Source organism: Geminicoccus harenae, assembly GCF_019800005.1.
GTDB classification, from domain to species: Bacteria; Pseudomonadota; Alphaproteobacteria; order Geminicoccales; family Geminicoccaceae; genus Geminicoccus; species Geminicoccus harenae.
Map to the genome: position 1 here is coordinate 1 of NZ_JABGCL010000006.1, position 55,325 is coordinate 55,325.

56 protein-coding genes, 1 pseudogene and 1 riboswitch (1 of these 58 running past the window's edge) are annotated in these 55,325 nt (G+C 69.2%); of the genes and pseudogenes, 43 read left to right on the forward strand and 14 right to left on the reverse strand.

Features of this window, described 5'->3' with window-relative positions; translation table 11 throughout:
- The coding region (locus HLA95_RS06530; RefSeq protein WP_255591556.1) for a transposase at positions 1-230 on the reverse strand (230 nt) is incomplete at its 3' end.
- Between the two features lie 137 nt (positions 231-367).
- Here HLA95_RS06530 and HLA95_RS29280 point away from each other — a divergent pair.
- From HLA95_RS29280 to HLA95_RS06560, 6 genes and pseudogenes are all read left to right on the forward strand, one after another.
- Complete coding sequence (locus HLA95_RS29280; protein WP_191061756.1) at positions 368-586, forward strand: transposase; 219 nt, start codon at positions 368-370, stop codon at positions 584-586.
- Between the two features lie 146 nt (positions 587-732).
- Positions 733-1,266 carry a TetR/AcrR family transcriptional regulator gene (locus HLA95_RS06540; protein WP_191061757.1) on the forward strand — a complete coding sequence of 178 codons (534 nt, stop codon included), beginning with the start codon at positions 733-735 and terminating at the stop codon, positions 1,264-1,266.
- A gap of 182 nt (positions 1,267-1,448) precedes the next feature.
- Positions 1,449-2,206: pseudogene (locus HLA95_RS06545) on the forward strand (SDR family oxidoreductase).
- A 242-nt stretch (positions 2,207-2,448) separates the two neighbouring features.
- Positions 2,449-2,598, forward strand: a complete 150-nt coding sequence (locus HLA95_RS29065) for a PfkB family carbohydrate kinase (protein WP_191061758.1) — start codon at positions 2,449-2,451, stop codon at positions 2,596-2,598.
- A 7-nt stretch (positions 2,599-2,605) separates the two neighbouring features.
- Positions 2,606-3,547 carry a threonine ammonia-lyase gene (locus HLA95_RS06555; protein ID WP_255591557.1) on the forward strand — a complete coding sequence of 314 codons (942 nt, stop codon included), beginning with the start codon at positions 2,606-2,608 and terminating at the stop codon, positions 3,545-3,547.
- Positions 3,548-3,557: 10 nt separating this feature from the next.
- Complete coding sequence (locus tag HLA95_RS06560; protein WP_222182827.1) at positions 3,558-5,471, forward strand: FUSC family protein; 1,914 nt, start codon at positions 3,558-3,560, stop codon at positions 5,469-5,471.
- A 4-nt stretch (positions 5,472-5,475) separates the two neighbouring features.
- On the opposite strand, the gene dgcA is transcribed toward HLA95_RS06560, so the two are convergent.
- Positions 5,476-6,447 carry an N-acetyl-D-Glu racemase DgcA gene (gene dgcA, locus HLA95_RS06565; RefSeq protein WP_322100110.1) on the reverse strand — a complete coding sequence of 324 codons (972 nt, stop codon included), beginning with the start codon at positions 6,445-6,447 and terminating at the stop codon, positions 5,476-5,478.
- A gap of 18 nt (positions 6,448-6,465) precedes the next feature.
- Positions 6,466-7,479, reverse strand: a complete 1,014-nt coding sequence (gene dgcN, locus HLA95_RS06570; RefSeq protein ID WP_223861815.1) for an N-acetyltransferase DgcN — start codon at positions 7,477-7,479, stop codon at positions 6,466-6,468.
- Between the two features lie 73 nt (positions 7,480-7,552).
- Here dgcN and HLA95_RS06575 point away from each other — a divergent pair, with 73 nt between their 5' ends.
- The 4 genes from HLA95_RS06575 to HLA95_RS06590 all read left to right on the forward strand — a co-directional run bounded on the left by HLA95_RS06575 (position 7,553) and on the right by HLA95_RS06590 (position 11,282).
- Positions 7,553-8,491: a LysR family transcriptional regulator gene (locus tag HLA95_RS06575; RefSeq protein WP_222182832.1), complete on the forward strand. Its 939-nt coding sequence runs from the start codon at positions 7,553-7,555 to the stop codon at positions 8,489-8,491.
- Between the two features lie 186 nt (positions 8,492-8,677).
- On the forward strand, positions 8,678-9,874 hold the full coding sequence (locus HLA95_RS06580) for an isochorismate synthase (RefSeq protein ID WP_222182920.1): 1,197 nt from the start codon (positions 8,678-8,680) through the stop codon (positions 9,872-9,874).
- Between the two features lie 17 nt (positions 9,875-9,891).
- Complete coding sequence (locus tag HLA95_RS06585; protein ID WP_191060087.1) at positions 9,892-10,521, forward strand: isochorismatase family protein; 630 nt, start codon at positions 9,892-9,894, stop codon at positions 10,519-10,521.
- Positions 10,521-11,282 (forward strand): 2,3-dihydro-2,3-dihydroxybenzoate dehydrogenase, encoded by a 762-nt coding sequence (locus tag HLA95_RS06590; protein WP_191060088.1) that lies wholly within the window; start codon positions 10,521-10,523, stop codon positions 11,280-11,282. Before HLA95_RS06585 ends, HLA95_RS06590 begins: the two co-directional genes overlap by 1 nt.
- Before the next feature lie 20 nt (positions 11,283-11,302).
- Here HLA95_RS06590 and HLA95_RS06595 read toward each other — a convergent pair whose 3' ends face one another.
- Together HLA95_RS06595 and HLA95_RS06600 are read right to left on the reverse strand one after the other, a co-directional pair.
- Positions 11,303-12,295: a CorA family divalent cation transporter gene (locus HLA95_RS06595; protein WP_191060089.1), complete on the reverse strand. Its 993-nt coding sequence runs from the start codon at positions 12,293-12,295 to the stop codon at positions 11,303-11,305.
- A gap of 43 nt (positions 12,296-12,338) precedes the next feature.
- Positions 12,339-13,100: an SDR family NAD(P)-dependent oxidoreductase gene (locus HLA95_RS06600; RefSeq protein WP_191060090.1), complete on the reverse strand. Its 762-nt coding sequence runs from the start codon at positions 13,098-13,100 to the stop codon at positions 12,339-12,341.
- A gap of 188 nt (positions 13,101-13,288) precedes the next feature.
- On the opposite strand from HLA95_RS06600, the gene HLA95_RS06605 reads away from it, so the two are divergent.
- From HLA95_RS06605 to HLA95_RS06615, 3 genes are all read left to right on the forward strand, one after another.
- Positions 13,289-14,365 (forward strand): zinc-binding metallopeptidase family protein, encoded by a 1,077-nt coding sequence (locus HLA95_RS06605; protein WP_191060091.1) that lies wholly within the window; start codon positions 13,289-13,291, stop codon positions 14,363-14,365.
- Between the two features lie 110 nt (positions 14,366-14,475).
- Positions 14,476-14,871: a DUF6152 family protein gene (locus HLA95_RS06610; protein ID WP_255591558.1), complete on the forward strand. Its 396-nt coding sequence runs from the start codon at positions 14,476-14,478 to the stop codon at positions 14,869-14,871.
- A gap of 15 nt (positions 14,872-14,886) precedes the next feature.
- Positions 14,887-15,357: a DUF6644 family protein gene (locus HLA95_RS06615; protein WP_191060093.1), complete on the forward strand. Its 471-nt coding sequence runs from the start codon at positions 14,887-14,889 to the stop codon at positions 15,355-15,357.
- Here HLA95_RS06615 and HLA95_RS06620 read toward each other — a convergent pair.
- Complete coding sequence (locus tag HLA95_RS06620) at positions 15,317-16,267, reverse strand: LysR family transcriptional regulator (RefSeq protein ID WP_222182833.1); 951 nt, start codon at positions 16,265-16,267, stop codon at positions 15,317-15,319. The two genes, HLA95_RS06615 and HLA95_RS06620, sit on opposite strands and share 41 nt — an antisense overlap.
- 120 nt (positions 16,268-16,387) lie before the next feature.
- Between HLA95_RS06620 and HLA95_RS06625 the strand changes: the two genes are divergently transcribed.
- The gene (locus tag HLA95_RS06625; RefSeq protein ID WP_191061455.1) at positions 16,388-17,002 is read left to right on the forward strand and encodes an FMN-dependent NADH-azoreductase; all 615 of its coding nucleotides are present in this window, start codon (positions 16,388-16,390) and stop codon (positions 17,000-17,002) included.
- 38 nt (positions 17,003-17,040) lie between these two features.
- Here the strand turns inward: HLA95_RS06625 and HLA95_RS06630 are convergent, their stop codons facing one another.
- The 3 genes from HLA95_RS06630 to HLA95_RS06640 are packed head-to-tail and all read right to left on the reverse strand — an operon-like array spanning position 17,041 to position 19,405.
- A complete protein-coding gene (locus HLA95_RS06630) occupies positions 17,041-17,715 on the reverse strand; it encodes an HAD family hydrolase (RefSeq protein WP_191061456.1) in 675 nt (224 codons plus the stop codon).
- A 1-nt stretch (position 17,716) separates the two neighbouring features.
- On the reverse strand, positions 17,717-18,517 hold the full coding sequence (locus HLA95_RS06635; protein ID WP_191061458.1) for a BtpA/SgcQ family protein: 801 nt from the start codon (positions 18,515-18,517) through the stop codon (positions 17,717-17,719).
- A gap of 30 nt (positions 18,518-18,547) precedes the next feature.
- On the reverse strand, positions 18,548-19,405 hold the full coding sequence (locus tag HLA95_RS06640) for a DeoR/GlpR family DNA-binding transcription regulator (protein ID WP_222182834.1): 858 nt from the start codon (positions 19,403-19,405) through the stop codon (positions 18,548-18,550).
- A 270-nt stretch (positions 19,406-19,675) separates the two neighbouring features.
- Here HLA95_RS06640 and HLA95_RS06645 point away from each other — a divergent pair, with 270 nt between their 5' ends.
- The 17 genes from HLA95_RS06645 to HLA95_RS06725 all read left to right on the forward strand — a co-directional run bounded on the left by HLA95_RS06645 (position 19,676) and on the right by HLA95_RS06725 (position 38,456).
- Complete coding sequence (locus HLA95_RS06645) at positions 19,676-20,461, forward strand: SDR family NAD(P)-dependent oxidoreductase (RefSeq protein ID WP_223861433.1); 786 nt, start codon at positions 19,676-19,678, stop codon at positions 20,459-20,461.
- A gap of 210 nt (positions 20,462-20,671) precedes the next feature.
- Positions 20,672-22,018, forward strand: a complete 1,347-nt coding sequence (locus HLA95_RS06650; RefSeq protein ID WP_191058838.1) for an ABC transporter substrate-binding protein — start codon at positions 20,672-20,674, stop codon at positions 22,016-22,018.
- Positions 22,019-22,022: 4 nt separating this feature from the next.
- Positions 22,023-22,955: a carbohydrate ABC transporter permease gene (locus HLA95_RS06655; protein ID WP_191058837.1), complete on the forward strand. Its 933-nt coding sequence runs from the start codon at positions 22,023-22,025 to the stop codon at positions 22,953-22,955.
- A complete protein-coding gene (locus HLA95_RS06660; RefSeq protein WP_191058836.1) occupies positions 22,955-23,815 on the forward strand; it encodes a carbohydrate ABC transporter permease in 861 nt (286 codons plus the stop codon). The genes HLA95_RS06655 and HLA95_RS06660 overlap by 1 nt, the downstream gene beginning before the upstream one ends.
- Positions 23,816-23,850: 35 nt before the next feature.
- The gene (locus HLA95_RS06665) at positions 23,851-24,921 is read left to right on the forward strand and encodes an ABC transporter ATP-binding protein (RefSeq protein ID WP_191058835.1); all 1,071 of its coding nucleotides are present in this window, start codon (positions 23,851-23,853) and stop codon (positions 24,919-24,921) included.
- A 25-nt stretch (positions 24,922-24,946) separates the two neighbouring features.
- On the forward strand, positions 24,947-26,518 hold the full coding sequence (locus tag HLA95_RS06670; protein WP_191058834.1) for a GMC family oxidoreductase: 1,572 nt from the start codon (positions 24,947-24,949) through the stop codon (positions 26,516-26,518).
- Positions 26,515-27,684 carry a M20 family metallopeptidase gene (locus HLA95_RS06675; RefSeq protein WP_191058833.1) on the forward strand — a complete coding sequence of 390 codons (1,170 nt, stop codon included), beginning with the start codon at positions 26,515-26,517 and terminating at the stop codon, positions 27,682-27,684. The genes HLA95_RS06670 and HLA95_RS06675 overlap by 4 nt, the downstream gene beginning before the upstream one ends.
- A gap of 9 nt (positions 27,685-27,693) precedes the next feature.
- Positions 27,694-29,202 carry an FGGY-family carbohydrate kinase gene (locus tag HLA95_RS06680; protein ID WP_191058832.1) on the forward strand — a complete coding sequence of 503 codons (1,509 nt, stop codon included), beginning with the start codon at positions 27,694-27,696 and terminating at the stop codon, positions 29,200-29,202.
- A gap of 109 nt (positions 29,203-29,311) precedes the next feature.
- Complete coding sequence (locus tag HLA95_RS06685; RefSeq protein WP_222182835.1) at positions 29,312-31,918, forward strand: CHASE3 domain-containing protein; 2,607 nt, start codon at positions 29,312-29,314, stop codon at positions 31,916-31,918.
- A 116-nt stretch (positions 31,919-32,034) separates the two neighbouring features.
- The gene (locus tag HLA95_RS06690) at positions 32,035-32,214 is read left to right on the forward strand and encodes an entericidin A/B family lipoprotein (RefSeq protein WP_191060288.1); all 180 of its coding nucleotides are present in this window, start codon (positions 32,035-32,037) and stop codon (positions 32,212-32,214) included.
- Between the two features lie 379 nt (positions 32,215-32,593).
- Complete coding sequence (locus tag HLA95_RS06695) at positions 32,594-32,755, forward strand: DUF1328 domain-containing protein (RefSeq protein ID WP_159711114.1); 162 nt, start codon at positions 32,594-32,596, stop codon at positions 32,753-32,755.
- The gene (locus tag HLA95_RS06700; RefSeq protein WP_191060287.1) at positions 32,752-33,216 is read left to right on the forward strand and encodes a hypothetical protein; all 465 of its coding nucleotides are present in this window, start codon (positions 32,752-32,754) and stop codon (positions 33,214-33,216) included. The genes HLA95_RS06695 and HLA95_RS06700 overlap by 4 nt, the downstream gene beginning before the upstream one ends.
- A gap of 74 nt (positions 33,217-33,290) precedes the next feature.
- Entirely contained in the window at positions 33,291-34,070 is a 780-nt protein-coding gene (locus HLA95_RS06705) for a response regulator (protein ID WP_191060286.1), read from the forward strand.
- Positions 34,067-35,815, forward strand: coding sequence for a sensor histidine kinase (locus HLA95_RS29070; RefSeq protein ID WP_191060285.1), 1,749 nt, complete (start codon positions 34,067-34,069; stop codon positions 35,813-35,815). The genes HLA95_RS06705 and HLA95_RS29070 overlap by 4 nt, the downstream gene beginning before the upstream one ends.
- Positions 35,816-35,960: 145 nt before the next feature.
- The gene (locus tag HLA95_RS06715; RefSeq protein WP_159711106.1) at positions 35,961-36,590 is read left to right on the forward strand and encodes a sigma-70 family RNA polymerase sigma factor; all 630 of its coding nucleotides are present in this window, start codon (positions 35,961-35,963) and stop codon (positions 36,588-36,590) included.
- Positions 36,591-36,958: 368 nt separating this feature from the next.
- The gene (locus HLA95_RS06720; protein ID WP_222182836.1) at positions 36,959-37,864 is read left to right on the forward strand and encodes a lipid kinase; all 906 of its coding nucleotides are present in this window, start codon (positions 36,959-36,961) and stop codon (positions 37,862-37,864) included.
- A gap of 103 nt (positions 37,865-37,967) precedes the next feature.
- Positions 37,968-38,456 (forward strand): hypothetical protein, encoded by a 489-nt coding sequence (locus HLA95_RS06725; RefSeq protein WP_191062238.1) that lies wholly within the window; start codon positions 37,968-37,970, stop codon positions 38,454-38,456.
- 59 nt (positions 38,457-38,515) lie between these two features.
- On the opposite strand, the gene HLA95_RS06730 is transcribed toward HLA95_RS06725, so the two are convergent.
- Positions 38,516-38,860, reverse strand: coding sequence for a PRC-barrel domain-containing protein (locus HLA95_RS06730; protein ID WP_191060127.1), 345 nt, complete (start codon positions 38,858-38,860; stop codon positions 38,516-38,518).
- Between the two features lie 173 nt (positions 38,861-39,033).
- Here HLA95_RS06730 and HLA95_RS06735 point away from each other — a divergent pair, with 173 nt between their 5' ends.
- From HLA95_RS06735 to HLA95_RS06745, 3 genes are all read left to right on the forward strand, one after another.
- A complete protein-coding gene (locus HLA95_RS06735; protein ID WP_191060126.1) occupies positions 39,034-39,456 on the forward strand; it encodes a DUF2934 domain-containing protein in 423 nt (140 codons plus the stop codon).
- A gap of 38 nt (positions 39,457-39,494) precedes the next feature.
- Positions 39,495-39,680, forward strand: a complete 186-nt coding sequence (locus HLA95_RS06740) for a hypothetical protein (protein ID WP_222182837.1) — start codon at positions 39,495-39,497, stop codon at positions 39,678-39,680.
- A 146-nt stretch (positions 39,681-39,826) separates the two neighbouring features.
- A complete protein-coding gene (locus HLA95_RS06745) occupies positions 39,827-40,030 on the forward strand; it encodes a CsbD family protein (protein WP_191060125.1) in 204 nt (67 codons plus the stop codon).
- A 72-nt stretch (positions 40,031-40,102) separates the two neighbouring features.
- Here the strand turns inward: HLA95_RS06745 and HLA95_RS06750 are convergent, their stop codons facing one another.
- Together HLA95_RS06750 and HLA95_RS06755 are read right to left on the reverse strand one after the other, a co-directional pair.
- Complete coding sequence (locus tag HLA95_RS06750; protein WP_191060124.1) at positions 40,103-41,263, reverse strand: pyridoxal phosphate-dependent aminotransferase; 1,161 nt, start codon at positions 41,261-41,263, stop codon at positions 40,103-40,105.
- Between the two features lie 39 nt (positions 41,264-41,302).
- On the reverse strand, positions 41,303-41,875 hold the full coding sequence (locus tag HLA95_RS06755) for a D-sedoheptulose-7-phosphate isomerase (protein ID WP_191060123.1): 573 nt from the start codon (positions 41,873-41,875) through the stop codon (positions 41,303-41,305).
- Positions 41,876-41,938: 63 nt separating this feature from the next.
- On the opposite strand from HLA95_RS06755, the gene HLA95_RS06760 reads away from it, so the two are divergent.
- The 4 genes from HLA95_RS06760 (at position 41,939) to HLA95_RS06775 (ending at position 45,889) form a co-directional block, all read left to right on the forward strand.
- Complete coding sequence (locus tag HLA95_RS06760; protein WP_191060122.1) at positions 41,939-42,775, forward strand: protein-L-isoaspartate O-methyltransferase family protein; 837 nt, start codon at positions 41,939-41,941, stop codon at positions 42,773-42,775.
- Between the two features lie 81 nt (positions 42,776-42,856).
- On the forward strand, positions 42,857-43,810 hold the full coding sequence (locus HLA95_RS06765) for an LOG family protein (RefSeq protein WP_191060121.1): 954 nt from the start codon (positions 42,857-42,859) through the stop codon (positions 43,808-43,810).
- Between the two features lie 26 nt (positions 43,811-43,836).
- Positions 43,837-44,457, forward strand: coding sequence for a glutathione transferase GstA (gene gstA, locus HLA95_RS06770; protein WP_191060120.1), 621 nt, complete (start codon positions 43,837-43,839; stop codon positions 44,455-44,457).
- 19 nt (positions 44,458-44,476) lie between these two features.
- Positions 44,477-44,684: riboswitch (cobalamin riboswitch) on the forward strand.
- Between the two features lie 272 nt (positions 44,685-44,956).
- Positions 44,957-45,889 (forward strand): DUF1289 domain-containing protein, encoded by a 933-nt coding sequence (locus HLA95_RS06775; RefSeq protein ID WP_222182838.1) that lies wholly within the window; start codon positions 44,957-44,959, stop codon positions 45,887-45,889.
- 95 nt (positions 45,890-45,984) lie between these two features.
- On the opposite strand, the gene nikR is transcribed toward HLA95_RS06775, so the two are convergent.
- On the reverse strand, positions 45,985-46,437 hold the full coding sequence (gene nikR, locus HLA95_RS06780; protein WP_191061230.1) for a nickel-responsive transcriptional regulator NikR: 453 nt from the start codon (positions 46,435-46,437) through the stop codon (positions 45,985-45,987).
- 200 nt (positions 46,438-46,637) lie between these two features.
- On the opposite strand from nikR, the gene bcsN reads away from it, so the two are divergent.
- The 5 genes from bcsN (at position 46,638) to HLA95_RS06805 (ending at position 54,651) form a co-directional block, all read left to right on the forward strand.
- The gene (gene bcsN / locus HLA95_RS06785) at positions 46,638-47,273 is read left to right on the forward strand and encodes a cellulose biosynthesis protein BcsN (protein ID WP_191061229.1); all 636 of its coding nucleotides are present in this window, start codon (positions 46,638-46,640) and stop codon (positions 47,271-47,273) included.
- Between the two features lie 71 nt (positions 47,274-47,344).
- Complete coding sequence (gene bcsA, locus HLA95_RS06790; protein ID WP_222182839.1) at positions 47,345-49,648, forward strand: UDP-forming cellulose synthase catalytic subunit; 2,304 nt, start codon at positions 47,345-47,347, stop codon at positions 49,646-49,648.
- Positions 49,632-51,959, forward strand: a complete 2,328-nt coding sequence (locus HLA95_RS06795; RefSeq protein WP_222182840.1) for a cellulose biosynthesis cyclic di-GMP-binding regulatory protein BcsB — start codon at positions 49,632-49,634, stop codon at positions 51,957-51,959. The genes bcsA and HLA95_RS06795 overlap by 17 nt, the downstream gene beginning before the upstream one ends.
- 8 nt (positions 51,960-51,967) lie before the next feature.
- Positions 51,968-53,017, forward strand: coding sequence for a family 8 glycosyl hydrolase (locus tag HLA95_RS06800; protein ID WP_222182841.1), 1,050 nt, complete (start codon positions 51,968-51,970; stop codon positions 53,015-53,017).
- Positions 53,014-54,651 carry a hypothetical protein gene (locus HLA95_RS06805; RefSeq protein ID WP_222182842.1) on the forward strand — a complete coding sequence of 546 codons (1,638 nt, stop codon included), beginning with the start codon at positions 53,014-53,016 and terminating at the stop codon, positions 54,649-54,651. Before HLA95_RS06800 ends, HLA95_RS06805 begins: the two co-directional genes overlap by 4 nt.
- Positions 54,652-54,675: 24 nt before the next feature.
- Here HLA95_RS06805 and HLA95_RS06810 read toward each other — a convergent pair whose 3' ends face one another.
- Positions 54,676-55,325: the 3' portion of an ABC transporter permease gene (locus HLA95_RS06810; protein WP_191061677.1), read on the reverse strand. 283 nt of this gene lie beyond the right edge of the window; 650 of the gene's 933 nt are visible here — the last part of the coding sequence; its start codon lies beyond the right edge, outside the window; it ends in the stop codon at positions 54,676-54,678.

Here is a 55,325-nt window from a genome sequence, read left to right on the forward strand (position 1 = left end):
CAGGGTGGGAAGTCCTTCGGCAACATCCGCCAGCCGCCGCCGCTGCGCGCCATGTAGCGAATCGCATTCAGCACCTCACGCAGGTTGGTCTTGGGCTTGCGCCCGCGCCTGGGCACCTGCGGCAGCAGCGGCTGGATCTGCTGCCATTCCTCGTCCGTCAGATCAGTCGGATAACGCTTGGTCTTGCGGGCGATCTCGGCCATCCGCCCACGGCTCTCTCGGGTCCACATCCCGAGCTTCCACCACAGCCGTTCTGGCTCAGCAACCCATTCTCAAACAGGCTCTAAGAGCGTGTTTAAGATGGATTTCTACGGCAGTGGTGATGTGACTCTTGGCGCGTCGGACCGGAGCTGGAGAGCTGACACCGATGCCGAGACGGAAGCCGCCGCGGCGGCAAGCGCATGATACTGACCTGACAGACGGTCAGTGGAAGCTGATCGCGCCGCTGGTCTCCGAGCCGCGTCCTGGTCGGCGGCCGCGCAAGGTGTGCTCGCGCGAACGGGTGAATGCGATCCTCCATTTCCTACGTGCCGGCGTGGCTTCGCGCCTGCTGCCGACCTGCCGACCTGGCAGGCGGTGGTCGTGAGCCTTCTCAAACGCACTCCTGATGGCGCGCATCTTGGCTAATAGACCGATTGGTTCCATATGCCATCCATGGCTAAAGGCACTCCCATATCGTCACCCATAGGACGACCTCGCGAGTTCGAGCTTGATGAAGCTGTCCGCAAGGTCATGAACGTATTCTGGGATCGTGGATATCACGACGCCTCGCTTCCCGATCTGCTTGACGGCATGGAGCTGTCGAGAGGCAGTTTCTACAAGGCATTCGGCGACAAAAGAGGAGTCTTCCTGCGCGCCCTCGATGTCTACATCGATGATGCGGTCCGTCAGGTCGGGGATAGCCTGAGTGGAGATGCATCTCCGAAAGCGGCCATTCGTGCTGCTTTCGAGCGTCATGCGGAGCTTTCCTCCGGGAAGGACGGTCTGCGCGGCTGCTTCGTGGTGCTGACGGCCACCGAGATGCTCCCTGGAGACAAGGAAGTTTCGGCTCGGATATCCCGATTGTTCCGGCGGCTGCAGGATCTTTTTGCAGCTGCGATCATCCGGGCGCAGGCCTTGGGGGAGATTGACCAGCTTCTGGATGAGCGGGCCCTGGCAAGGTTCCTCGTGTGCCAAATCCAGGGGATGAGGGTATTGGGCAAGGCCGGCGCAGAGCAGGACGACATGCGGGCGATGGTTGATCTTGCCCTGAAGCCGTTGGGCTGACTCAAATTTGGAACCAAACGGTACAGAAATCGCGAACGAGTGACCTCGCGGCGCGATGAAAGAGGTCGACCCATGGGCGCGAGTACTTGGAGAATTCTGCTTACGCACGAGTGAAAAGTACTGCGCGGCTATCCTGCCGCGTCATGCAGCCCCTGTGTCTTTAACTTGAAGGAAAACGAAGAGTGTCCACCGAATTCCTGAACCATGTGAGCGTCGTGACCGGAGCATCGAGCGGCATCGGCTTTTCAATTGCGAATGTCCTCATCGAGGAGGCGCCAGGCGCGTCTATATCACCGGCCGCTCAGCCAGGGCACTCGGCGAGGCCGCCGCTCAACTCGGTCCGGCAGCGGTTGCGGTTGTGTCGGATGTTTCCAGCTTCTCCGATCTGGGAAAACTCAAAACCAAAATAGAAAAGCATGGCGACCGCCTGGATTCCGTTTTCGCAAATGCCGGGATCTGCGAAAAAAACGAACTCGGTAATACCAGCGAAGGTGCGTTCGACAAGACGTTCGATATCAACGTGAAAGGCGTTTTCTTCACTGTCCAGACCTTGCTGCCTCTCCTGAACGACGGTGCATCCCTCGTGCTCACGGCGTCTATCTGCGCCAATAACGGCATGGAGGAGCTCAGCCTCTACAATGCTTCGAAGGCGGCCGTGAGATCATTTGCACGAACCTGGGCCAATGATCTTCGCAATCGGAAGATCCGTGTGAATGCACTCAGCCCCGGTTTCACATTCACATCACCCTTTGAGAATGGCCTCCAAATGAATGATGCCGAGATTGAAGCTTTGAAGGATCACGTTGCTGGGCAAGTCCCGCTTGGCTACATGGCAGAGCCAGCCGAAATCGCATCGGCCGCTCTTTTTCTGGCATCGACCGATGCCCGCTATGTCAACGGCATCGAGATGACTGTCGACGGCGGTGTATCGCAAATCTGAGGGCGGGGACTACGAAGCCCGCATCGACGTCTCCGAAGCCTTCATCCACGTCGCCATGAGCAGCCTGCTCCTGCGCCGCATCAGCCACTGGTCACATTCTCAAACGGGCTATTGTTCGTATAAACGTACGTGAGACGTCAGGCATCTGATTTCCACGGGCCGTTGATGCCGCTCCAGGCCGTCCACTGATCGACCAAGCCTGCCTGCGTCGCCCGGCCGCCCTCTCGTGGCCATCCTGGCCAATGCCCGGAGGCGACAGCTTCATCGCGGGCTTTCTCCACGCGCGACTTCGCGGCAAAGATGTGGCCGACAGCCTCGCCGCCGGCCGGGACGCCGCAGCCAAGACCTGCATGCACCCGGGCGGCTTTCCTCAGCCGCTCGAAAGGCTCTGACCCCAAGATGTTGATCGACCTCGACGACGTTCGCGCCGCAGCCGCCCGCCTGCAGGGCAAGGTCCGCCGCACGCCCATGATGCCGGCCGACCAGATGCTGGCGCCGCCCGCGGATGCGTCGCTCTGGCTGAAGCTGGAATGTTTGCAGGTCACCGGCTCCTTCAAGGCGCGCGGTGCCACCAACCGCCTGCTCCAGACCCCGCCCGAGAAGCTGAAGAACGGCATCGTCACGGCGTCCGGCGGCAACCATGGCCTGGCGGTGGCCAGGGCCGGCCGGCTGGCCGGCGTGCGCACCACCGTGTTCCTGCCCGAGACCTCCTCGCCGGCCAAGCGCGCCAAGATCGCTGCCTGGGGTGCCGATGCAAGGGTGGTGGGCGCCCAGTGGGACCAGTCGAACCTGGCGGCCCACCAGTTCGCCGAGGAGACCGGCGGCACCTATTTCCATCCCTTCGCGGATCGTGACGTGGTGGCGGGGCAGGGGACGGTCGCCCTGGAGGTGCTGGAGGAGCATCCCGACACCAACGTGTTCCTGATCGCGATCGGCGGCGGCGGCCTGGTCGCCGGCATGTCCACCGTGATCCGGGCGCTCAAGCCGGATGCGCGGATCATCGGCATCGAGCCCACCGGCTCGCCCACCCTCCATGCCAGCCTGGCCGCCGGCGAGGCAGTGACCCTGCCCAAGGTGACGACCACCATCCCGACCATGGGCTGCGGCCGCACTGCCGACCCGATCTACGAGATCGCCGCGAAGAACATCGACGAGATCGTGCTGCTGGAGGACGAGCAGATGGTCGAGGCCGCGAAGTGGCTGTGGTTCGAGTTCGGCCTGTCCGCGGATGCCAGCGGTGCCGCGGCCGCCGCCGCCCTGCGCACCGGTGCGGTCAAGGTGGAAAAGGGCGACAAGGTCTGCATCCTGGTCTGCGGCTCCGGCACGGACGGGATCGGCTGACCAGGGCGGCATGAAGGCCGGGCCTGCAGCACGCCTGGGCCTGGACGGCCCGCTGGTCGCCCATGGCCTGCGCCTGGCCTTCGCCGCCTGGCTCGCCTTCACCATCGCCACGCTGCTGGGCATCCCGCACGCCTACTGGGCAGCGACGCCGATCTGGGTCGTGGCGCAGCCGCACAAGGGGCTGCTGTTCGAGCGGGCCTTCTTCCGGGTGGCCGGCACGCTGGTGGGTGCCGGCTTCGGCTTTGCCCTCGTCCATCTTGTGGATCTTCCCTGGCTGCAGTTGCTCCTGCTGTCCTTCTGGATCGCGATCAACGGCAGCCTCACCCATATCCTGCGCGGCGTGCATGGCTATGGCGCGCTGCTCTCGGGCATGACCGCCGCGGTCGTCGTCCTGCCGATGCTGTTCTTCGCGGAGGACGCCACCGGCACGGCGCAGGCGCGGGTGATCTGCACCCTGATCGGCGTGGTGGTGGTCACGCTGGTGACCGGCTTCTTCACCCCCGCCTCGCCCCGCCAGGAACTGTATGACCGGGTGCGCCGGCTCTCGCGTGATGCGCTGCGCTTTGCCGCTGCCGCCATCGACGGGCTGACCGGCGCGGATGCGGCCGCCGAGCGCAAGCTCCTGGCCGCGATGAGCGAAGCCAGCGAATCAGCCAGCCTGATCACCGCCGGCTCCGTGGACGGCTATCGGCGCCTGCGCCATGTCCAGGGCCTGCTGGTCGCGGCCCTGGCCACCATGGCGGCGGCCCAGGCATCGGGCCAGCGCCGGCGACGCGGCGCGGCCCGGCTGCCGGCCGAGCTCGGCGCTCACCTGGTGAAAATGGCCGAGGCACCTGCGCTGCCGGCGGCACTGGCCGATCTCCTGCCCGGCCTGCGCGCGCAGGACCCGCGGCTTGCCCAGGCACTGGAGCGCCAGTCCGGTGCCGAGGCGCTGCTGACCGACGACCCGAAGAGCGCCGATGCCCGCTCCTTCCGCCGCAAGGCGGTCTATCTCGCCCCGCATCGCGAATGGCAGGTCGCGATCATGACCGGCATCGTCCCGGGCCTGGGCGTGCTGCTGGGCGGCATCGCGGGATGGTGGTCCGGCTGGCCGATGGCCGAGCTGGCCGTGCTGGGCCTGTGCATCTTCTCGATGGTGCTGGGCAGCCTGCCGCTGCCGCAGGTGATCGCCCCCAGGATGCTGGAAGGCGTGCTGGGCGGCGTGGTGATGGCGATCCTCTACCGGCTGGCCGTGCAGCCCCTGGTCGCCTCACCCCTGGAGCTGATCGTCTCGATGGCGCCGTTCATGGCGCTGGGCGGCCTGGTGCGGGCCAGCCGGCGCACCGCCATTCCCGGCATCGACTTCAACATGTGCTTCCTCCTGACCAGCCAGGCCGTCCTGCCCACGCCGGCCGCCCCGCTCGGCACCATCCTGGAGGAAGCCGCCGCCCTGGTGCTCTCGGCACTGGTCGTCACCACCGGCTTCCGCCTGCTGCCGCGCCGGCCCGACCGGCAGGCCATGGCGGTGGCGGAAGCGATCCGCGGCGACCTCGCCCTGCTGGTGGCAGGGCTACGGCCATCGGCACCGGCCGGCAGCGTCGGCCCGGCCAGGATATTGCGGCTGATGCTGCATCTGGGCCGGGCCGCTAGCCTGGGGGCCCGGGCGCCGGCCGGGCTGCTCGCGGTGCTCAATCTGGGCCACGCCATCGTCGGCCTGCACCGTGAGCTGGCACGGCCGGACCTGGACCATGCCACGCGCCGCACCCTCGACGAGGCGCTGGCAGCCCTGCGTGATTTGGCGATCGCCCCGGACGAGGTCGCGGTTCTCCTGGAGCAGCACGCAGCCCATGTGCCTGAGCCGCAGGCATGGGGTGCGCTGCTGGAGACGGCCGCCGCGTTGCGTGGCGGGAAGGAACTGCTCCGCTTCGGCCTGGCCGGGCGCTAGCCGCTCAGCCCCACAGCGCCGGCCTGGGCGGGTCCAGCACGCCAGCTTCGACCACCATGCTCGGCTGCCGGTCGGTGCGCAGGAGGAACGGCGCGTCCAGGTCGATCAGGAAGGTGCCCTCGACCAGATGGCTGGCCGGCGCCATGGCGAGCGAGGTGCCGAGCATGCAGCCCACCATCACGTGCATGCCTGCATCGCTGGCCGCATCGCGCAGGGCCAACGCCTCGGTGAGCCCGCCGGTCTTGTCGAGCTTGATGTTCACCCCGGCATAGCGGTCGACCAGGCGCGGCAGGTCGGCCGAGACATGGCAGGACTCGTCGGCGATGAGCGGCACGATGCTGCGGAAGCCGGCCAGCGCCGCATCGGCCCCGGCCGGCAGCGGCTGCTCGATCGCGACCACGCCGAGCCCGGCCAGCGCCTCGTGGCAGCGGCCGAGCAGTTCCAGCGACCAGGCCTCGTTGGCATCCACGATCAGCCGGACCCCGGGCACGGCGCCGGTGATCGCCGCCACCCGCTCCAGCACCTGCTCGCCATCGAGCTTGACCTTGAGGAGCTGGTCCGGCCCGAGCTTGCGCGCGGCCTCCGCCATCGCTGCCGGCGTGTCGATGCTGAGGGTCATGGCGGTGCGGAACCGCGTCGGCGGAGCGATGCCGGCCAGTTCCGCCACGGTCTTCCCGGTGAGCTTGGCTTCCAGGTCCCAGAGCGCGCAGTCCAGCGCGTTGCGCGCGGCCCCGGCCGGCAGCCGCTGCAGGAGCCGGCTCCGGCCCGCCGCGTCCGGCGTGATCCTGGCAAGGTCCAGCGTCTCCATCTGGAAGCCCACCGCTTCCGGCGTCTCGCCATAGCGGGTGTTCGGCCCGCTCTCGCCGCGACCGACCGCATCGCCCTCGCGCAGCGTCGCGACCACGACCCGGGTCTCGGTGCGGCTGCTGCGCGAGATGCGGAACACGCCCGCCAGCTCGTGTCGCTCGATCGTCACCTGAAGGTCCATCGCCGTTCAGCCCGGCAGGTTGGCGACGATGGGTGCCGTGCCGTGGCGCACCGGGTCGACGCAGGGCAGGTGGAACTCCTGGCCGATCACCCGGCAGAGCAGGTCGGCCTCATCCGGCTTCATGTGCTGGGTGTTGAGCGCGATCCCGACGAAACGAGCGTCCGGGTTGGTCAGGCGGGCTGCCGCCAGGTTCGCCGCCATGGCCTCGCTCAGGCCCGGCACGGGATAGTCCGGCATGTGCCGCATGCGCTCGCGGGTGGGTTCGTGGCACATCACCAGCGCATCGGCGGCGGCCCCGTGCAGGAGGCCCAGCGATACCCCGGCATAGGACGGGTGGAACAGGGAGCCCTGACCCTCGATCACCCACCAATGGTCGGGGTCGCGGTCGGGCGTCAGCCATTCGATCGAGCCGGAGATGAAGTCCGAGATCACCGCATCCAGCGGCACGCCGCTGCCGGCGATCAGGATGCCGGTCTGCCCGGTCGCGGCGAACTCGGCATCGAGACCCTGCTTCTTCATCTCGGCTTCGAGCAGGAGCGAGGTGTACATCTTGCCGATCGAGCAGTCGGTGCCGACCGTGAGCAGGCGCTTGCCCTGCCGGCGCTTGCCCTTGCCGACCGGGTAGTTGCCGGCGCTGTGGCGCACGTCGATCAGCCGGCGGCCGAGCTCTTCGGCGCGCTGCCGGACCGGTGCTATGTCGGCGAGCTTGGCATGCAGCCCGTTGGCCACGTCCATGCCCAGCTCCAGCGCCTCCATGATGGCCGGCAGCCATGCCTCGTCGATATAGCCGCCATGGTTGGCGATCCCCAGCACGAGGGTACGCGCACCCTTGGCCGCGGCCTCGGCCGGCGTGAGGTCGGGCAGGCCCACGCTCAGCGTGCAGCCAGGCAGGCGGTACTGGCCCACGCAGCGCTCGGGCCGGAACACCGCGATGCCGCGTGCCGTCTTGGCGCTGATCGGGTCGCGCACATCGCCGAGATAAAGGAGATAGGGGCTGGCCAGCATCGCCTTGACCATCATCCGTTGAGGCTCATGTCGGGCCACAGCCTAGCGACCATGGGTCCGCTCGTCGCATAGCCAGAGTGGCAGGCCCATGAGCCTGGGTTATGGTCTGCGGGAGGATACCGGACAGAAGAACGGCCCGATGCGCCTGCGCCACCTCGAGGTCTTCAACACGGTGATGCTCGCCGGCACCGCCAGTGCCGCCGGGCGCCTGCTGCGCATCTCGCAGCCGGCGGTGACCAAGCTCCTGGCCCAGGCCGAGGCCGAGGCGGGCCTGCGCCTGTTCGAGCGCGACCGGGGCCGGCTGGTGCCCACCGCCGAGGCCCAGGCCCTGTTCGCCCAGACCCGCAAGGCGTTTGCCGCGATGGACGATGTCCGCAGGCTCGTGCGCAACCTGCGCGACAGCCAGGCCGGCCGCATCCGGGTCGCCGCCATCCCCGCCCTCAGCCTGGGCGTGCTGCCGCGCGCGGTGCAGCGCTTCCTCCGCCTGCTGCCCGGCACGGGCTGCGAGGTCGCCACCCATCACACCCACGAGATCATCCAGGACCTGCTGCACCATGAGCTGGACGTGGGCTTCGTGTTCAATGCGCCCCCGCACGAGGCGGTCCAGGCCGTGCCGCTCGCCCAGGCGAGAATGGTCGCGGTGGCGACCGACCCGGCCTTGCCGCAGCCTTTGTCCCTGGGCGATCTCGCTGGCCGGCCGTTCATCGCCCTGGATCCGGCCGATCCGCTGGGTGAGCTGCTGCAGGGTGCCGCGCGGCGGGCCGGGCTGGAGCCACGGGTGGCCGTGCGGGTGCAGACCTACCATACCGCCCTGATGATGGCCCGCTCCGGCGTCGGCATCGCGGTCATCGACCGCTACACGGCGCTGGCGCTCGGGCAGGGCAGCGTGGTGCGCGAGCTGGATCCGCCGATCGCGTTCACCCTACATGCGCTGACCGCCCGCTCGCGCCAGGCCGGGCATCTGGTCGACCGGTTCGTCGCCTGCCTGAAGGCAGCCGAGCGCGAGATCGCCCGGGCAGCGGGCTGATCCCGTCTCACAAAACCGTTCGTGGCGCGTCTGCGGCCGGAATGGCTGATCTTGCGGCAGCTTGGATCGATGGCTGTAGCTAGTCTAGTTACAGTATTCATGATGGACTATTGACCTTTCCGGCCACTGCGCAGATCTCGCTCCCCGGTCCCCTGGAGGGCCGTTTTCTCAGCGCAGGGGGCCGTGATGGACGTCGCGCCCGATGCGGCCGTGGCGTCCGCCGACACCCAGCCGTTCGTCCTCGTCACCAAGAACCGAATGCTGGTCGCCACGGGCTGCCGGCACCTCCTGTCCGCGGCCGAGGCGGGCGAGCCCGAGACGGTGCTCCACGGCGGTGGCGACGGTGCCGCCATGCTGGTCGGTGCTCTCCCTTATGACCGTAGCCGCCCGCCGCATCTGTTCCAGCCGGAGACCGTCCGGCAGATGGAGCGTCCCGCCGCACCGGCGGAACGGCCATGCCCGGTGATCCGGTCGATCGCCGCGTGCCCGGACCCGGCCCGGTTCCAGGCGGCGGTCGCCCGCGTGGTGGACCTGCTGGCGAGCGGCCAGGAACTGCGCAAGGTCGTCCTGTCGCGGGCGCTGGACCTGGTGGTGGACCGGCCGATCGATGTCGAGCAACTGGTCGCCCGCTTGGCGCTGGACGAGCAGGCCACCGTGTTCGCCGTTCCGCTCCCGGCCGGCCGGTGGCCGGCGCCGCGCTGCCTGGTCGGCGCCACGCCGGAGCTGCTGCTCGCGAAGAACGATGCCGTGATCCGGTCCCACCCGCTGGCCGGCTCGGCACGGCGCTCGGCCGATCGTGTCAGCGACCGCAGCGCTGCCGATGGCCTGATCCGGTCCGACAAGGACCGGCGCGAGCATGCCATGGTGGTCGAGGCGATCCTGGACCAGCTCGCCCCCTGCTGCCGCGATCTCGCGAGGCCTCCGGCACCGGAACTGATCGCCACGCGCAGCATGTGGCACCTGGGCACGCGCATCGAGGGCAGGCTGAAGGACCCGGGGATCAGCTCCGTCCGCCTGGCCGGCCTGCTGCATCCCACCCCGGCCGTGTGCGGCACGCCGCGCGACCTGGCGGACCGGGCGATCCGTGCGCACGAGGGCTATGAGCGCGATTTCTATGCCGGGGCGGTCGGCTGGTGCGATGCCGCCGGCGACGGTGCCTGGTACGTGTCGATCCGCTGCGCCGAGATCGCCGGGACCCAGGCCCGGCTGTATGCGGGTGCCGGGATCGTGGCCGGTTCCGATCCGGCGGCCGAGCTGGAGGAGACCCAGGCCAAGTTCACCGCCCTCCTGGCGGCCCTGGGCGTCGACGCGCCTGCTGCCATCCCGCCCTGTTCCGCCGCGCCGGCCCAGCCGGATCGCCCCTGCCTGACCTGTCCTGCCTGAAATGAGGATCCGCCGCGATGGGCCTGCCCAAGATCGGCCATTACGAGCTGCCACAGGAGCACGAGCTGCCGGCCGCCCGCGCCCCCTGGAAGGTGGCGGCCGGCCGGGCGGCCCTGCTGATCCATGACATGCAGCATCATTTCCTGGACCGCTTCACGCCGGACGTGGCGCCGATCGCGCCGGTGATCGAGCATGTCGGGCGGCTGGCGCGCCACTGCCGGGCGGTGGGCATGCCCGTCTTCTACACGGCCCAGGAAGGTGACCAGGACCGGCGCGACCGCGGGCTGCAGGCCGACCTCTGGGGCCCGGGCATGAGCTGGGACCGCCAGCCGATCATCCCGGCCCTGGCGCCGGAGAAGGGCGACCACGTCCTGGTCAAGCACCGCTACAGCGCGTTCCAGCGCAGCAACCTGGAAACGCTGATGCGCGCGCGCGGCCGCGACCAGCTCATCATCTGCGGGGTGTACGCCCATATCGGCTGCCTGCTCACCGCAGCGGAGGCGTTCATGCGCGACATCGAGCCGTTCTTCGTCGCCGACGCGCTGGCCGACTTCTCGCGCGAACGGCACGACATGGCGGTGCGCTACGTGGCCGAGGTGTGCGGCGTGCCGATCGGGACGGAGCGGCTGATCGGGGAGCTCGGCTGATGCGACCGAGCGGCATCGCGGGCAAGATGGCGCTGGTCACCGGGGCTGCCGGCGGCATCGGTGCCGCGGTGGTGCGCCTGCTCCACGAGGAAGGTGCGCGCGTGGTCGCGGCCGACCTCGATCCGGGTGCGGTGGCCTTCCCGGAGCCCGTCCGTGCCGAGCCGTTGGACGTGCGCGACAGCCAGGCGGTCGATGCGCTGGTGGCAAGAGTCGAGGCGGAATGGGGGCCGATCGACATCGGCGTGAACGTCGCGGGCGTGCTGGCGACCGATCTCGTGGTCGACACAAGCGATGCGACTTGGCAGCAGGTGTTCGAGGTGAACACGGCCGGCGTGTTCCGGGTCTGCCGGGCGCTCGCCAGGCGGATGATCCCGCGAGGGCGGGGCGACCTCGTGACCGTCAGCTCCAATGCCGCCGGCATCCCCCGCCACGCCATGGCCGCCTATGCTGCGTCCAAGGCAGCCTCCACCATGTTCACGCGCTGCCTGGGCCTGGAGCTGGCCGCCCACGGAATCCGCTGCAACATCGTAGCGCCCGGCTCGACCCTGACGCCGATGCAGACCGGGATGTGGGCGGATGCCGACGGCGCCGAGCAGGTGATCCAGGGCTCACTTGCGACCTTCAAGACCGGCATCCCGCTGCGCAAGCTGGCGACGCCCGAGGACGTCGCCAATGCGGTGATCTTCCTCCTGTCCGACCAGGCCGGCCACATCACCATGGCCGACCTCTATGTGGATGGCGGCGCCACGCTGCGCGGCTGAGGGCGGGGGCCGTTGCCGGGTCAGAGCCAGCGCTTGAGGCGGAACACCAGCCAGGGCACCCCAGCCGAGAGCAGCATCAGGCCCAGCGCCCAGGCATAGCCCCAGCGCCAGTGCAGCTCCGGCATGTGGTCGAAGTTCATGCCGTAGATGCTGGCGACCACCACGGGCGGGGTGATCACCATGCCCACGATCGAGAGCAGGTAGATCACCTTGTTCTGCTGGACGTCGATCAGGCCGACCGTGGCGTTGACCATGAAGTCCATGCTGTTGTTGAGGTCCTGGTCGTAGTCGGCGATCGCCTTGAGGTCGCCTTCGATGGCGTTGAACTGGGCGGTGCGCGGATGGTCGACGCCGTGGATCCGGCGGAACGCCACCAGCCGCTCCAGGCTGTGCAGGCATTCGCGCAGGCCGAAGCTGGTCCGGTGGTGGATGCCGATGCGCTCGATCGCATCCTGCAGGACATGGATGCGCCGGCTGAGCACCGGCTGATGCCGGCCCTCGGTCACGGTAGTCCGGCCGTGGAAGATCGCCCCCTCGATCCGCTTCAGGTCCTCGCCGATGAACTCCAGCCGGTCGGCGATCCGGTCGATCATCACCTCCAAAAGGGCGGCGAGGATGCCGTCGGCATCGCGCAGCGGCCACTCGCCGGCCTGGGCACGGGCCACGAACCGGTCGATCGCCTCGGGCAGGCCGTAGCGGATCGTGATCAGGAGCGGCCCGCTGCGCACGAAGGTGACCGGCAGCGTGTGCAGCGGCTCCATGTCCCGTCCATGGGCGACGATGGCGCTCATGTAGAGTACGCCGTTGCTGGCCGACAGCCGGCTGGAGGTCTGCAGCGCGCTGACCTCGTCCCTGGTCGGCACGTCGATGCCCAGCGCCTCCCCGAGCTGCCGCTCCTCCTCCTGGCTGGGCTCGACCAGGTCGATCCAGACCACACCCTGCGGCAGGCCTCCGCCGGCCGCGGGCTCCAGCGGGTACAGCCGTTCCCGGTCGATCTGGAAATAGCGCAGCATCGGTGCCTGCACCCGAGCCGGAGCCTGGCCGAGTCTTGCCGGGTCAGATCGACCCGGCTTCCACCATGTAGTTGTTGGCGGTGCACATCGCCGCGTCGTCGGAGGCCAAGAACAGGGTCATCCGGGCCAGATAGACGGGCTCGATCGGGACGGGCAGGCATTGCCGCTTCATCGTGTCGGCCAGCGCCTCGGGCGTCACCCACAGCTCCTTTTGCCGCTCGGTCATCACCCAGCCGGGCACCACCGTGTTGACCCGGATGCCGTGCGGGCCGAGGTCGCGGGCAAAGCCGCGGGTCATGCCGTGCACCGCCGCCTTGGCCGAGGTGTAGACCGGCATGCCGCCGGTGGCTTGCCACCAGGAGTTCGAGCCGAAATTGATGATCGAGCCCTTCTTCGCCTTGATCATGCCAGGGGCCACGGCCTGGATCGCGAACAGCATGTGGCGCAGGTTCACCGCGATCCGCTCGTCGTAATATTCCGGCGTGACGTCCTGCCAGCCATGCCGGTCGTCGCGCGCGGCATTGTTCACCAGCACGCCTGCCGGGCCCAGGGCCGCCTCCAGCGCCGCGAAAGCGCGCTGGAGGTCGGGGATGTCGCGCAGGTCGCAGCGCTCGAAGGCGATCTCGGCACCCTTGGCCTTCAGCTCGTCGGCGAGCGCCTGGCCGGCATCGGCGTCGATGTCGACGAAGCCCACCTTGGAGCCCTGCTCGGCGAACGCCTTGACGATCTCCAGACCAATGCCGGAGGCGCCGCCGGTGATGAACACGACGGCCGATTTCAGGCTCGGGTAGATGGCGAATGACATGAGGCAGCCTCCGGGTCGGGTTGGCCGCAGCCTCTGCCGCCACCTGCCGGGCCGTCAATGGGATGGATCGGGCGTGGGCGGATGAATTTCATCCCCGCCGGCAACCTCCGGTGCGGCCGCCGGTTCAAGCGCGGCAGGATGTAGAATCGATCATCCGGCATTGCCGCCGCCGGCCACGGGGACGATCGATGAAGCTATTCGAGTGCCAGCATTGCGGGCAGCTCCTTTATTTCGAGAACACGGTCTGCATGCGCTGCGGCCACCGCCTGGGCTACCTGCCCGACCAGGCGAACCTCTCTGCCCTGGAGCCGGAAGGCGAGGCCTGGCGGCCGCTGGCCCTGCCGGGGCGGCCGATGAAGTTCTGCCGCAATGCGGAGCACGACCTCTGCAACTGGATGATCCCGGCCGAGAGCCCGGACACGCTGTGCAAGGCCTGCCGGCACAACCGGACGATTCCCGACATTTCCGACCCGGCGAACCTCGAGCGCTGGCGCAAGATCGAGTTCGCCAAGCACCGGCTGATCTACACCCTGATCGCGCTGCGGTTGCCGCTGCACAATCTGGCGGACGATCCCGAGCACGGTCTGGCCTTCGACTTCCTTTCGGACCAGCCGAGCGGGCCCAGCCAGCAGCGGCCGGCACGGGTGATGACCGGCCACGACCAGGGCCTGATCACGCTCAACATCGCCGAGGCCGACGACGTCCAGCGCGAGAAGACCCGCCACGAGATGGGCGAGCCCTACCGCACCCTGCTGGGCCATTTCCGCCACGAGGTCGGCCACCACTACTGGGACATTCTGGTGTTCGCCAACCCGAAGGCGCTGGAGCGCTGCCGCGCCCTGTTCGGCGACGAGCGCGAGGACTATGGCGAGGCGCTGAAACGCCATTATGCCGAGGGGCCGCCGGCGGACTGGCAGGAGAACTATGTCAGCGCCTATGCCACGACCCATCCCTGGGAGGACTTCGCCGAGACCTGGACCCACTACCTGCACATCGTCGACACGCTGGAGACCGCGGCGGCCTTCGGCCTGAAGGTCGACCCCAAGGCCGGCGACGACGACCTGCTGTCGGCCGAGATGGACGATGTGAAGGCGACCCGCGCCCGGGACATCCAGCAACTGATCGACGCCTGGCTGCCGCTCACCTTCGCGGTCAACAGCCTGAACCGCTCGATGGGCCAGCCGGATCTCTACCCCTTCGTCCTCTCGCCGGCCGTGATCGAGAAGCTGGGCTTCATCCACGACCTGGTGCACCGCAAGTTCTGAGCGGGCGGGAAGAAGGCTTTTCCCGGGCGTGTACCTGCCCTAGTTGCAAGGTGGCATGGAGCCGGTGCCGGCACCCCGGACCGATCCGTCACCACCAGGGGGGTCCGCCAATGACGCAGTTCACCATGACGGCCGCACGTCGCCTCGTCCTCGCAGCATTCGCGGCCGCGGCGATCCCGGGCCTGCCGGCCCTGGCCCATCACGGCTGGTCCTGGGCCGAGGGCGAGCAGATGACGCTCGAGGGCACCATCCAGTCCATCTCGATGTCGCCGCCGCATCCGGTTCTGCAGGTCCAGGATGCCGAGGGCGTCGTCTGGCAGGTCGACCTCGGCAACCCGCGCCAGACCGAGCGCTCCGGCTTCACCGGGGACACCGCCGAGCCCGGCGACGCGATCACCGTGCTGGGCAACCGGTCCAAGGACCCGGACGACATGCACATGAAGGCGGTGCGCATCACGATCGACGGCCAGAACTACGACATGTACCCGGACCGGATCCAGGACTGAGCCTCGCCCAGCCGCATGGGCCTGCTGGCCTGGATCGGATCATGGCCGGGTGCGGTGCTCCTGCAGAACTCCGGCACCGCCTATCTGTTCGTCAACGCCGCGCACATCCTGGGGATCGGCCTGATCCTGGGCGCGATCCTGCCACTGGATCTCCGCCTGCTGGGCCTGTTCCGCCAGGCACCGCTGGCCGTGCTGGGACCATTCCTGTCGCGGATAGCCGCCACCGGCGTGGCGCTGGCGATCCTGACCGGGCTCTGGCTGTTCACCGTCGAGCCCGGCCGCTACGTGGGCAACGCCGCGTTCCTGGCCAAGCTGGCCCTGCTCGCCCTGGCGCTGGGCAATGTCCTGCTCCAGCACCGCAACCGGCACTACCGCGCAGCACTGGCGGGTGCGCCGCTGCACGGCAGCGTGCGCGTGCTGGCGATGGTTTCGGCACTCGCCTGGCTCAGCGCCCTGGTGGCGGGCCGCTGGATCGGGTTCCTGTGACGGGCTGGGCCAGCAGCGGATCCGGGGTCAGCAGCTCGGCCAGGAGGTCGATCACCACCCGCACCGCCGGCGCCATGCCACGGCGTGAGGTGAAGACCAGATGGCGCAGACCCTCGCCGCCATGCCAGTCGGGCAGGATCCGGACGAGCCGGCCATCGCGCAGGCTGCCGGCGACCAATTGCTCCGGAAGGCAGGCGATGCCCACGCCGGCCAGCGTGCTTTCCAGGAGGATCGGGAAGTCGATGGTCGCCAGGCGCGGCTCGTGCGCAAACGTCTCCTTGGCGCCATCCGGGCCATGCAGTTGCCAGACCGTCTCGCCGGGCTGCTCGGTATGGCCGAGCGTCGGCAGGCCGTGGAGGTCGTCGGGCGAAGCGGGCGTGCCATGCTGCCCGAGCAGGATCGGGCTCGCGACCAGCAGGAGGCGGCTGGTCCCCAGGATCTTCACGATCAGGTTGGGGTCGGTATCGAGCTGCGGGCGCACCCGGATCGCGACGTCGATGCGGTCCTCGATCAGGTCGAGCGGCCGGCTCGTCATCACGAGCTGGACCCGCAGCTTCGGATAGCTGGCGAGAAAGCGCGGCATCGTCTCTGCCAGCACTTGCGAGAGCCCGTTCGGGCAGCCGACCCGTACCAGGCCCTGCGGCTGCGCCTGCACCCGTGCGGCCGCCTCGTCGGCGGCCTCGGCCTCGGCGACCATGGCCTGGCAGTGGCGATAATATTCGCGGCCGGCCTCGGTGACGCTCACCCGCCGGGTCGAGCGCTCCAGGAGGCGCAGCCCCAGACGCTCTTCCAGCCGCGCCACCCGGCGGCTGAGCTGCGACTTCGGCAGGCGCAGCGACCGGGCGGCGGGCGAGAAGCCCTGGTGGCGCACCACCGCGGCAAAGCACGCCATGTCGTTCAGGTCGCGCATCCATCCGCCCTACTGTTCCGCTGGTGGAACGCAATGTTCAGGAACAGCCAGCTTCTCGCAAGATCGTCCTGCCCTTACCTCGAATGTCAGCAAGCGGACGAGAACAGGAAGGACATCACGATGAAACTGCTGCACGTCGATTCGAGCATCCTGGGTGCCGCCTCGGTCAGCCGGACCCTGTCGGCCGGCATCGTCGAGCAACTGGCCCGCACCACCCCTGGCCTGGAGATCACCTATCGCGATCTCGCGGCCGACCCGGTGCCGCATCTGTCGGGTACCTATCTGGCGGCGGGGGCCGCCGAGCCTGCAGCGCTCGATCCGGCGCTGCAGCAGGACCTGACGCTCGGCGGCGAGGTCCTGGCGGAGTTCCTGGCGGCCGACATCGTGGTGATCGGCGCGCCCATGTACAATTTCACCATCAGCAGCCAGCTCAAGGCCTGGATCGACCGGCTCGCGGTCGCCGGCAAGACCTTCCGCTACACCGCGGACGGGCCGGTCGGGCTGGCCGGCGGCAAGCGGATCATCGTCGCTTCCTCGCGCGGCGGGGTCTACAGCGCCGGGAGCCCGCTCGTGGCGATCGACCACCAGGAGCCCTATCTGCGGACCATCTTCGGCTTCTTCGGCATCACCGACGTGCAGTTCGTGCGTGCCGAGGGCGTAGCCATGGGCGATGCGCAGCGCACCCGCTCGGTCGCCGAAGCCTGGCGCGAGATCGACCTCCTGCAGGCCGCGTAAGGGGGGCTCCGCCCGGCGCGCAGCCGGGCGGAACTGGCTCAGGCGGCTCTGGCCGCCACGTTCACCAGCGCCGGCACCTCGTCCAGCCGGTCGATCACCCGGTCGGCCAGGGCTCGGAACTCCGGCTTGTCGGCGACGTGCCGGTTGGACGCGTAGCCGATCGTGCGCAGCCCCGCGGCGCGGGCCGACATCAGGCCGGTGATGCTGTCCTCGACGGCGACTGCCCGTTCCGGCGGCACGCCGATCAAGGCGCAGGCACGGGCATAGGGCTCTGGCCCCGGCTTACCCTCCGTCACGTCGTCCAGGGTCACGGTCGCCTGGAGGAAGGGCAGGATGCCCAGTTTCGCCAGGTTGGCGGCCACCACCTGGGTGCCGGAGTTGGAGGCGCAGGCCTGGCGCAGGCCCGCCTCGTGCAGGGCCCGCACCACCTCCACCGCGCCGGGCATCGCCCCGAGGCTGCCCTGGTCGGCCAGATATTCGGCGTCCAGGTCGGCCAGCCAGCTCTCCATGGTGACGTGCGGCGGGAAGCGGTGCGCCACCGCGTGCCACACGTCGTACTGGTGCACGCCGACGAAAACGCCGGCGTCCAGGTCGGAGACATCGACGCCGTGGCGGCGGCAGGTCGCATAGAAGACCCGCTCGTGCAGCGGCTCGCTGTCGATGAGCGTGCCGTCCATGTCCCAGACGACCGCGGCGAGTTCCGGCATGGTCATGTCAGCGCAGCGTCGCCACCTTGTCCATGAACCGGCGCACCCGGTCCTTGTCCACCGGGTTCCAGGTGTTGCCGTCGACCTTGAAATGCGTGCCGATGATGCAGCCGTCGGCGAACTGGAAGGTCTCCTCGACATTGTCGATCCGCACGCCGGTATTGGCGAACACCGGGGTGTCGGGCAGGGCTTCGCGCACCTTGCGCAACTGCGAGTGCTCGGCGGCCTGGCCGGTGATGGCGCCCGAGACCAGGATCGCGTCGGCCAGCGAGGAGAAGACCGCGCTCTTGGCGCGCAGCTCGATCGGCCGCTTGTCCAGCGAATCGGCGAACTCGGCGTTGATGTTGAAGAGCAGCTTCAGGTCGGGGCGACCGAGGTTGCGCCGCGCCAGGAAGGCGCTTTTGCAGTCGGGCTCCCAGATGCCCATGTCGGAGGCATAGACGCCGGTGAAGATCTCGCGCACGAACTTCGCCCCGGTCGCCACGGCGATCTCGACGCTGGCAACCGGGTCCCAGAGATAGTTCACGCCGAACGGCACCTTTATCTCCGGCTTCACCGTGGCGATGATGGAGCTCATCGCCACCGCCGAGGCCAGCGGGGCCTTGAGCGAATAGGGCCGGTCGTTCTCGTTGCCGAACATGACCGCGTCGACGCCGCCGTCCTGCAGGGCGTGGAGGTCGGCGAGCACGCCGTCGACCAGCTTCGCCATGCCGCCCTTCTCGTCGTAGAGCGAGGTGCCCGGCAGCGCGCCGATATGCACCATGGCGATGACGAGCTTCTTCCGCTCCTGCAACAGATCAAACACGATCGCACAACCTTTCGCTAACCGGCTGCCGGATCAGCAGCCTTCTTCCTCGTCATCGTCGGCGACGACGACCTGGACCTCGTGGCGCCGCAGCGCTTCGGCCAGCTCCGCCCCGGGCGGCCGGTCGGTCACCAGGGTCGAGATCGCCTCGAGCCCCGCCACCCGGGCAAAGCTGCGCCGGCCGAACTTGCTGCTGTCGCAGAGCAGGATCAGCTCGCCGGCCCGCCGGATGAAGCCCATCTTCACCTGCACTTCCTCGATCGAATAGTCGAAGATCCCTTCCGGGCTCAGCGCCGCCGCACCGATGAAGGCCTTGTTCAGCCAGTGGTCGGCCAATTGGCGCTGGGTGATCGCCCCGCACAGCGAGCCTTCGCGGGCGCGCAGGTAGCCGCCCACGACATAGACGTCGGACAGCACCGGGCGGCGCGTCATGGCCGCCACCGCCTGCAGGCTGTTGGTGACGATGCTGAGCCCGCTGCGGCCGCCAATCTCGGCGGCCAGGCAGGCCACGGTGGAGCCGACATCCAGCCCGACCACGTCACGGTCGGCGATCAGCGCCGCCGCGGCCCGGCCGATCGCCTGCTTGGCCCTGGCACGAACATTGCGTCTGGCAGCGAACGAGGGCTCGGCCGGCGCCGCTGCCGGCTTGGCGAGCACCGCACCACCATGAGAACGTTCGATGGCCCCGCTCTGCTGCAGCGCGTCCAGGTCGCGCCGCACCGTCATCTCCGAGATGCCGAACTCCTTGGCGATCTCCGCCACGGAGATCTCGCCGCGCTCGACGATGGCCACGTGCAGGGCCCGCCGGCGGGCGGCCGCCAGCACGGCACCACCGCGCCGGCCTTCGCCGCCGGGCGGCATCGGGGCTGTGCGCCCTGCCTCGCCGTCCATCCGTGCCGCTCCAACTTCACGCGCCCATCCGCGCCGGCAGCGCGGCCGGCAGCGGGACGATAGCCGCTGGCCGGAGGTGCCGCAACACGATCGAACAGAATCGAACAGAAGTGACCTGTTAGAAAATGTTTGACCGGATGCGCGACGTGGATAGCTTTGCCGGGCGGGGGAGGCGCTCCATGCTCTGGTCCGGGGGGATGGCGCATGGAGCGCCGGTTCCCCTCGAAGGCGTGGCCGCACATGCCTGATAAAATCTCGGGGGAGGGGGCATTGAGCGGTATCGGCAGCGATCTGGCGGGCAAGACGGCGCTGGTCACCGGCGGTGCGACCGGCATCGGGCTGGCGATCTGCCGGGCCCTGGTGGCGCAGGACATGCGCGTCGCGATCGCCGACCTGAACCTGGATGCCGCCCGTGCCGCCGCGGCCGAACTGGGTGACGGGCATCATGCCCTGGCCATGGACGTGCGCCGGCGGGACAGCGTCGCCGAGGGCTTTGCGGCTGCGCGCGCTGCGCTGGGCGAGATCGACTGCCTGGTCGCCAATGCCGGCGTGTCCACCATGAACCGTGCGGTGGATCTCACCGACGAGGAATGGGACTTCAACTTCGACGTCAACGCCCGGGGCGTGTTCCTGACCAACCAGTACGCCGCGCGCTACTTCCTCGAGACCGGCCGCAAGGGTGTCATCTGCAACACCGCCTCGCTCGCCGCCAAGGTCGGAGCGCCGCTGCTGGCACACTACTCCGCCAGCAAGTTCGCGGTGCTGGGCTGGACCCAGGCGCTGGCGCGCGAGCTGGCGCCCAATGGCATCCGGGTGAACTGCGTCTGCCCGGGCTTCGTGCGCACCGGCATGCAGGAGCGCGAGGTCGTCTGGGAAGCGGAGCTGCGCGGGATGACCCCGGATGCGGTCCGCGCCGAATATATCGCCATGACGCCGCTCGGCCGGCTGGAGACCCCGGAGGATGTCGCCGGGGTGGTGGCGTTCCTCCTGTCGGATGCGGCCCGGTTCATCACCGGGCAGGGCATCAATGTGGAGGGAGGGGTCTACACGGGCTGAGACGGCTCGCTGGATCCTGTCCGCGACGGTTTCATCGGGTCGATGAAGCCGCACGGGTGCTTTTGCTTTGGCTTGCTTGAGTTCATTTATAGCTGCTAAATTAGTCAGTGATTAACTCTTGTGCTGTCGAGGGTCACTGATTACGCGTGCAGCCAGTAACCGGTTGCGGTGACCTGCGGGTCCCTGCCTGACCGTCGAGGGGGGAAACAGATGAAGCGCCGTGAGTTCGGATTGCTGGCCGGCACGGCCGGCCTGGCCTTGATGAGCGGGGCCGGGCGGGTCCTGGCGCAGGATATGGACCTCAAGCCGACCAGCGGCGAGACCGTCTATTTCCGGGGCTGGAACTTCCGCACCGACGTGGTCCAGGCGAATGTCGCCCGCTACAACGAGGCGATGGACGGCAAGGTCGACTACGCCACGGTGACCGGCGACTACCCGGCGCTGATGGAGCAGAACCTGATGGCCAGCGCCGAGCTGGACATGTTCTACGCCAACCCGTCCTCGGCCTGCCGCTACTTCGATGCGGGCTGGGTGCTGCCGGCGAACGAGCTGCCGGCCTATGCCGAGATCGAGGCGGAACTCTATCCGAACCTCAAGGATGCCTGGACCTACAAAGGCAAGCTCCTGGGCCTCTCATACTTCGCCAGCACCCGCGGCACGATGGTAGTGAACCGCAAGCTCTTCGAAGAGTACGGCTTCACCGACGCCGACCTGCCGAAGAACTGGGACGAGGTCTACGACCTCATCTACAGGATGAAGGACAAGGGGATCGAGACCCCCTTCCTGCCGCACTGGTTCGGCGAGTGGTTCGGCATCTCCTGGGGCTTCGTGCTCGAGGTGATCAACCGCGGCGGCACCATCGCCGATGCCGAGACGCACCAGCCGACCATCACCACCGACGAGGACGGCCCGTACTACAAGACGCTGGCCGCCTGGAAGAAGCTCTGGCAGTCGGGCATGATCGCCCAGGAGGTCTTCACCTTCAACGAGGGCGGCTACATCGACGCCTTCGCGTCCGGGCGCTACGTCATGAGCCCGCAGCAGATCTACGACATCGAGACCTTCAACCGGCCGGGCCGCTCGCAGATCGCCGGAAGCTGCAGCCTCGTGCCGATGGGCGACCATCCCTGGGGCATCATCGACAGCGGCCTCTACGTGATGAGCAACCGCGAGCGTTCCGAGGCGCTCACCGACGACGTGAAGAAGTTCGTGTCCTGGTACGGCTTCAAGGACCAGGACGGCAAGATCGCGATCGCGCAGAACTGGATGCAGGAGAACATGCTGTTCTCCGGCTACAAGTCCGTGATGGAGAGCCCCGAGACCGCGGAGCGCATCAAGAAGGCGATCATGCGGCCGGAGGACTATGACGCGATACTGAAGATCTACCAGAACACACCGTTCCCCAAGGGCATCTGGAGCGTCGTCTGGTCGGAGGAGTTCAATCCGTTCCTGAAGGAGACGCTGTCGTCCTTCCTGTTCGACGATGGCGACATCGTCGAGACCCTGGAAGCGATGACCGCCAAGATCGAAGAGCTCAACGGCAAGTACGGTATCTGACCAGATGGCAGTGGGCAGCGCCGGCCAGGCGATCCAAGCATCCACCCCCAGCCGCAAGCCGCGCCGGGAGATGTCGGACACGCGCTTCGCGTTCCTGATCGGCCTGCCCGTCCTGGTGTTCCTGATGCTCGTGGTGGCGTACCCTCTGGGGTACGCCATCTACATGAGCCTGCACCAGATCGTGTTCTTCGGCGGCTACCGGGCGAACTTCGTCGGCCTGAAGAACTTCATCGACGTCTGGAGCGACAAGAGCTTCATCAACGCGATCTGGATCACGTTGCGGTTCACGGTCGAGTCGGTCGTGCTGACCATGATCCTGGGCCTGTGCCTGGCTTCGATCATGAACCAGCGGATCCGCATGGCCGGCCTGGTCCGCACCCTCCTGTTCCTGCCCTGGTGCGTCTCGTCCTATGCAGCGGGGCTGATGTTCGGCCAGCTCGTCCGGGGGCAGACCGGCATCCTCACCACCATCTCCTTCACGTTCGGCGGCACCCAGGGTGTCGACCTGATGGGACGGGCCACCGTGGTCGAGGTGCTGGCCGTCGCCAATGCTTGGCTGATGGCGCCGCTGGTGGCGTTCTTCCTGCTCGCCAACATGAAGACCATCCCCAAGCGGCTCTATGACCTGGCGGCGATCGACCGGCTCACCGCCTGGGAGACCTTCCGCTACGTCACCCTGCCGCCGCTCCAGTTCACGCTGTTCGTGTTCGCCTCGATCACCACCGTGCTCTCGATGAAGATGTTCGACATGATCCTGATCATGACCGGCGGCGGTCCAGGTACGGCCTCGGCGACGCTGACCTATCAGATCTACAAGCGCAGCTTCAAAGACCTGAACCTCGGCTACGGCGCCGCCATGTCGTTCTACCTGCTGTTCTTCATCCTGGGGGCAACGTTCCTCATCTATCTCGTCTGGGGACGAAGGGTGTCGCGCTGATGGCCAAGCGATCGATCTTCCTCTACCTCGCCATCGCGGTCGCGATCGTCTGGTCGATCTTCCCGATCTACTGGTTCTGCCGGATGGCGTTCCTGACGCCCAACGAGATCCGCCTGTTCCCGCAGCCCTTCATGCCGCAGGTGTTCGAATTCGGCACGTTCTACAACATCTTCGGCTACGACTACGAATATGCGGCCGGCTACGTCAGCGGGGCGTCCGGCCAGTCGAACCAGATCATCCGCGGCGTCCTCAATGGCCTGTTCATCAGCAGCATCGTGACGGTCATCACGCTGCTGATCGTGGTGCCGCTCGCCTACGTGTTCGCGCGCATGGAGTTCCGGCACAAGCAGAAGCTCCTGTTCGCCGTGCTGCTCGCCGTGGCGCTGCCGCCGGTCTCGACCCTGATCCCGTTCTACTCGATGTATGTCCAGCTAGGCCTGAACGGCACGCGGTTCGGCCTGATCGTGGTCACCCTGACCATCACCGTCCCGTTCGTCGCCTGGATGCTGATCGGCTATTTCCGCAACCTGCCGCCGATCGAGCGGCTGGCCAGGATCGACGGCTACAGCCGGACGAGCTGCCTGCTGACGCTGATCCTGCCCCTGGCCAAGAGCGGCATCGCGGTGGCCGCGGTGATCGCCTTCCTGTTCTCCTGGAACGAATACACCTACGCCCTCGTGCTGGTGAACGGCACCAGCGCCAACACGCTGCCCACGGCGATCTCGGGCTTCCTCGGCCAGTATCCGGAGCCCGGCAACCTCGCGGCGTCCGTGATCGTGACGATCATCCCGCCCGCGCTGTTCGCCTACTTCCTGCAGCGTCACGTCACCGAAATGAGCCTCGTCGATCCGGTCCGCTGACAGCGGAGACCAGATAGGCGACCAGGAGAGCCCCGATGGCCAAAATCGATCTCGTCAAGCTGCGCAAGACCTTCGGCGCCTACGTCGCCGTGGAAGGGCTGGACCTCAAGATCAACGACGGCGAGTTCCTGATCATGCTGGGGCCGTCCGGCTGCGGCAAGACCACGACCCTGAACATGATCGCCGGGCTGGAAGCGGCGAGTGCGGGCGACATCCTGTTCGACAACGTCAACGTCACCGACTTGCCGCCGCACGAACGCAACGTGGCGATGGTGTTCCAGTCCTCGCTGCTCTACCCGCACATCTCGGTGCGCCGGAACATCGAGACCAGCCTTCGGCACACCACCATCTCGGATGCCGACCGCAAGCGGCGGATCGCCGAAGCCGCCAAGATGCTCGAGATCGAGCCGTTCATGGACAAGCTGCCGGGCCAGCTCTCGGGCGGCCAGCGCCAGCGCGTCGCCACCGCCAAGGCAATCGTGCGCGAGCCGTCCGTGTTCCTGCTGGACGAGCCGCTCTCGGCCCTCGACGCCGCGCTGCGCCTGTCGCTGCGCTCGGAGCTGGTCAACCTGCAAAAGCGCCTGGGCACCACCACCGTGTTCGTGACCCACGACCAGGTCGAGGCCATGACCATGGGCGACCGGATCGCGGTCATGAACAGCGGCCGGCTTGAGCAGATCGGCACGCCCGACGAGATCTACAATTCGCCCAGCACCGTGTTCGTCGCGGGCTTTTTGGGCTCGCCGCCCATGAACCTGTTGGAAGGCGATCTCGCGGGCGGCTTCTTCCGGCGCGGCGGGCTCGCCGTACCGATCCAGGGGCCGGGCGGCAAGGTGACGCTCGGCGTGCGCCCGCAGGACGTGACCGTGACCGAGGCCACCGCACCGGGCGCCCTGCCGGTCACCGTCTATGCGGTGGAGCATCTGGGCCGCGAATCGGTGCTGATCGCGGATGACGATCGCGGCAACAAGGTGCGGGCTCTGGTGGCGCCCGGCTGGCATGCCAGGGTCGGCGAGAAGCTCGGCATCATGCCCGACCCGGCGCGCTGCCTCCTGTTCGACACGAATGGTGCGCGGATCTACGAAACGGTCGCCCGCGCGGCCTGACTCCTTCTTTGCGGACGTCTTCCAGATGAATTTCGACGTGATCATCGTGGGTGCCGGCGCTGCCGGCGCCGTGCTGGCCGCCCGCCTGAGCGAGGACAAGGAGCGCAATGTGCTGCTCCTGGAAGCGGGCCAGGACTTCCGCAGCGCCGACGCCCCGCCGGAGATGCAGAGCCCCAACCCGTTCAACCTGCTGCTGCCCGAACGCTTCCAGAAGCAGTTCATGTATGCCGACCTGAAGTCGCGCCGCACCAAGAAGCAGGACCACCGCATCTACTGGCGCGGCAAGGGCATGGGCGGCTCCACCAGCGTGAACGGCCAGATCGCGATCCGCGGCGTGCTGCATGCCTTCGACCGCTGGGCGGAGATGGGCTGCGAGGGCTGGTCCGGGCAGGGCGTGCTGCCGTTCTTCAACCGGCTGGAAGACGACCCGATCGAGGCCGTGCATCACGGCAAGGGCGGCCCGATCCCGATCTACCGCGCTCCGGTCGAGAGCTGGGGCAATGTCGACAAGGCGCTGCGTGAAGGGGCGATGGCACTGGGCCATCCCTGGCACGACGATTCCAACGCGCCGGACGCCGATGGCGTGTGCACCTATGCGATCAACAACCGCAACGGGCGGCGCGTCTCCACCAACGACGCCTACCTCGAGCCGGCGCGCGGCCGCCCGAACCTGACCATCCTGGGCGAGGCCAACGTCGACAAGGTGCTGCTCGACGGCAAGAAGGCCACCGGGGTGAGCGCCATCGTCAAGGGCGAGCGCCGGGAGTTCCATGCGCCGCTGGTCGTCCTGTCCGCCGGTGCGATCGCCACGCCGCCGATCCTGCAGCGCTCCGGCATCGGGCCAGGCGCACTCCTGAAGAAGCACGGCATCGACGTCGTGGCCGACCTGCCGGTCGGCACCGGCTTCTTCGACCATCCCTATTGCCGCTACGAGCTCAAGCTGAAGAAGGAGTTCAAGTCGACCGACCCGAACGAGCGGCACACCAACTGCTGCGTGAAGATGAGCACCAATCTTCCGGGCGGCTCGCCGCAGGACATCCTCTACATCTCGATGAACCATGGCGGCTTCGGGGTGGAGAGCGACAGCGCCCAGTTCGGCGAGGCGATGCTCAACCTGATCCTGATGTGGGCGAACAGCCGCGGCACGGTCGAGATCGCCTCGCCCGACCCGTTCGTGCAGCCGATCGTCGAGGAGAACATGCTGGACGATGCCAGCGACCTCGCCCGCATGCGCGTCGCCTACCGGCACCTGGCAAAGATCGCCAAGCAGGAGGCGGTCCAACGCATCTCGGACGACATCCTGCTGGCCGACACCGACCTGCCGCTTTCCTGGATGGACACCGCGACCGACGACCAGGTCGACGACTTCCTGCTGGAGCACTCCAACGACGCGCAGCACGGCGCCGGCGGCTGCCCGATGGGCTCGGCCGACTTCGACGACAAGAAGAGCGTGGTCGACCCGCATTGCCGGGTGCGCGGCTTTACCGGCCTGCGCGTGGTCGACGCCTCGATCATGCCGCTGGACTGCCAGGCCAACACCAACCTCACCACCATCATGATCGGCGAGAAGATGGCCGACGAGTTGCGCCGGGCATGATCACCGACCAGGACGTCATCGAGCTGCTTTCCGCCCTGGTCGCGATCCCCTCGGTCAACCCGGCCTTCCGCCAGGTGGGCGACCCCGCCGAGTGGTTCGGCGAGGCGGCGGTCGGCCACGAGGTCACCCGCCAGTTGGAGGCGATGGGCCTGAAGCCGGAGCAGGACGAGGTCCTGCCCGGGCGGGCCAACGTCATCGCCACGCTGAAGGGCACGGCCGGCGACGGCCGCCGGCTCGTGTTCGAGTGCCACATGGACACGGTCCAGGTGACCGGCATGAGCATCGAGCCATTCACGCCGGTGGTGCGCGACGGCCGCCTCTACGGGCGCGGCTCGGTCGACGACAAGGCCTGCATCGCCATGATGCTGCTGGCCATGCGCGAGCTGGCGAAGGACCCGCCGGCGGTCGATGTCGAGTTCGTGGCGGCGGTGGACGAGGAGTTCCAGTTCAAGGGCGTGCTCCACCATCTGGCCCGCAAGGACGGGCTGGTGGGCGGGGTGGCCGGTGAGCCGACCTCGCTCCAGGTGGTCACCGCCTGCAAAGGCTGCGTGCGCTGGACGATCGAGGTGCGCGGCAAGGCGGCGCACACCTCGCAGCCACAGGAAGGCATCGACGCCATCGCGATCGCGACCGACCTTCTGGCCCATCTGCGCCTGACCATCGACCCGGAGCTGCGGGTCCGCAGCCATCCGCTGGTCGATGCACCGAGCCTGATCTGCACCATGATCGAGGGCGGACAGGGGCCGAACACGGTGCCGGCCCGCTGCGTCATGACCTTCGACCGCCGCACCCTGCCGGGCGAGACCGGCGAGGACGCCTGGCGCGAGATCGACGCGGCGGTGCGGGCCTTCGCCGAGAAGCTGCCGGAAGGGGCGGCGATCACCATGCACCCGCCCTTCATCGATTCGGTCTCCATGGACGTACCGCCCAGCGCGGCGATCACCGAGGCGGCGCGTGCGGCCTGCCGCAAGCATGGCCTGTCTGACGAGATCGTGGGCGTGCCCTACGGCTCGGACGCGACCAAGCTCACGGCGGTGGGCGTGCCGACCATCATCTTCGGGCCGGGCTCGATCGACCAGGCGCACACGGCCGACGAGTTCGTCCCGGTCGCCGAAGTGACCACGGCCGCCAAGGTGCTGGTCGACCTTGCCCGCAGCTTTGCCTGAGCATCCCGCATGAGCCTCGTCATCGGTCTCGACATCGGCACCACCTCGACCATCGGCATCCTGGTGGAACTGCCGGCGACCGTCCTGGCCGTGGTCAGCCGGCCGGTCACCTTCTCCGCCCGCCATCCCGGCTGGGCGGAGGAAGACCCGGAGGAATGGTGGGCGAATGCCTGCTCGATCCTCCAGGAGCTGGCCGGCCGGGTGCGGGGCCGCGAGCGGGAGCTCCAGGGCCTGTGCGTCACGGGCATGCTGCCGGCGGTGATCCTGCTCGATGCCGAAGGCCGGGTGCTGCGCCCGGCCATCCAGCAGAGCGATGCGCGCTGCAGCCAGGAAGTGCTGGATCTGGCCGGTGAGGTCGACGAGGGCTGGTTCCTGAAGACCACCGGCAACGGGGTGAACCAGCAGATCGTCGCCGCCAAGCTGCGCTGGATCGAGAAGCACGAGCCGGACGTGTTCGCCAGGATCGCGACCGTGTTCGGCTCCTACGACTTCATCAACTGGCGGCTCACCGGCAGGAGGGTCGCCGAGCACAACTGGGCGCTGGAGGCGGGCTTCATCGATCTGGCCACGCACCGGATCGACGATCGGCTGGTGGCGCTGGCCCATGTGCCGCGCGAGGCCGTGCCGGACAAGTCGGTGCCGCACGAGATCCTGGGCGAGATCCTGCCCGAAGTGGCGCAGGCCACCGGCCTGCCGCAGGGCCTGAAGGTGATGGGCGGTGCCGCCGACCATATGTGCTCCACCCTGGCGGCCGGCATCATCGCCCGCGGCGATGTCCTCCTGAAATATGGCGGCTCCGCCGACATCATCATCGCCACCGACCTGCTGATGCCGGACGCGCGGCTTTATACCGACTACCACCTGATCCCCGGCCTTTATGCGCCGAACGGCTGCATGGCCTCGGGCGGCTCGGGCCTGAACTGGCTGGCGACGGTGCTGGCCCACGAGCGGCTCGATGGCGAGACCCCGCACCAGGCGCTCGACCGCTTGGCCGAAGCGGTGCCGCCCGGCAGCGACGGGCTCACCTGCCTGCCCTATTATCTCGGCGAGAAGACCCCGATCCACGACCCGCTGGCGCGCGGCACGCTGGTCGGCCTCAGCCTGAACCACACGCCCGGCCATATCTGGCGGGCGGCGCTGGAAGGCTTCGCCCTGGCCCAGCTCCACCATGTCGAGGTGCTGCGGGAGATCGGCCACGCGCCGAAGCACTTCTTCGCCTCCGACGGCGGGGCCAAGAGCCGGATCTGGATGCAGATCCAGGCCGACATTCTCCAGGAGCCGATCCGGCTGCTCGAGAACCATCACGGCTCCTGCGTCGGTGCGGCCTGGGTGGCAGCGGTCGGCACCGGGGCCGGGGTGGACTGGGCCGACATTACCGCGCTCTGCCGCCATGGCCGCCTGATCGAGCCGGACCCGGCCAACGCCGCAGTCTACCGGCAGGCCTATGCCGACTACCGCGCCCTCTACCCTGCGTTGTCGCCGTTCTTCCACCGGCACGGGACCAGGCCCGCAGCCTGAAGCACAGTTCGCGCTTGACGTTCACCGACGCGGCCGCTCTCGATCGGCGAAAGGAGAGCTGCGTGGTCATCGTGCGTCCTGATCGCCGCAACAGCCGTGTTTTCGTTCGATGAGGCGGCTGGTCCCGAGCGGCTGGCTGTTCGGCATCATCGTGGGCGCGCTCCTGGTCACCGCCGTGGCGGTGCCCTGGTGGCTGGTGCAGTCCGCACGCACCGCCCGTGTGGCGGTGGGCCAGACCCATGAGGTCATCACCACCACCCACAAATTCCTTTCCGCCATGCAGGACGCCGAGACCGGCCAGCGTGGCTACCTCATCACCGGTCAGGAGCCCTATCTCCAGCCCTATGAGGTAGCACTCGGGCAGATCGACACCCTGCTGCAGCGGCTTTCCAGGCTGAGTGCCGCCGATCCGCTCCAGGTCGAGCGGATCGGCCGCCTGTCCGTGTTCGCCGAGCAGCGGCTGGCCGAGCTCGCGAAGAACGTGGCCCTGGTCCGGGAAGGGCGGGTTCGGGCCGCGGAAGCGCTCATCAGCAGCGACCGCGGCAGGATCGCGATGGATAATGTCCGCAAGGTCGTGGCCGAGATCGAGACCGCCAACAATGAGCAGCGCGCCACGCTGATCGGCGAGGTCCGGCGTGCGGAAACCGTCTCGCTGCTCGGGACGATCGCCATCCTGACCGCGCTGGTCGCGGTGCTGGTGACCGCCGCGATCCTGCTGCGCCAGACGCTGAACTCGTTCCGGCAGGCCGAGCAGCGGGCCGACGAGAATGCCGAGCAGTTGCGGGTGGCGCTGGACAGTTTGAGCCAGGGCATCAGCGTGTTCGACGCCGACAACCGGCTGATCGCCTGGAACACCTGCTTCGTCGAGCTCTTCTCGGTGCCGGCGGCCTATCAGGTGGTGGGCACGCCCTATGCCAGCTTCGTCCGGCATGACTGGGTCGACGAGGAAGGCGACTTCCTGGAGACGCCGGAGCAACTCGCGGCAGCGCCGCCCGAGACGGCCCTGCGCGGCGAGCCCATCGTCTACGAGCGGCGGCGCAAGGACGGCCGGACCTTCGAGATGCGGCGCACGCCGGTGTCCACGGGCGGGTTCGTGGTGACCTATACCGACATCACCGCCCGGCTGAAGACGGAGGCGCAGTTGCGCGCCTCCCAGCGCATGGAGGCGGTGGGCCAGCTCACCGGCGGGGTCGCCCACGACTTCAACAACCTGCTCACCGTGGTGGTGGGCAATCTCGACCTGATGCTCCGCGACGTGCAGAAGGGCAAGCCGGACAGCCGGCGCGACCCGGAGCTGGCGGCCAAGCTGCAGGCCGCATTGGGTGCCGCCGAGCGGGGCGCCCAGCTCACCCGGCAGCTCCTGGCCTTCGCCCGGCGCCAGCCGCTGGAGCCCCAGCCGCTCGATCTCGGGCGCGTGGTCACCGAGGCCGCGACCCTGCTACGCCGCTCGCTGGGCGAGACCGTCGAGATCGAGGCGGCGACCGCTGCCGGCCTGTGGACGGTGCTGGCAGACCCGGCCCAGCTCGAGAACCTGATCATCAACCTGGCACTGAACGCCCGCGACGCCATGCCCGAGGGCGGCCGGCTGACGATCGAGCTGGCCAATGTCGTGCTCGACGCCGACTACGCCCGCGAGAACCCGGATGCGCTGGCCGGCCAGTACGTGCTGCTCGCCGTGAGCGACACCGGGCATGGCATGGCGCCGGACGTGGCCGCCCGCGCCTTCGACCCTTTCTTCACCACCAAGCCGGAGGGCAAGGGCACCGGGCTCGGCCTTTCCCAGGCCTATGGCTTCGTCAAGCAGAGCGGCGGGCACATCAAGATCTACTCCGAGGTCGGCCACGGCACCACGGTCCGGGTCTACCTGCCGCGCACCAACCGCAGCGTCGCCCAGGCCGAGCGCTCGCCGGTCGACCTGCCGCTCGGGACCGGCCGCACCGTCCTGGTGGTGGAGGACGACGAGCAGGTGCGCCGGACGGTGGTCGCGATGCTGCACGAGCTGGGCTATGCCACGATCGAGGCCGGCGACGGCAACAGCGCGCTCGCGGTGCTGGTGACGGACCAGCGCGAGATCGACCTGATGTTCACCGACGTGGTCCTGCCGGGCATGCTGCGCGGGCGCGAGCTGGCGGATCGGGCGCGGGCGATCCGGCCACGCCTGGCGATCGCCTACACCTCCGGCTACACGCAGAACGCCATCATCCACCACGGCCGGGTCGACGAAGGCATCGTCTTCCTGAGCAAGCCGTACCGCAAGGACGACTTGGCCCGGAAGCTGCGCGAGGCCCTCCTGGCCGTCGGCAACTGGGGCAGCGAGGCGCCTGGCCGTGACCGCGCCCGCGTCGACAGCTTCCAGCCGGGCGTGGTCCTGATCGTCGAGGACGAGGCCATCGTCCGCCTCTCGACCCTGGGCATGGTGGAGGCGCTGGGGCATCGCGGCATCGGGGTGGGCACCGCCGCCGAGGCGCAGGCGGTCCTGGACGAGGGGACCGAGCGGGTCGACCTCGTGATCCTGGACGTGGGCCTGCCGGACCGCTCCGGCGAGGACTTGGCGCGCCAGATCCGCGAGCAGTGGCCGGGCCTGCCGATCATCATCGCCAGCGGCTATGGCGGCGGGGGAGACGCGGCCGTGCCGGGGACGGTGCGGCTGCCCAAGCCCTACGACCTGTCCGCGCTCGGCACCTCCTTCCGCTCGCTGGGCCTGGCCGTGGCCTGAGCAGCACGGGCGGCGTGGCCATACCGGGCTACCGCCAATCTACGGGAACCGGCCTGGGGTTGCGTGGTTCATCACCGTGCAAGCCATGCAATCTGCTGGCGCCGTTGGAGAACACTATGTCGAATGCCGTCACGTCGCTGACCGCCGGTACCCGGCTCCTGCGGGTCCTAGCCGCGCTCGCCCTGCTGTTCAGCGTCGGCACGCTCTCCGCCTGCAACATGATGGAAGGTGCCGGCGAGGACATCTCGGCCGGTGGGGACGCGCTGGACGATGCCGCGGAGGACGCAAGGGACTGATCGTCCGGGACACCGGGCAGACAGCCGCTCCGGCGGCAGGGAAACAGGGGCGGCTCCAGGCGGGGCCGCCCTTTCTCGTGGCACTTGGCACACGATGGAAGTGTCTGGGCCCTCGCCCGGCGCGCCAGCGATCCGCTGGATAAAGAACGGGCCGCCTGCCTGGGGGGGATGGCAAGCGGCCCGCAACTTCGAGGGAGGGTTGAAACGCACCGGCATGACGTCCGGTCGTTCCTGAAACGTCTATACAGCGGGTAGGTTCCGCGCCATCCCGAAATAAGCGTCCGGCTCTCTGGGAAGGAACTTCGGGGGGCTATCGGACTTTGCCAATGGTGCAGTCCCCCACCTGTGCTGTTGCCACGCCATTCGGAAGGCGAGCCTGATGTTGTGTTGGGCATTGCTGTTCTTTATCTTCGCATTCATCACCGGCACCGTGGGATTTGCCGGTGTGGCGATGGTTTCCGCAAGCGTGGCGAAAATGCTCTTCTTCGTCTTCCTGGCCTTGCTCGCGCTCACCTTTGCCGCCTATCTGGTGCGGGAATGATGCAGACGGCGGGAAAGCCGCAACAGCTACGGGAACTCGGTTCGGGCTTGGCGGTTCTGCGGGCAGCCTGCTTCTGGTGCGGGCCCGTCGAACGCGAGGTCGCCTTGAGCATGCGGTTGATTTCCGTCAAACTCGGCACATCCCAACCAGAAACGGTCATGCGGGATCTGCCGGGCATGCCGCTTCCGCGGCCGCATCGCATGATCTCGCAGCAACTTGGGTCGAGAAGGGACCAGGCCTTGTCGAGTTCGTCGAACCAGCGTCGCGCGGCGAGCAACAAGACCTTTCCCGCCCGCAGCAACAAGGAGCGGTCCGCAATCGACGTGGACTATGACCGTTGGCTGAACCGCCGCATGCATCAGCTCTATGATCCCGTGCTCGACGAAGCCATTCCTCCGGAAATGGCCAAGCTGCTGCTCCAGTTCGAGGAGAAGCCGCAGGAAGACGAGGACGAGAAGTAGGGCCGGCAGGCTGCTGGTGGATTGGCCTTGCCCGGTTGGGGAGGGCCGGTGGCTTGTTGTCCGGGGGAGTTGAAATGGCGACCATGGCGGCGGAGATCGCGCAATCCCTGCCTTATCTGAGGCGGTACGCGCGCGCGATCACCGGCGATCAGCGGCGCGGTGACATCCAGGTCCAGCGCTGCCTGGAGCGGCTCCTGACGGACCGGTCGAACAGTGCCGGGCTGTCGCTGCGGCTGCTGCTGTTCCGGACCCTGACGCGGAGCTGGAACGATCAGGCGGAGCCGGAGCCGGCGTCGCATGCGCCGATCGCCAACAACGCGATCCTGGACCACCGGGTGCGCGAGATCGCGCCGGCCAGGCGCCAGGCGCTGGTGCTGTCCGTGCTCGAAGGCTTCACCACCGACGAGATCGCCAAGATCCTGGAAGTGGCGCCGGCGGAGGCCGAGCGGCTGATGACGCTGGCCAAGGCCGATCTGCGCGACCAGCGGCCGACCCGGATCATGATCATCGAGGACGAGCCGATCATCGCGCTGGACCTGGCCGGGATCTGCGAGCGGCACGGCCATCAGGTGGTCGGCTTCGCCGCCACCCGTGACGAGGCGGTGGCCAAGGCCCAGGAAGAGCGCCCCGGCCTGATTCTGGCCGACATCCAGCTCGCCGATGACAGCTCTGGCATCGACGCGGTCAGCGACATCCTCAAGCAGATGTCGGTGCCCGTGATCTTCATCACCGCCTTCCCCCAGCGCCTCCTGACCGGGCAGCGCCCGGAGCCGACCTTCCTGATCACCAAGCCGTTCGACGCGGACACCCTGGCCGTGTCGATCTCGCAGGCACTCGCGACCGCGGCGGCGTGAGCGAGCGGCAGCGCGGGGGCAGGGTCCGGTCGCTGGTCGATGCGCTGCCAGCACGTCTGCGCGGCCTGAAGGCCCGTCTCGCCCTGATCGTGGCGCTGGTGCTGCTGGTGCCCACCGCGTTCGCGATCGTCCAGGCGATGCGCGTGCTGAACGAGGACAGCCAGCGCCAGCGCGCCAACCTGGAGCGCACGCTCACCCTGTTCGTGGGCTATCACGACCAGATGGCCCTGGGGGCCGCGCGACTTCTGCTCAGCCTCGCCGAGCGGCCCGCCGTGGTCGACGCGGACCCGGTGGTGTGCAGCGATGCACTGGCCGCGGAAGCCAACCAGAACGCCATGCTCCTGCTGCTGGCCCGCGCGGATGCCGACGGCAGGGTGATCTGCAGCTCGCGCCCGAACGCGGTGGGCGTCTCCTATGCCGAGCGGCCCTGGTTCCGGCAGCTCGCCAGCGGGCGGGCCAACCTGGTCTCGAGCGGGGTCGTCATCGGACAGACCCCGATGGTCGGGCGTACCATGGTGGTGGGCGCGACCATCGGCGGCCAGCGCCGGCCCTTCGAGGGCACGATCAGCGCCGGCCTGGCGCTGGAAGCGCTGATCGCCCTGCCGCGCACGATCCAGCTTCCGGCGGACGCGGTGGCGCTGGTGGTCGACACGGAGGGGGCGATCGCCACGACTCGCGGCGAGGTCGAGGATTTCGGCCTGGATCCGGAGGTGATCCGGGGCGTGCTGGCCAAGCCGGGCGTGCCGCTGGTCCGCACCGACCAGGAGGGCCGGACCTGGCAGTTCCTGGCCCGCCGCAGCGACGTGCCGAGCATGCGCACCGCCGTGCTGGTCGGGCTGCCGGTGCAGCCCTGGACCTGGCTCGACGCACGGTTCCAGAGCGGCATCCTCCTGCCGACCTCCATCCTGTTCCTGTCGGTGTTCGTGGTCTGGGTCGCGACCGACATCCTGATCACCCGGCCGCTGCTCAAGCTGGCCAAGGCGGTGCGGCGCTGGCGGCGGGAAGGCGAGATGCCGCCCCTGATGCTGGACGGGGCGCCGGAGGAGCTGGAGGAGCTGGGCCAGGCCTTCATCCGTGCCGCCACCGAGATCCGCGAGCGCGACGCGCTGCTCCACGCCTCCCTGCAGGAAAAGGACCTGCTGCTTCGGGAGATCCACCACCGGGTCAAGAACAACCTGCAGATCGTCACGAGCCTGTTGAACCTGCGCGCCGGCTCCCTGCGCAATGCCCAGGCACAGCGGGCGATGCGCGAGGCGCAGCTCGGCATCAAGGCATTGGCCCTGGTGCACCGCAAGCTGTACGAGCGGGTCGACCTGAAGCAGGTGGCGCTCGACGAGCTGCTGGAGGAGCTGTGCAGCCTGGTCCACGACCTGAGCGGCGAGCTTTCCCCGCAGGTGAGCCTCGTGGTCGCCCTGGATCCGGTCGTGGTGGTGGCCGACCAGGCGACGCCCCTCGCACTCCTGTGCAGCGAGCTCCTGACCAACGCCGCCAAGCACGCCTTTCCCGACAACCGACCCGGCACGATCGAGGTCCGGCTGGAGCGGCTGGAGGACGGGCGGGCCCGGCTGACGATCGCCGATGACGGCATCGGCATCGACAGCACGCCGCCGGCGCCGGATGCCGCGACCGGGCTCGGCACGCGGCTCGTCCAGATGTTCGCCCGGCAGATCGGCGGCGAACTTTCTGTCGAAAGCGGTGCGGATGGCACGCGCACCACCCTGGTCTTCACCCCGCTCAAGGCCTAGTTGTTAGGTGGAAGCGGCGGATCAATGCGCCCGGCAGGCGGAACCTTCCCCGGTCCGAGGCGTTGATACGACACTGGACCAATGCTCGGATGGTCGAATGCGGGGGCCGTCGGGGGTAAATGTCGAACGAGGGAGCGATTGATCCATGTCAGTTTTCCGTGAGGATATCGTCGCGTTGCTGCCCCATTTGCGGGCGTTCGCGCGCAGCCTGACCTCCGGTAACAGCGCCCTGGCGGATGACCTCGTGCAGGACACCATGGTCAACGCGCTGCAGGCGCAGGCACAGTTTCAGGAAGGCACCAACCTCAAGGCCTGGATGTTCACCATCCTGCGCAATCGCTTCCACAGCGTGATCAGCCGCAAGCATGTCACGGCCGAGGTCGAGCAGGACGAGACAATCGAGAACCACTGGTGGCAGCCGGCCTACCAGGAAAGCGCCATCGAGCTGGACGCCTTCCGCCGCGCCTTCCGCCATCTGAGCGCCACCCATCGCGAGGTCCTGGTCCTCGCCACCGTCCATGAGCTGCCCTACGAGAAGATCGCCGAGATCTGCGGTTGTGAGGTCGGCACGGTGAAGAGCCGCGTGGCCCGGGCCCGGTCGATCCTCAAGAAGATGGTTCTGGAGGGGGAGCTGCCGGTCGACGCTTCCAAGGTCCCGGTGCGCCGGATCGAGGCGAAGGTTGACACCGCGGTGCCGAGCGAGGCCCGCCGGCTGGCCGTGGCCCAGGCCGTCCAGGAGGATCTGGCGCGCCGTACCGGCCGGCCCATCCACTGACGGTCGCTGTCTGAGGTTTCTTTCGCTCCTGCTGGAGGCGCCGCAAGGCGCCTCCTTTTGCGTTTGTGGGAGGCGGCTTTGGCGAGTCGTTGCCGGCAGCACGACAACGCAGCGGCCGGACTTTGTGGCGACCGAGGCAGAGGCAGGCCATAGCCACGCGGGTGCGGATCGAACATGGTCCAGCCGGGACGCCGGATGCGGCCGTCCGGATCCATGGCAGAACGGGTAGCGGATCATGAAGATCGGAAGCCGGCCGGCGGCCGGCCGGGCAGGGATGACGGTCGTTCGCCCACCCGTGGCGCTGCCCGCCCGGAAACGGCCGGCCGGCGTCATGGCCGGCAGCGGTTGCAAGGCCGCGGAGGCCCGCAATGGCTGAGCGGCGCGTGCTGCTGCTGGTCAACCCGAACAGCCGGCGCGGTGCCCTGTATCTGGACCAGCTCCTCGACCTGTTCGCCAGCCTGGGGGTCGAGGTGGTCCACCCTGGCGGGGCCGGCAAGCCGGATGCGCCCAAGGTGATCCGCGAGCATGCCGGCCGGATCGACATGGTCGTGGTGGGCGGCGGCGACGGCTCCGTCCATGCCGCCCTGCCGGGCCTGCTCGAGACCGGCCTGCCACTGCTGGTGGTACCGCTCGGCACCGCCAACGACCTGGCCCGGGCGCTGGACCTGCCGACTGACCCGCTGGAGGCGGCCCGGCTGGTGGTGGATGGCAGCCTGCGCCGGATCGATGCGGGCCGGGTCAACGGCGTGCCGTTCGTCAACGTGGCCAACATGGGCATCAGCGTCGACATCGCGCGCTCCCTGAACGGCGACCTGAAGCGCCGCTTCGGCGTGCTGGCCTATGCGATCGCCACCTGGCGGGCGGTGGCCCGCCCGCGCCGCTTCCGCGCAGCGATCCGCCTTCCGGGCGAGACCCTGCAGGTGCGCAGCATCCAGCTCGCCGTGGGGGCGGGCCGCAACTATGGCGGCGGGATGGTGATCAACGAGGACGCCCGCATCGACGACGGCCTGCTCTGGCTCTACAGCATCGCCCCCCGTTCGTTCTGGCAGCTGGTCAAGGACGCGTTCGCGCTCCGCGCCGGGCGGCATCGTGACGCGGAACGGGTCACCACCCGCTCGGCTCCCTGGTTCGAGATCCACACCCGCCGGCCACGCACCGTCACGGCCGATGGGGAGATGGTCACCCGCACGCCGATCCGCCTGGAGATTCTGCCGCAGGCGCTGCGGGTGGTGGTGCCGCCGGACGTGGGAACCGGGGCGGCCCAGGCCGGTTGATGCCGCTGAGGAGGGATGGGCGCTGCCGCCTGTCCGGCTTGGCGCGCATCCCCACCATCATGGGATGCGTCGCTGGACTAACGAACTACAAGGACGAGCGAACATGCACCCCAAGCGTCGTGCCGCCTTGGCTCTCATGCTGGCCCGCGACTCGCTGCTGTCGTGCCACCGTCTGGCGCGGCATATCGTCGACGAGGTCGATGGCGGCAGGGCGAAGGCGTGGGGGCAGGCCTATGCACGGCGCATCGAGCTGTTCGAGAGCATGATGCGCTGCCTGATCGACTACGGCGTGCGGCCGGGCGACCTGCAGGCCAAGCTCAAGTCGGTGCCGACCGAGGAGAAGGTGCCGGTGAACCTGGAAGCGGTGCTGGAGGCGGAAGCCCGCCTCGAGCGGCACCTCCAGTTCTCCCTGCGCAACACGATCGACGACCCGGAACTGTACCGCCTGCTGGCGCAGGCCTTCGAGCAGGTGCGTCAGTTCCGCACCCATGGCGAGTTCGAGCGGCTGCCGGCGCCGCGCCGCGACGCCACGCCCTTCCCGGGCGCCCAGGCAAAGCTGGCCGGCGGCCTTGCCGGGACGGCGCTGCAGTAAGCAGGCCTCGCGCGGCCGGACCAGGAGGCGGCGGCCCGCCTCCCTTGGCCGCGGGCGGGTCATTCGGCCGGCGGCAGGCTGTCGAGCTGCTCTTTGCTGAGGCCGACCCGGATCGTCCCGTCGCCCTCCTGCTGCAGGCTGGCGGTCTCGAGCAGGACCGGCTTGGCTCCTATGCCCAGGATGCCGCCGACCTCGACCACCACTGCCTCGACCCGATGGTCCGCATCGACCACCAGATCGCTGACCGTGCCCACCTTCTGGCCGGCCACGTCCAGGACGTTCTGCCCGACCAGCTCGCTTTCGCTGAACGCGTTCTGCGGAACGCTCGACGTTTCGACATCCTGCGCCATGGCGGCGGTACCGCTCGACAGGATGGCCGCCAGGAGGATGGCGGACCGCTGCATCAGACTGCTCCTTTCCCCAGTCGCTGGTCATGTCGTGGAGCGCGCCGGAAGTGGACGCACCCCCGCTCCCGAATCAATCCGGCCCGGCGCCTGTGGGTTCCGCGCGCTTGTAATCGGGACGGGAACGCAGGACTCGTTCCCGTGTTAAATCGGCAGGCGAGGAGGACTTGGGCATGCCACAGGATCGGGAAGCGTTGATCAGGGAGCGGGCCTACCAGATCTGGATCGAGCGCGGCCGGCCGGAGGGCCAGGACGAGGCGAACTGGCACGAGGCGATCGAGCAGGTCGAGCGCGAGCAGCAGGCCGGGGCGAAGATGGCCCAGGAGAATGCCGGCCAGACCATCGGCCGGCCCAAGCGGGGCGCGATCGTCGCCGACAAGCGCCCGGCCGAGGAGCCGGAGAACCAGACCACCGAGCCGCCGCCGGTGCACGCCGAAAAGCCGGCGCCCAAGACCATGCGCGCGGGCTCCAAGACCACCGGCAATGTCGAGAAGCCCGCCAAGGCGGCGAAGGCCGCTGCGGTGCCGGAGGGCGACAAGCCGGCGGCCAAGCCGCGCAAGAGCAAGGTCAAGTCCGCCAGCATGGAAACGCTCTGACCGGGCAGTTCCCGGGGACAGGTGAAAGGATCGGCATCATGACCGCTCAGGAGAAGCAGAAAGTGCCTTTGGGTGACAGCAAGAAGCAGCCCGACCAGGCCGATCTGGACGAGGCGCTGGAAGAAACCTTCCCCGCCAGTGATCCCCCGTCAGTGACCCAGGGGATTACCGGGATCCCCGATCATGCCGACAAAGACGAGCAGCAGAAGAAGCCCGAGTCCTAGTCGAACAGGAACTTCGACATTGCCTGGGTGTTGTTATGGCAACGGCCGGTGCTTGCATCCATAGATCATGGGAAGCACGGCAGGGGCGACGGGAGCGAGTTCATCCCGGCCCCGATCACCATAACCCGCATCCGGGAGTCCAGCCCATGAACTGGGACATCATCGAAGGCAACTGGAAGCAGGCCAAGGGCAAGGTCCAGCAGCAGTGGGGCAAGCTGACGGACGACGATTTCGACCGGGTCCAGGGCAAGCGCACCGAACTCGCCGGCAAGATCCAGGAGCGCTACGGCGTCACCAAGGACGAGGCCGAGCGCCAGATCGGCGCCTGGGCCCGCGACTATCGCCACTGAGCGGGCAGCCTCCCAACAGATTCATGTCGCTGCCGGCAGCCCATGCCGCCGGCGACACTGATTCTGGCCGGCTCAGATCCGGTCGAGCAGGCGGCGGATGCGCATGAAGGCGGTTTCCAGGCGGCTGGAGGACAGGGCGAAGCAGATCCGCAGATGCTGCTCGTTGCCCTCGCCGAACGTGTAGCCCGGTGCGGTGCCGACCTTTTCCTCGCGCAGGAGCCGCCGCGCGAACTCCAGGCCGCTGATCGGCGCCTTGATCCGCGGGAACAGGTAGAAGGCGCCTTCCGGGATCAGCAGGTCGAGCTTGGGGTGGCTGCCCAGGATTTCCTGCGCCATCGCCCGGTTGCGGCCGCAGCGCGCCACGAACTCGTCGGCGAACGCGTCGCCCTGGTCCAGGGCCGCCAGCCCGCCATACTGGACGAAGGCGGTAGCACCGGTGTTGTTGACCTCGGAAAGCACCGCCATCGGCACGGCGAGCTGCCTGGGGTGGACCATCCAGCCCAGCCGCCAGCCGGTCATCGCCCAGCCCTTGGACCAGCCGTTCAGGATGAAGACCGGCTCCTCCGGCTCGGCCAGCGTGACGAAGGACGGCGCGGGCGACGGCCGGTCGAACACGTTGCGGTGGTAGACCTCGTCCGAGATGATCGCGATCCCGCGCTGGCGGCAGAGGGTCAGTAGCGCCACCTGCTCCTCGCGCGACATCACCCAGCCGGTCGGGTTGGACGGCGTGTTGACGTAGACCGCCTTGGTCTTCGGCGTGATCGCGCGCTTGACGTCGTCCAGGTCGAGCCACCAGCGCTCCGGCCCTTCCTGCAGCCGCACGTCGACCGTGCGCCCGCCCAGCACTTCCACCACCGTGCGGATGTTCGGCCAGTAGGGCGAGACCAGGATCACCTCGTCGCCCGGCTCGAGCAGGCACTGGCAGGTGATCATCACGGTCAGCATGGTCGAGCCGGGCACCGAGACCCGGTCCTCGTCCAGCTCGATGCCGTAATGCTTCTGGTGATAGCGGAGCAGGCCCTCGCGCACCGGCAGGTGGCCGCGGGTCCAGTTGTAGAAGGTCTTGCCGTCGTCCAGCGCCCGCTTGGCCGCCTCGTTCACGAAGGACGGCGAGTTCAGGTCGCTCTCGCCGAACCAGAGCGGGATGACCTCCGGATCGTCCAGGCCTTCGCGGGCGATCTGCCCGATGCCGGACGGCTGGAGATCCAGGACGAACTGCCGGATCGGACCCATGCGACGACTACCTCGATCGGAAATTGTGACGATACGCTGTCAGGCCAGCCGTGCCTCGAGCACGCGGCACCAGTGATGATAGAGCACGAGATGAACCTGCTGGACCAGGGCCGTGTCGGTCGCGGGCACGGCGAACAGGTGGTCGACCTGGCCTTCCAGCGTAGTGCCGCCAGCACCGGTGAGCGCCACCGTGGTCATCTTGCGCTCGCGCGCCGCCTCGAAGGCCGCCAGCACGTTGGGCGAGCGGCCGGACGTAGTTAGGCCCACCAGCACCCCGCCCTCCGCGCCATGGGCCTGGACCTGGCGGGCGAACACGTCGGCAAAGCTCGCGTCGTTGCTCCAGGCAGTCAGGAAGACGGGATCGGCCGCCAGCGAGAGGACCCGGTAGGGCCGCCGGTCACGCTTGAAGCGGCCGACCAGCTCGCCGGAGAAATGCAGGCTGTCCGCCGCCGAGCCGCCATTGCCGCAGATCAGCATCGGCCGGTCGGCAGCCAAGGCCGCCACCATCGCCTCGGCGGCGGCGGCCACCCGCGCCTCGTCGAACGCCGCCAGGCTGTTGGCCAGCACCAGGCGGCTCGCCTCCGCCCAGTCCAGCCAGCTCGTTCCGCTCATCTCCACCAAAGGCACTTCCTTTCCGGGCGCTGCGTGCTGCGCGGGCGTGCTATAGCACCCGGCATGACGGAAGCGGAGACTAGGCAGCGCTTCGCGCAGGGCCTCGTGCGCGCGGCGGGCGTACGCGATCCGAGGGTGGCGGCCGCGTTCTCGGCGGTCCTGCGTGAAGCCTTTCTGCCGCCCCCGCCCTGGCGCATCGAGGGACCAGGCGGGAGCTTCGCCAGCAGCGATCCCGCGGCACTTTATGGCGACGTGCGGGTGGCGATCGAGCCCGGGCACGATGTATGGCAGGCGGAGCCGCAGCTTTGGGCCTTCGTCATCGACCGCCTGGCCGTGCCCGCCGGTGGCCGAGTGCTGCTGGTGGGTGCCGGCAGCGGCTATCTCGCCGCCATCCTGGCCGAACTCGTCGGCAGTGCCGGCGCGGTCACCGCGCTGGAGGCCGTGCCGGCGCTGGCCGAACGAGCCCGCCTGGTGCTGCGGCCGTGGGCTTGCGTCCAGGTCCAGGCGATGGATGCCGCCGATCTCGACCAGCTCCCGTTCGACCGGATCCTCGTCACCTGCGGCATCACCGGCCTGCCGGCCACCTGGCCGGCCCGGCTCCAGGACGGCGCCAGGCTGGCCGCACCGTTTACCGGTGCCGATGGCGGCGGCGTCCTGCTACTCCTGGAACGTCGGCCGGACGGGATCGGGGTGACGCCCTTGTCCGGCGTCCGCATCCAGCCGGCCCTGGGCGGGCTGCGCGATGGGCGCCAGGAGCGGGTCCTGGACGGGGTGCGCATGGCCGACAGGGAGGCCCTGTGGCAGGCCCGCAGCCTCCGCCCGCAGGACCAGACCCGGCCGGCCGAGCGCATCTACGGTTTTGCCGGACAGGTGCTGAGCACGCAGCCGCTCGGGCAATAGGAGATTCTTTACCGTTATGACGCTAGTTTGGCCGGACGGCGCGGCTGCCCGCACCGCAACCTGTCGGATTTCTTCTGCCCGATGAATCTTCCTGATCCCTTCGATCCCGGTCCTGGCGAACCCGATTCCGCCGACGACCTGGCCACGGCCTCGGGTGGGCCTGTCGGCGGGCCCGAGAGCCGGCCGGCCGACACGCCGCAGACCCGGTCGTCCGCGTTCCGGCTGGCCTATCTCGATCCGGACTTCATGCTGCGCAAGGACCTGCGCCCGGTCCGCTTCCAGCTGGAACTGCTCAAGCCCGACCTGATCCTGGAAGAGCACGGCATCGATTCCACCGTGGTGGTGTTCGGCAGCGCGCGCGTGCCCAATGACGGCGAGGCCGAGGCGGCGCTGGCCGCGGCCGAGAAGGCCCATGCCGGCAATCCGGACGATCCGCGGCTGAAGCGGGCGCTGGCAATCGCGAAGCGCCTTGCCACCCATGTGCGCGGCTATGCGGCGGCGAGGCGCTTTGGCCAGCTCATCGCCGAGTTCAGCAAGGCCCATCCTGGCCGGGAGCTCACCATCATCACCGGCGGCGGGCCCGGCATCATGGAGGCCGCCAATCGCGGCGCCTCGGAGGCGGGGGTCAAGACGGCGGGGCTGAACATCGTGCTGCCGCACGAGCAGGCGCCCAACCCCTATTTGACGCCGGAGCTGAGCTTCCAGTTCTACTATTTCGCGCTGCGCAAGATGCATTTCCTGATGCGGGCGCGGGCACTGGTGGCGTTCCCGGGCGGGTTCGGCACGCTGGACGAGCTGTTCGAGACGCTCTGCCTGATCCAGACCGGCAAGAGCCGGCGGATGCCGGTGCTGCTCTACGACAGCTCGTTCTGGACCAGGCTGATCAACTTCGAGATGCTGGTGGAAGAGGGCATGATCAGCCCGGACGACCTGGACCTGTTCCAGTTTGTCGACGACGCTGACGAGGCGTTCCGGATCGTGACCGACTATCACCTGAACAACCCGCCCAAGCGGGTGGGCCGGGGCAGGGTCTGACGGCCGCACGGCCGGGGAGGGACGGCATGCAGCTCTATTATGCACCCGGCGCCTGCTCGCTGGCAGCGCACATCACGGCGCGCGAGGCAGGGGTGCCGGTCGACCTGGTGAAGGTCGACATCCCGACCGGCCGGCTGGAGGACGGGCGGGAGTTTCGCCAGGTCAACCCGCGCGGCTATGTGCCGGCCCTGGTGCTGGACGATGGCGAGCTGGTCACCGAGGCGCAGGTGGTGGTGCAGTATCTGGCGGATCTGGCGCCGGCCTCCGGCCTGTTGCCACCGCCCGGCACCCGCGACCGGCTGCGGGTCCAGCAATGGCTGGGCTATGTCGCGACCGAGCTGCACAAGCCCCTGGGCTCGCTGTGGGATCCCCGCACGCCGGAAGCGTGGCGGGAAAAGGTCAGGGAGTGGCTGCCGGTCCGCTTCGCCGAGCTCGACGCGCATCTGGCGGCCCGGCCCTTCCTGGTCGGCGGCGGGTTCACGGTCGCCGACGCCTATCTGTTCGTGGTCCTGAACTGGACGCCGCATCTGAGCATCGACTTGGCACCCTATCCGGCGCTGGGTGCCTTCCTGGCGCGGGTCGCCGAGCGGCCGAAGGTGCGCCAGGCCCTGGCTGAGGAGGGGCTGGGCGGCGCGGAGCCGGTTTGACCCGACCGGCGATCCCGCTATCATGATGAATATCGACGGTTCCCCCGGCCAAGGGGGAGGCAAGAGGGAACAGGGTGCGTGCCGGCCCGGCCGGCATCAGTCCCTGGCTACCCCCGTAACTGTGAGCGGCGAATCGACCTCCCGCGCGTGACCACTGGGCAACCGGGAAGGTCGGAGGTCGGTGAGGACCCGCGAGCCAGGAGACCTGCCGTCGATCGTGCAACCATGTGCGCCGGGCGGGGTGTCCCGGCGGGAGGTCCGATCGTGAGCCATTCCTGCGCCCTGGCGCCTGCCTGCCGCCGTTCCCGCCAGCCGCGCCGCGACCCGAAGCCGGCTTCGCGGCACTGAGCGTTGCCCGGCTGATGGCCGGGTCATTTCCTGCGCAGCCCGTCACCGGCTGGCGCGCGCCAATGTCGGGAACAGCCATGATCATCACTGCCCGCGTGCCGGGCCTGCCGTGCACCATCGCCACGCCTGCACCCCGAGGGAGGCGAGCCCGATGAGCGAGCGCACCGCATCGGCGGACCTCGCGTCGAGCATGCCGCCCTCTCCCTGTGTCGGCATCTGCCAGATCGACCTGGGCACCGGCTGGTGCGGAGGCTGCGGGCGCAGCGAGAAGGAGCTGGCCAGCTGGCGGGACATGCCGGCCTTCGCCCAGCGTGCCGTCTGGGCCGACCTGCCCCGGCGCAACGCGATCCTGGGCTTGAGCTTCCGGCTCTTGCCGCTGGCAGGTGCTGCCCTTCTGGAGCATCTGGCCTGCCGGTCGCTGCTGCCGGGGACTCGCTGGGCGATCGGCGTCCATGGCGCCAGCGTCGAGTTCGCCGCCGATGACGGGTCCGTGCGCGCCTCGATCGAGGCGGGCGTCCTGCATCTCGCCACCCGCGGCGCCCGCGCGGCCCTCGCACTGCCGGCAGGGGCGCGTGCCTTCGAGCTGGTCGACGGGCAGGGGCGGACTGCCAGGCTCGTGCTGGCCCTGCACCGCGCCCGCCTGCGCACACTCAATCCCGCCACCATCGCGCCGCTCGGGCCGGACCGGGATACACTCGACCCGGCCGGGCGAGATGCCGTCCTGGTCGATCTGGGCCTGGGCCGGCGCGCCTTGCGCTTTTGCGTGCGCAGCCGCGACCCGGACCTGCTGGCCAGGCTCGAGGCCCGGCGCGGCACTGCCTTGCAGGACGCGCCGGATCTGGTCGCGGTTCTGGCGCAGGCGGCACCCGGCTGGGTCGCGACTTCGCCGTTCGGGCGGATCGAGGTCGAGGGACCGATCCTGCGCAACGACCAGGCCGGGCCAGGCACCCGTCTCCTGCCCGACCTGCTGGCATCTGGCCGCGAGCTGGAGCCCGGCCTGGAACTGCCGCCCGACTATCTGGCCTGCGCCAGCCTGTTCCCGGGCGAGGCCGGCCCGCCGGCGCTGGCGGGTGACTTGGCTTAGGCGCGCTCGCCGGCCCGCTGCCCTGGCACCGCGGGGACTGCCGATCGGTCAGGTGTCCGTCGTCCTGACGGTGCGCTTCGGCCAGGTCCGACCGCTCAGCCCGAAGCGTCGCCTCGGGCATGGTGGTGCGGATGGTGGTGTCCGAGGCCGTCCACCGGGATCACCGACAGGTGGCCGCTATGGACGCCGCGCTCGTTCAGGACCGCGTTGGCAAAGGCGCGGACCGCCTCCACCGGCCCGCGCAGCACCGCGATCTCCAGGCAGCTCTGCTGGTCCAGATGGATGTGCATCGTCGCCAGGCCCAGGTCGTGATGGTGGTGCGAGGCGGCGGTCAGGCGCTTGGCGAGCTCGCGGGTGTGGTGGTCGTAGACATAGCTGAGCGTGGCCACGCACTCGATCCGGGGCTCGGCTTCCAGCTTGGCCTGTTCCAGGCCGATCTGCGCCAGGGCACGCAGCGCCTCGGAGCGGTTGGCATAGCCGCGGGCCAGCATGAAGGCCTGCAGCTCGGCGGCGAACTCGTCCGACATGCTGATGGTCGCGCGTTGCATGGCTCTCCCCGCCGGCCCGCCCCGGCCTGCCGGCCCTGAGCCTGGAGCGGGAGCGGCGGGCGGGTCAACCCGGGGGATGGTGGCAGACCTGCCGCAGCACGACCGGCGCATATCTCCCATGAAGGGATAGTGTCTGGACCAAATTCTCCAATAAGTTTAGTTCCTCCGCATCGACCTGCGATTGATGTGAGGCTTGGACGATGCGACCGCCCGTCCTGGCGCAGCCCTGCCTGCGCCGACTTCCGGCAATCCTGCCGCTCCTGGCGGCGCTCGGCCTGGCCGCCTGCAGCGGCCCCGGCGTCTATCCCCTGCCGCAGGATCCCTATGGCGGCGTCGGCACGGTGGCCCCGGTGGGTGCCATCCTGCAGCTCCCGCCGGATCTCGCCGACCTGCGCCTCATGACCCGGCGCAGCGTGGTGAAGGGCATGGTGGTCGAGGAGGTCGTCCTGGCGAACGACACCGCGATCCCCCGGGAGAATCTGATCGTCACCCGCACCCGCTGGCGTGGCTCCGGGGCCTACCTGCCGAGCATGGAGCTGCCCAACCCGTTCAAGCAGAGCGAGATCGAGCAGCATTTCCTCCAGCAGTTCCCGGGCGCGCCCCTGGACCAGGTGACGCGGGAGCGCCGCAACGGGCGCGGGGTGCATCGCTACCTGATCGCCGACCTGGGCGATGCCGGCAGCTGCATCTACGCTTGGCAGTTCTTCGACGCACCCACCGAGACGCGCGGCGGCCTGCACAGCTTCGCGGTGGACCTGCGCTACTGCCAGCCGACCCATGACCTGGCCGCGGCCCTCGACCTGTTCGACCGGATGGCGACCGTGGCGCCGCTCTGAGCGCCCGGCGAAACAACGAAACGACGGAGGACGCCCTCAAGCCGACCGGATCGTCTGGCGTGAGGTGCATGATGAGTGGAGAACGCGGCCGGCCGGCCGCCTCGGGCGTTGCGGTGGTTCACCGCCGCGCGGGCCTGGGGGCGGCTTCGTTCCTGTGGCTGACGCCCTGGGTCGTGGTGATGGCGGCCACGCTCTGGCTGGGTGCGCAGGATTTCGGCGTCGCCAACCAGACGGTGCTGGCGCTCACCTTGCTGGCGATCCTGATCGGCCTCCGGGTGAGCGGCCTCGCCCCCTCGTGCCGGACCTTCTTCATCTTCACCGCCGCGTTCCTGAGCTGGCGCTATCTCTCCTGGCGGGTCGCCGACACCCTGCCCGACCCGACCACGCTGGCCTTCGTCCCGGGCGTCCTGCTGTTCGCTGCCGAGATCTACGGCATCCTCATGCTGTCCCTGGGCGTGTTCGTGAACATCCGGCCGATCGACCGGCCGGTCCCGCCGCTGGCGGCCGACCCGGCCGGGCTGCCGAGCGTCGACGTGTTCGTGCCCAGCTACAACGAGGACGAGACGCTGCTGGAGACCACGCTGATCGCGGCCCGGCGGATGCGCTACCCCGAGGGCAAGCTGAACGTCTATCTCCTGGACGATGGCGGCACCGTCCAGAAGCAGAACGACAAGGACCCGAAGAAGGCGCAGGCGGCGATCGCCCGCAACCGGACGCTGCAGATCCTCTGCGCCAGGCTCGGCTGCCACTACCTGACCCGCGAGTTCAACCAGCACGCCAAGGCCGGCAACATCAACGCGGCACTGGGCCGGACCGAGGGCGAGCTGATCCTGATCCTCGACGCCGACCATGTGCCCACCGAGGACCTGCTGGAGCGGACCGTCGGCCATTTCGCCGAGGACCCCAAGCTGTTCATGGTGCAGAGCCCGCACTTCTTCATCAACCCGGACCCGCTGGAGCGCAACCTCGACACGTTCGGCCGGATGCCCAGCGAGAACGAGATGTTCTACCAGGTGGGCCAGCGCGGGCTGGACAGCTGGAACGCCTCGTTCTTCTGCGGTTCGGCGGCGATCCTGCGCCGCGCGCACCTGATGTCGATCGGCGGGATCCAGGGCACCTCGATCACCGAGGACGCCGAGACCGCACTGGAGCTGCATGCCCGCGGGCTGACCAGCCGCTACGTGGCCCGGCCGATGATCGCCGGCCTCTCGCCCGAGACCTTCTCCAGCTTCATCGGCCAGCGCTCGCGCTGGGCGCAGGGCATGATCCAGATCATGTTGCTGAAGAACCCCTTGTGGAAGCGCGGCCTCACTCTGCCGCAGCGCATCTCGTATCTGTCGAGCATGGTGTTCTGGCTGTTTCCAGTGGCCCGGATGCTGTTCCTGATCACGCCCCTGGCCTACCTGTTCTTCGGCCTGCAGATCTATCGCGCTTCCTACCAGGAGTTCGTCGCCTACGGCCTGACCCATCTGGCCGCCAGCCTGATCCTGACCAACTACCTGTTCGGCAAGGTGCGCTGGCCGTTCATCTCCGAGCTCTACGAGATCGCCCAGGCACCCTTCCTGGTGCGCGCCATCGGCAGCGTCCTCCTGCGCCCACGCGCCCCCACCTCCAAGGTCACTGCCAAGTCGGAGACGCTGGAGCGCAATTTCGTGTCCGAGCTGGCCCGCCCGCTCCTGTTCCTCCTGGGCCTGCTCTCGGCGGCCGCCATCGCCGGCCTGTGGCGCTGGCATGCCTTCCCGCTGGAGCGCGAGAACATCACGATCGTGCTCGGCTGGAACCTGTTCAACCTCCTGTTCGTGCTGGGGGCCATCGGGGTCGTCCACGAGCACAAGCAGCGCCGCGGCATGCCGCGCGTGCCGCGCTCGCTCGGTGCGGAGGCGACGCTGGGCGGCTCGGTGGCGCCGGTGCGGATCTCCGACCTGTCGATCGGCGGCGCCCAGCTCGTCCTGAACGAGAGCGCCGAGGTTTATCGCGACCTGGCGCACGGCAATGGCAGCCTCACCGTCGAGCTGAGTAACGGCGAGCGCACCATTCCCTTCGAGATCCGCCACGCCGTGGTGGAGGACGAGCGGCTGGTGCTGGGCGTGCGCTTTGCCTGCGAGAACGACGAGCAGCGCGCCGACGTGGTGACCTTGTGCTTCGGCTCCAGCGAGGCCTGGGTCGGCTTCCAGGCCGAGCGGCAGCATGCCCGCACCATCCTGGGCGGCTTCGCCCACTTCGCCCGCCTGTGCCTCGTCAAGGGCACGCTCGGCATCCTGGCCGGGCTGCGCCAGGGCCAGGGCCGGGGCCGCAGCGGCCCCTTCCTCGTCACCCGCGCCGCCCGCCAGATGGTCCTGCCCCAGGGAGCGAAGACCGATGCCCCGCTGCACTGAGCCGGCCGCCCGCCGCACCCGCCTGCTGGCCGCGACCGCAGCAATCCTGCTGGCTTGGCAGGCCACCGCCCTCGCCCAGGAGGCCGGGGCTCCATCCGCCGCCCCGGCGCTGGATGCCGGCTTGCCGGCCACGGACCCCGCCCAGCCGGCAACCGAAGCCGGGGCGGAGCCGACCCTGACGGCATTGCCCGAAAGCCTGCCGGACCTCGCCGTCCCGCTGCTCACCCATGACCTCGACCTGCATGGCAGCCGGGACGAGGCGGTGGTGCCGTTCAACCTGGCGCCTGGCGAGGAGTTCACCGGCGCCACCCTGGCCCTGTCCTACAGCAACGCCCTGGCGGTGCTACCCGACCGCTCCCGGCTGGCGCTGACCCTGAACGGCAAGCCGCTCACCGACCTGCCGCTGGTGGGTGCGCAAGGTGCCGCCGGCGCCGAGATCGACCTGCCCGCCGGCCTGTTCCGCACCGGGCGCAACGAGCTGGGCGTCACGCTGGCCCAGACGCACCGCCTGGCCTGTTCCCGCGAGCGCTTCGGCGAACTGTGGACCAAGCTGAAGCGGGACGGCACCAGCCTCGCCCTGCACCGGCCGGGCCCGCGCGCACCGGTGACGGCGGAGGGGCTGGTGGGCCTCCTGTCTGCCTCCGCCTATGATCAGGAGCCCCTGGCGATCGCCACCGCCGCCTCCCTGGCCGGGCCTGCCGGCGTCGAGTTGGGTGCGCGCGTCGCCCAGGCGGTGGCGCTGGTGCGTGGCGACCGGCCGCTCGCGGTGACGGCCCAGCCGTTCGAGAGCCTGGACTGGCCGGCCCTGCACGGCCGCAACCATGTCCTGATCGGCCAGATCGACGAGTTCCGCGGCCTGCTCGACCCCGCGAGCCTCGCCGAGCTGGCGGCCGGGCGGATGCTGGTCCGCCGCCTGCCGGGCGATCCCGACCATCTGGCCATCCTGTTCGCCGGCGAGAATACCGCAACGGTCGGCCGGGCCGTGGAGGGCTTCGTGGCCGGAGCTGGCCGTCCGCTCGATCCCCCGCCGCTGCCGGAGATCGATGGCGGTGCCGTCCTGACCCTGGCGGAGCTGGGCTTTCGGACGCGGGAGCTGCCGCTGGGCGTCACCGAGCCGCTCGACCTCACCTTCCGCCTGCCGCCCAGCTTCTATGCGGCCGACGGCCAGCGCCTCGAGCTGGCCCTGAACTATGCCTATGCCGGCGGGCTCCAGCCGACCTCCGCCCTGGTGATCGAGGTCAACGGCATCCCCGCCAACATGATCCGCCTGGACGACCCGCGCGGCCGCATCGTGGATGGTGCCAGGGTCGGCCTGACGCTCGGCACGTTCCATCCGGGCATCAACCGGATCTCGATCTATCCGATGCTGGATCCCGCCTCGGCCAAGGCCTGCGAGAGCGGGGCGCCGATGCTGAGCCTGTTCCAGGACAGCCGGATCACCATGCCGGACTTCGCCAGGCTCACCCATGGCGGCCAGCTATACGACCTGGTCGACGACGGCTTCCCCTATGGCGAGGAGCCGGCCGCGGTGATGGTGTCGGCCCGAGACCCGGCGGCACTCGGCGCTGCCTGGACCTTCCTGGGCAAGCTGGCGCAGCGCCGGGGCGAGGTCCTGGACCGGCTGAGCTTCGTGCCGCCCGGCTCCACCCCCACCGAGCACCTGATCGCGGTCGGCACTGCCGCCGAGCTCTCGCCCTCCCTGGTCGCCAGGCTCGACCTGCCCTGGACCGAGCCGACGGAACCACCGGCCGTACCGGTGGCAGCCGGTGCCGCCAACACGCCCGTGGCCGCGAGCGTGCCCGACCCGCGGGCGGAATGGCAGTCGCGGATCGGGCCGGAGGGTGGCGAGGGCCTGCTGGAGCGGCTGCGCCGGCTGATCGTGCGTGCTGCGGACGCCGACGTCACCGCGCCGGTACCGGAGCGGCCGGCCCAGCCGGCAGCACCCAGGGCGGGTGGGGCCATGCTGGTGGAGGTGGCCTCGCCCTGGGCGGCGCAGCGGGTGGCGACCGTGCTGGTGGCCGACCGGGCCGACCATCTGGAACCGGGCCTGGGCCGGCTGATCGAGGCGAAGGTCTGGCCGACCCTGGGCGGCGACCGGGCGCAGTGGCAGGCCGGCAGCGACCAGGTGGTGGGCGAGCGGCGCAACCCGCCCTTCATCCTGGAAACGCCTGCGCAGGACCCGGGCCAGCTCCGCCTGACCGTGCTCACCTGGCTGGCGCAGCATCGCTGGACCTGGCTCGGCCTGATGCTGGCCGCCGTGACCTCGGCCAGCCTGATGACCAGCCTCGCCCTGCGCATGCGGCGTCATTGAGGGGGCGGATGCCGGAGCGGCGCAGCGTGATCCTCGCCGTGTCGGGACTGCTGCCGGACCTGCCGGGGCTGGGCCCGGTCGCCCGCTGGCTGGGCGGCAGCCGGGCGCTGCCGGCCGGGGAGTGGGACGCCTGGTGCGGCCGGTTCCTGGACGAGGGGCGGGTGGTCGACACCGGCAACGGCCGGGTCAGCCATACCGAGGGCCAGGGCTATGGCCTCCTGCTGGCACTGGCCGCGGAGGACACGGCCGTCTTCGACGCGATCCTCGCCTGGACCGACCGGCACCTGCCGGTCCGCCCGGACGGCCTGCTCGCCTGGCGCTGGGACCCGGCCCGGCCCGACGACCCGGTGAGCGACCCCAATGCCGCGACCGATGGCGACCTCCTGATCGCCTGGGCGCTGATCCGTGCCGGCCGGCACTGGGGCCGGCCGGAGCTCACCGAGCGCGGCCTGATGGCCGCCCGGGCGGTGCGCAGTGCCGGCGTGGTGCACCATGGCGGGATGCAGGTGATCCTGCCGGGGCCGGAAGGCTTCATCCAGCCCGAGGGCCCGGTGATCAACCTGTCCTACTGGGTGTTCCCGGCACTGTGCGCCCTGATGGCGGCCGATCCGCATCCGGTCTGGGCGCAGCTCGTGACCAGCGGCCACCGGCTGCTGGCGAGCCTGCGCTTCGGCCAGCGCCAGCTCCCGCCGGACTGGACGCTCCTGGCCGAGCCGCCCCGGCCGGCCCCGGGCTTCCCGCCCGTGTTCGGCTACAATGCGCTGCGCATCCCGCTCTATGCTGCCTGGAGTGAGCCCGGCCCGCTCGACCTGGTCCGGCCGATCTTCTCGATCTGGCAGCGGGCCGGGAACGAGCCGCCGGCGGTCATTCCCCTGGACCCGACTTCGCCGTTCGAGGTCGGGGTGACGCCCGGGATCCGCGCGATCCTGGCCCTGCTCCGCTATCTGGAGGACGGCAGCGCGCCGGACTTCCCCTCGATCCAGAACGAACCCGACTACTATGCCGCCACGCTCGTGCTCCTGGCGCGGCTGGCCTTCGACGAGGTGTCCCGGTCATGAAGCTCCGCCCCCTCCCGCCACTCCTGGGCCTGGCGGTCGTGGCCCTGCTGGGCAGCGTGTCGCCCGCCAGCCTCCTGGCCCAGGAGGCGGCCGAAGAGCCCGGCATCACCGTCCGGCTGCAGGGTGGTGCACCCGCCGGCGAGAACGTGGTCGACGAGGCGCTGCTGCGCTACTTGGCCAGCCGGGGCGACCGCGCGGCGGCGGAGGCCGAGATCGCGCGGCTGAAGGAGCTGCACCCGGATTGGGAGCCGCCCAGCGACCTGTTCGGCGGCCTGCCCAAGGTGGACGAGGGTCCCCTCTGGCAGCTCTACGAGAGCGGCGACTATGCGGCGGTGCGCAGCCGCATCGAGGCGCTGCGCAAGGAGCGGCCGGACTGGACGCCGCCGCAGAAGCTCGTGACGCTGATGGCGGTGAACGAGGCGCGCGCCGCGAGCGAGGCGGCGGCGGCCGCGGGTGACTGGGCCAGCGTGGTGGCGCTGTTCGACGCGCAGCCGGCCGCCGCCACCTGCGAGCATGTCGACAATCTCTGGCGCCTGGCCGAGGCGCAGCAGCGCACCGGGGCGGGCGAGGCGGCCCTTGCCACCTATGCGCGCATCATCACGACCTGCCCGGATGCCGACCACCGCTTCGCCACCCTGCAGAAGGCGAAGCTGCTGGTGCCGCCGGCCGAGCTGGAGCGGCTGGTTGGCCTGGAGAAGGCGCGGACCGGCTCCCCGGAGCGGCTGGCGAAGCTGGAGACCCTGACGGCCAGGCCCACGGCACCGGCGGGGAGCCGGCCGGCCGGGCCCGACTTCAGCCGGATCTACAAGCCTGGGGCCTCGGTGGGCGATGCGCGTGCGGTCGCCGACGCGGTGATCCGCCGGCGCGATGCGGCCGCCGCCCGCAAGATCGGCTGGATCTACCAGGCGGCCGGCGACGATGCCGCGGCGGCACCCTGGTTCCAGCGCAGCCTGGACTGGGCGCCGGGCGAGGAGGCCGCGAGGGGCTTGGCCATGAGCCTGGCGGCCCTGGGCAAGCTCCCGGAGCTGGATGCGCTGGCAGCCCGCTATCCGGAGGTGGTCACACAAGCGCGCGGCGGCCAGGTGGCGGTCGCGGTGGATCGCGGCGACCTTGCCACCGTGCTCAAGCTCACCCGCCAGACGGGCAAGCCGGCCGAGCTCCTGATGCGGAGCTGGACCTACATGAAGCTGCTGCGCCCGACCGAAGCGCAGCTCAGCTTCGCCCGGGTCATGGCGGCACCCGACGCCATGCCCTTGCAGCGCGACGAGGCGGTCTACGGCCTGATCCGCGCCCAGATCGCCCAGCACCTGTTCCAGGACGCGGCCCAGAGCATCGAGCGCTACGGCCTGCCGCCGGACCAGTACAACGAGGTGCAGGCCGAGCTGCTGAGCCAGGAGATCCAGGTCGCCTTCCGGCAGAAGGACTACCGCCGCACCGTCGCACTCCTGGAAAAGCGCCGCGACTTCGCCCTGCCGGACCGCGGGCTGGAGATCCAGGAAGCCTGGGCGCGCTACCATACCGGCGAGGTGCACACCGCCCGGCGGATCTTCACCCGGCTGGACCGGATCGTCAGCACCGAGGAGACCGAGGCGGGCCTGGCCCAAGTCTCGCGCAAGCTCGGGCCGGGCTGGTAATCGCTTTGGGAGCGGCCGCTTGCGCTAACCCGACCGCTCCCGCCCGGAGATCAGCAGGAGGCCCAGGATCAGCCCGCCGAACAGGATCGCGCGCCAGCCCGGCGAGGCGTTCACCACGGTGATCAGCGCGGTGATGGTCACCAGCAGGATCGAGCCGGCGATCGTGCCGAGATAGGTGCCGCGCCCGCCCAGGATCGAGGTGCCGCCCAGCACCACCGCGGCGATCGAGCCCAGGAGGTAGGGCTCGCCGATCCCGACATAGCCCTGGCGGTTCATGCCGAGCAGGAGCAGGCCGGCCAGGCCCGCGCAGAAGCCGGACGCGGCATGCACGGCCAGGATCGCCTGACCGGCACCCACCCCGGCCAGGCGGGCGGCCCGGTCGTTGGTGCCGAGCGCGAACAGCCAGGAGCCCAGCACCGTGCCGTGCAGCACGAACAGGGTCACGGCGGCGATCACGAGCCAGGTGACGATCGTCATCGGCAGGCCGAACAGGGCGCCGTTGCCGAGGAAGGTCACGGCCGGGTTCACCGTGCTGATCGCACTGCCGCCCGCGATCAGGATCAGGGCACCCTGCAGGATGGTGGCGGTCGCGAGAGTCAGGATCAGCGGATGGACGCGCAGGAGCACGACGCCGATCCCGTTCAAGCCGCCGATCGCCGTGGTGATCGCCAGCG

Coding starts and splice junctions, on each gene's coding strand:
- HLA95_RS29280 (WP_191061756.1), top strand. CDS start 368: ATGCCGAGACGGAAGCCGCCGCGGCGGCAAGCGCATGATACTGACCTG.
- HLA95_RS06540 (WP_191061757.1), top strand. CDS start 733: ATGAACGTATTCTGGGATCGTGGATATCACGACGCCTCGCTTCCCGAT.
- HLA95_RS29065 (WP_191061758.1), top strand. CDS start 2,449: ATGCCCGGAGGCGACAGCTTCATCGCGGGCTTTCTCCACGCGCGACTT.
- HLA95_RS06555 (WP_255591557.1), top strand. CDS start 2,606: ATGTTGATCGACCTCGACGACGTTCGCGCCGCAGCCGCCCGCCTGCAG.
- HLA95_RS06560 (WP_222182827.1), top strand. CDS start 3,558: ATGAAGGCCGGGCCTGCAGCACGCCTGGGCCTGGACGGCCCGCTGGTC.
- dgcN (WP_223861815.1), bottom strand. CDS start 7,479: ATGATGGTCAAGGCGATGCTGGCCAGCCCCTATCTCCTTTATCTCGGC.
- HLA95_RS06575 (WP_222182832.1), top strand. CDS start 7,553: ATGAGCCTGGGTTATGGTCTGCGGGAGGATACCGGACAGAAGAACGGC.
- HLA95_RS06580 (WP_222182920.1), top strand. CDS start 8,678: ATGGACGTCGCGCCCGATGCGGCCGTGGCGTCCGCCGACACCCAGCCG.
- HLA95_RS06585 (WP_191060087.1), top strand. CDS start 9,892: ATGGGCCTGCCCAAGATCGGCCATTACGAGCTGCCACAGGAGCACGAG.
- HLA95_RS06590 (WP_191060088.1), top strand. CDS start 10,521: ATGCGACCGAGCGGCATCGCGGGCAAGATGGCGCTGGTCACCGGGGCT.
- HLA95_RS06595 (WP_191060089.1), bottom strand. CDS start 12,295: ATGCTGCGCTATTTCCAGATCGACCGGGAACGGCTGTACCCGCTGGAG.
- HLA95_RS06600 (WP_191060090.1), bottom strand. CDS start 13,100: ATGTCATTCGCCATCTACCCGAGCCTGAAATCGGCCGTCGTGTTCATC.
- HLA95_RS06605 (WP_191060091.1), top strand. CDS start 13,289: ATGAAGCTATTCGAGTGCCAGCATTGCGGGCAGCTCCTTTATTTCGAG.
- HLA95_RS06610 (WP_255591558.1), top strand. CDS start 14,476: ATGACGCAGTTCACCATGACGGCCGCACGTCGCCTCGTCCTCGCAGCA.
- HLA95_RS06615 (WP_191060093.1), top strand. CDS start 14,887: ATGGGCCTGCTGGCCTGGATCGGATCATGGCCGGGTGCGGTGCTCCTG.
- HLA95_RS06620 (WP_222182833.1), bottom strand. CDS start 16,267: ATGCGCGACCTGAACGACATGGCGTGCTTTGCCGCGGTGGTGCGCCAC.
- HLA95_RS06625 (WP_191061455.1), top strand. CDS start 16,388: ATGAAACTGCTGCACGTCGATTCGAGCATCCTGGGTGCCGCCTCGGTC.
- HLA95_RS06630 (WP_191061456.1), bottom strand. CDS start 17,715: ATGACCATGCCGGAACTCGCCGCGGTCGTCTGGGACATGGACGGCACG.
- HLA95_RS06640 (WP_222182834.1), bottom strand. CDS start 19,405: ATGGACGGCGAGGCAGGGCGCACAGCCCCGATGCCGCCCGGCGGCGAA.
- HLA95_RS06650 (WP_191058838.1), top strand. CDS start 20,672: ATGAAGCGCCGTGAGTTCGGATTGCTGGCCGGCACGGCCGGCCTGGCC.
- HLA95_RS06655 (WP_191058837.1), top strand. CDS start 22,023: ATGGCAGTGGGCAGCGCCGGCCAGGCGATCCAAGCATCCACCCCCAGC.
- HLA95_RS06660 (WP_191058836.1), top strand. CDS start 22,955: ATGGCCAAGCGATCGATCTTCCTCTACCTCGCCATCGCGGTCGCGATC.
- HLA95_RS06665 (WP_191058835.1), top strand. CDS start 23,851: ATGGCCAAAATCGATCTCGTCAAGCTGCGCAAGACCTTCGGCGCCTAC.
- HLA95_RS06670 (WP_191058834.1), top strand. CDS start 24,947: ATGAATTTCGACGTGATCATCGTGGGTGCCGGCGCTGCCGGCGCCGTG.
- HLA95_RS06675 (WP_191058833.1), top strand. CDS start 26,515: ATGATCACCGACCAGGACGTCATCGAGCTGCTTTCCGCCCTGGTCGCG.
- HLA95_RS06680 (WP_191058832.1), top strand. CDS start 27,694: ATGAGCCTCGTCATCGGTCTCGACATCGGCACCACCTCGACCATCGGC.
- HLA95_RS06685 (WP_222182835.1), top strand. CDS start 29,312: ATGAGGCGGCTGGTCCCGAGCGGCTGGCTGTTCGGCATCATCGTGGGC.
- HLA95_RS06690 (WP_191060288.1), top strand. CDS start 32,035: ATGTCGAATGCCGTCACGTCGCTGACCGCCGGTACCCGGCTCCTGCGG.
- HLA95_RS06695 (WP_159711114.1), top strand. CDS start 32,594: ATGTTGTGTTGGGCATTGCTGTTCTTTATCTTCGCATTCATCACCGGC.
- HLA95_RS06700 (WP_191060287.1), top strand. CDS start 32,752: ATGATGCAGACGGCGGGAAAGCCGCAACAGCTACGGGAACTCGGTTCG.
- HLA95_RS06705 (WP_191060286.1), top strand. CDS start 33,291: ATGGCGACCATGGCGGCGGAGATCGCGCAATCCCTGCCTTATCTGAGG.
- HLA95_RS06715 (WP_159711106.1), top strand. CDS start 35,961: ATGTCAGTTTTCCGTGAGGATATCGTCGCGTTGCTGCCCCATTTGCGG.
- HLA95_RS06720 (WP_222182836.1), top strand. CDS start 36,959: ATGGCTGAGCGGCGCGTGCTGCTGCTGGTCAACCCGAACAGCCGGCGC.
- HLA95_RS06725 (WP_191062238.1), top strand. CDS start 37,968: ATGCACCCCAAGCGTCGTGCCGCCTTGGCTCTCATGCTGGCCCGCGAC.
- HLA95_RS06730 (WP_191060127.1), bottom strand. CDS start 38,860: ATGCAGCGGTCCGCCATCCTCCTGGCGGCCATCCTGTCGAGCGGTACC.
- HLA95_RS06735 (WP_191060126.1), top strand. CDS start 39,034: ATGCCACAGGATCGGGAAGCGTTGATCAGGGAGCGGGCCTACCAGATC.
- HLA95_RS06740 (WP_222182837.1), top strand. CDS start 39,495: ATGACCGCTCAGGAGAAGCAGAAAGTGCCTTTGGGTGACAGCAAGAAG.
- HLA95_RS06745 (WP_191060125.1), top strand. CDS start 39,827: ATGAACTGGGACATCATCGAAGGCAACTGGAAGCAGGCCAAGGGCAAG.
- HLA95_RS06750 (WP_191060124.1), bottom strand. CDS start 41,263: ATGGGTCCGATCCGGCAGTTCGTCCTGGATCTCCAGCCGTCCGGCATC.
- HLA95_RS06755 (WP_191060123.1), bottom strand. CDS start 41,875: ATGAGCGGAACGAGCTGGCTGGACTGGGCGGAGGCGAGCCGCCTGGTG.
- HLA95_RS06760 (WP_191060122.1), top strand. CDS start 41,939: ATGACGGAAGCGGAGACTAGGCAGCGCTTCGCGCAGGGCCTCGTGCGC.
- HLA95_RS06765 (WP_191060121.1), top strand. CDS start 42,857: ATGAATCTTCCTGATCCCTTCGATCCCGGTCCTGGCGAACCCGATTCC.
- gstA (WP_191060120.1), top strand. CDS start 43,837: ATGCAGCTCTATTATGCACCCGGCGCCTGCTCGCTGGCAGCGCACATC.
- HLA95_RS06775 (WP_222182838.1), top strand. CDS start 44,957: ATGAGCGAGCGCACCGCATCGGCGGACCTCGCGTCGAGCATGCCGCCC.
- nikR (WP_191061230.1), bottom strand. CDS start 46,437: ATGCAACGCGCGACCATCAGCATGTCGGACGAGTTCGCCGCCGAGCTG.
- bcsN (WP_191061229.1), top strand. CDS start 46,638: ATGCGACCGCCCGTCCTGGCGCAGCCCTGCCTGCGCCGACTTCCGGCA.
- bcsA (WP_222182839.1), top strand. CDS start 47,345: ATGAGTGGAGAACGCGGCCGGCCGGCCGCCTCGGGCGTTGCGGTGGTT.
- HLA95_RS06795 (WP_222182840.1), top strand. CDS start 49,632: ATGCCCCGCTGCACTGAGCCGGCCGCCCGCCGCACCCGCCTGCTGGCC.
- HLA95_RS06800 (WP_222182841.1), top strand. CDS start 51,968: ATGCCGGAGCGGCGCAGCGTGATCCTCGCCGTGTCGGGACTGCTGCCG.
- HLA95_RS06805 (WP_222182842.1), top strand. CDS start 53,014: ATGAAGCTCCGCCCCCTCCCGCCACTCCTGGGCCTGGCGGTCGTGGCC.